Here is a 57446-nt window from a genome sequence, read left to right as displayed (position 1 = left end):
GTAGGGGCTGATAAACCCGAGCTTCCGGCCGTCATCCAGTGTGATCAGTGCCGCGCGTCCAACTTCGGACCCCGTACCCGCCGTTGTCGGGATGGCCACAAGGGGCGCTACCGCGCCGGTGATGCGTGCCACCCCGCCCAGGATCGCTGCATAACGCTCAAGTTCACCATTGTGCGTGGCGAGCAGCGCCACGCCCTTGGCCAGGTCGATCGGAGAGCCTCCGCCAATCGCCACTACCCCATCGCAGTCGCCTTGCCTGTACAGCGCGAGACCGGCAGCAACTGCGGCCTCAGTCGGGTTGGAGGGAACGTCCAGGAAGATCGGCGCTGTTCTCAGGAACTCGAATACCGGACGCTCAAGCAAACCAGCGGATTTGATGCCGTGATCGCTGATCACCAAAGGGCGGGACACGCCGAGTTCGCGCAAAATTTCTGCCAGTGACTCGGCCGCTCCAAGTCCGAAATTGATATTTGTAAGGTAGTTTATATTGTTCACGCTGCCACACTCCTTGACATTCCGCACATGCATCGCTGCAGCCACCGTCTGGCATTCGGCACATTTCGTGCAGCCGGTGAATGCGAACCCGCGACCTTCTTGGAATCGCTTAGTCCATAATATGGACAATCTGCCCAAGCATTAGGTGGAACTGCACACTTGTCAAGCTCCACCTTATGGTTGCGGCGGCGTTCCCGCCGCCTTGACAAAGAGGTTGCGGGCCCTTATCCAAATTTTGGACCGATTGACCACATTATGGTCAGATCGATGGCGATCTTGGAGGACATGGTACAGGAACCGCTGACATGCTGATTTCGCCGGAGGAACTGGCCAGCCGCCGCGAACTCGAAGCCAAATCAAGTCCGCGGCTCACTATCGGCGCATTGCGCAGTCCAAAGGCCTCCCGTGCGAAAACCCTGATTCGCCTGCGGCCATTCGTGCCGGCAGTGACACCCCCGAACCGGAAGGAAAGCCTTTGTCGAAACCCGCCGCCACCGTGTTGATACCAGGCTGGATGCACGAGCATGCCCGCTGCATGCTCAGAACGCATTTCAGCCTGGTCGAAACCCCTGACTGTGACATTCACGCCCATCTGTCTCCGGAGGTGCGGACGTCAATTCGTGCCGTGGCCTGTCGCGCCAGAATCGATCGGCAGTTCATAGACGCCCTTCCCAACCTTGAGATCATCGCCAGCTACGGCGTCGGCTACGACGCGGTGGATGCTGCCTACGCACGCAGCAAGAATATCGTCGTTACGAACACCCCTGATGTCCTGAACGAGGAGGTCGCCGATCTGACGTTGGGGCTCCTTATCAGCGTCGTGCGCGAGATACCCAAGGCGGCAGCCTTCGTTCGCGAGGGCCGGTGGAAAGCATCGGATTACCCGCTTAGCCGTCTGACGCTGCGGAACCGCAGGGTCGGCATCTACGGAATGGGGCGGATCGGTCGCTGCATCGCCCGACGAGTTGAAGCGTTTGGGCTTCCTGTTTCCTATCACAGCCGGCGTCCGGCGGAGGGGGTCGCGTACGACTACTTTCCTTCACTGCTGGAACTCGCCAGTGCCGTCGATGTGCTCATCTCCATCGTGCCGGGCGACCCGTCGACCGCAAACAGCGTGAATGCCGAGGTGCTGTCCGCCCTCGGGCCCGAGGGTGTGTTCATCAACGTAGGCCGCGGAACGGTCGTGGACGAGGATGCACTGATCGGCGCCCTGCGCACAGGAGCCATTGCGGCGGCCGGCCTCGACGTGCTCGCGGATGAACCCAATGTCTCCGAAGACCTGCTGGGGCTCGATAACCTGACGATCCTACCGCATATCGGATCCGCGTCGGTCAGCACGCGCACCGCAATGGCGGACCTCGTGGCACAGAACGTGATCGCCTGGTTCCAGAGTGGAGCGGCGATCACACCCGTACCCTAGACAGCCTCCGATCAGCCGCCGAGGCCTCCTGCACTGTCAGCGGATGTTAGGACCCATGCACGTTAACCCAACAGGCAAGCATCCGATCGCCAAGGCCCTGAAGTGCGGCGGTGAGGCGTTGACAATCCGTTAATAGTCTGCCCAGTATACATTGTTGGACATTGCGTCCACATTGTGGACTCTCTGATCGGTCGATGCTTGGGGGTTTCGGTCAGATTCGCGGTGTCACCATCGGTCAAGCAGAAAACGGAGGAGTGACTCTTATGAACCTATGGAAAGGCGGATTGGCCGTCGTGGCCGCGCTAGCGATCGGGGCGGTATCGTCCACCGCGGCGCTCGCACAGACGGTGTTCACCTGGACGCCAAAGCCGGTGGCGCTGGCACCATACAAGGCCCCGAACAAGCCGCATACGACGATAGCCGACGTGCGCGCCAAGATTTCTCCCGCACATCAGTCCAAGACTTGGCACCAGGAGGTCGTGAGGGACAAGCACCTGCAGGCTTCATGGGTGCAGTTGGCGGTCGGTGATCAGTCGCCGGCCATGTTCATATCGGATACCCGCGCCGCCTTCATTGTCTGGGAAGGTTCGGTCGAGTTCACGATCGGGAGCGAGGCGCCGTTTACGGCCACCAAAGGCTTTATGGTCCAGGTTCCCGCGCGCACACAGTTCCAGATGAAGAACGTCGGCGCGGTGCCGTCCCTGCACTTCGAGGTCTTCACCGCGGACGCAAAGATCACTTACCCGCAGGCGGCGGCAACCTTGCCGAAGCCGCCGGCGGGGATGACCTGGGGGTTGACGCGACAGGATCCGGGTGCAGAAGCCCTTGGGACGGGCAATTCTACTTTCAGGGATTTCCTTGCTTCGCCCTCGGGCGGCGCATTCGTAACCGCCCCTGGCTTGTTCGTTAACGCCATCCGCGGCCAGGCGTTCAACTGCAATATGCAGCCCCCCACGGCGCTCGGGCACAGGCACATCAACTATGGTGAATTCTGGTTCATCATGGAAGGTCAGATCCAATACAACCTCGAAGGCTTGCCGGGCTTCGTCTCAGAGCCCGGCGATATTGTCTATGTCCCGGCCGGCCGGTGGCACTCGGCGGCGAACTATTGTCCGGGGTACGACACGCGGATTGCTATCAATCCCTTCCCGACCGGTACGCATAACTGGCCCCCAACGGCCTCCCAGCCGAATCCCCCGACGCCCCCGATCTCGGGCAAGGGATGGCTTGATTGATGTTGCCGGTGGCCCGTCCTCATCGTGAGGGCGGGCCGTTGGTCTGACCTGACTTTGGCGCGGCGGGGAGCATCGGCCGGGGTGTATTCGGGGGGCGTTCATCGTGGCCGCAGAAATTGATCACACCGCCGGTCGGAGGCATCGCCGGCGCAGAAGCGGCGTACCGCCCGCTTCAGTAGCCAGGGACGCCACATCGTTAGTCTTGGCCGAATAGGCCATTCTCGTACCGCCGGTCCTGTTCCTTAGTGGTTGCAGTTCCTGCATTCTGGTTCCTTTGAACCAATTCTTGGGAGGTTGAACTATGAAGAAAGTATTGTTTCTGACTGCGGCGTTGCTGGGAGGGCTCTTGGCTGCCGCTCCGGCCATGGCTCAGAACCCGCGCCTGGGCTACGTGCCCACGGAAGACCATCCGGTCGGACAGGCTTCGCGCTATTTCGCGAAGCTGGTGGAAGAGAAGACGGGCGGGCGCATCAAGATCGACACGTTCGGAAATGGCGTGCTCGGCAGCGAGCCCGAGATGCAGGCGTCGGTTCAGGCCGGCTTCATAGACATCATGGTTGGCCCCACGCCCAACCTGGTCGGCGTCGTTCCGCAATTCATGATCTACGACCTTCCGTTTTTCTACAAGGACTTCGCCGCGGTCGATGCCGTCATGGACGGCGCGGTCGGCGAGCAGCTGTTTGCACAGCTGAAGGAAAAGACCGGCATCGTCGGTCTGGCGTGGTGGGACAACGGCTTCCGCCACATGACCAACAAGGTTCGTCCCGTCAAAACGGTGGACGATATGGCAGGGATCAACATTCGCGTCATACCCAACCCGTTGTTCATTGCGACCTGGACGGCTTTGGGAACCAATCCGACGCCGCTTCCCTGGCCTGAGCTGTACAGCGCCCTCGAAAATGGCGCCGTCGATGCCCAGGAGACGCCGTACGCTCTTATCTACACCGCAAGGTTCTATGAGGTGCAGAAGTATCTGACCAAGACGGGCCACGTCTATACGCCGTTTGTTCTTCTCGCGAGCCAGAAATGGTTTGGAAGCCTCTCGGACGAAGACAAGAAACTCGTCATGGAAGCGGCAAAGGAATCGGCAGCCTTCCAACGGGATATTTCTCGCAAGGAGGCAGAGAATTTGGAGGCGGAGCTCGCGGCGAAGGGCTTCGAGATTTCCCAACCCACGCCTGAAGCGCTCGCAGCCATGACCGAACGCGTTGCGCCTGTCGTGAAAGAGTACAGCGAAAAGATCGGCGCCGATCTGGTCGAGCAGGCGCGCGCCGCCATGGCGGCAGTTGCCAAGCCGTAGAGGTCTTTATGGCGCCGGAGCCAGGTTCGCCTGCTCCGGCGTCCATTTGCGGAAGCATCGTGCGCCTGATTCAGTTTGAAGCCGAAGCAGTGTGCCCGGCTTGGGACACGTCGCAGACGCCAAGGTTCAACAAATTGACGGTGCTCCCGCGTTCCAGTCCGGCTTCCGGCATCTGGGTGCGACCGGCATCGATATCTCTCAAACCTCTAGTTGGGGTGAGATTTTTGACCGTCGTCTGGCGGCGGCGGGCATGTCGTCCCTGGCCACGGTGGTACGGGCGCAGTCCGTGGACCAGTTCGTCCAGGCGTTCAGCGGCACTTGGCAGCTCGTTGATACGCGCTATTCCAACCCTCCCTCGAGCCGAGCATGGATCGGATGCGGCGCTTGATGCGCCGGCGAGCCTGCTCTCGCTTGCGACAGAACCTGCGGGAGATGCCCCTCCGATTACGCCTCTTCGCGCCGGACCTTCTCGAATGAAGTTCTGAGACACGAGGCGATTTCAAACAGGACTGGCCTGGAGCGCTGGCATTATCGGCAGAGGCGTCCTCTGTGCAGCGGCCGTTTCCCGGCTCCGCCAATTTAGGCCAAATCTGTTGACCGTCGTAGCCATACCTGAATCACTCCCTCGACGGTATGGAGGCGGTATAATTACACAATGGCCACGGATGTTACAGTCATCCAGGCTATTACCCTAGAGAGTAAGTCTTTGTTTAATTGAGAAAAAATGGTGCCCAGAGGCGGATTCGAACCACCGACACGCGGATTTTCAGTCCGCTGCTCTACCAACTGAGCTATCTGGGCCTGTTCCGGCTAACGAAAACTCGCGCTCCGGATTTCATGGAAGCGCCGTGGGCGTCCCTTGAAAGCGCGTGGGTTATAGCATGGGAATCCGGCCTGTCCAGCGCCCAGATGTGGATTTCCGGCAGGAAAAGAAGTGCCGCCCGATGCGCTGGTTTCCGCGCCGCGTCGCTGCTATCTGGCGCCCGCCAATCCCTTGCGAAAATCCGTAGGTGTCATGCCGGCGAGCTTCCGGAACGACTTGTTGAAGGCGCTGAGCGAACCGAACCCCGAATCCATCGCGACCCTGAGCACATTGGCGTCCTGGTGCATGAGAAGCGCCTGCGCATAGCTCAACCGCAACAGGTTGACATATTCGTTGAGCGTCATGCCGGTGGATTTCTTGAAGATGCTCATGGCGTATTTGGGATGGAGGTCGGCGGCCGCCGCTATGTTCATGCAATCGATGTCGTAGAGAAAATTCTCGGCGATGAAATCGCACATGCGCCCGACATTGCGTGACGACTGCTGGTCGAACGGGCTGCCCGCTTCCTGGCCGGCCGCGTTTTCCGGCACCAGCCTGTAGGGCTCGAACCGTACCCGCTCCAGCCGCAGCAACAGTTCGTTGACGGCGTGCTCCGCCCTGGCCGGGTCGCCGGAGCGGGCGTAGCGGTTCCAGCGGTCGAAACTGTCCTTGTCGGATTGATCGGTGGCGCTGGTCACCAGCGTGGCACCCGTCATCAGCCGGTGACGTATGTCAGCCGGCAGATGCAGCCGGAAGAAATGCACCAGCGGCAGATGCGCGCCGGCATAGATGGCGTCGTCGCTCAAATCGTCCATCTGGTGCGGCAATCCACCCCAGAACAGGCACATCTCACCGGCCGAAAGCGAGATTTCGTGGTCGTTCATGCGGTAATGCACGCTGCCGCGCACGATGAAGTTCACCTCGACCTGCGCATGCCAGTGCGGCTTGAGCATCACCAGGGGTGCGGTGTGGAACATCTGCAACAGCAGCGGCATTCCTTCCACGCTGCTGGCGCCAGGCTGGTAAAACGGCCGGTCCGGCATCTTACTTTCCGCCAATTTCGTATTCCCTTTGTCGGGGACAAGCCTTCCGCGCCGCATAGTCTAGCCCGGCTCGCAGAGAGAGCAAATGAAATGGGAGGATTTCAATGCGCATCATACTGTCCTGCGCCGCGCTCGCGCTTGCCTTGGGTTCAGCCCCGGCCTTCGCGCAATCGGGCGAAATCACCATCTGGAGCTGGAACATCGCCGCCTCGTCGCTGAAGGCGACGATTGCCGGGTTCAACAAGCTGCATCCTGACATCAAGGTCACCGTCCAGGACCTCGGCAACCAGCCGACCTATGACAAGTCGATCGCCGGATGTGCCGCCGGCGGCGTCGGCCTGCCTGATGTCGTTACCATCGAGAACGGCGAGGCCGAGAATTACTGGAGCCAGTTTCCCGATTGCTTCGTCGACCTGCACACGCTGGGCTACAGCGCCGAGGACCAGGCGAAATTCCCCGATTTCAAGCGCACCGAGCTCGAGGTCGGCGACAAGGCCTATGCCATGCCGTGGGATTCCGGCCCGGTCGCCGCCTTCTACCGGCGCGACTTCTACGAGAAGGCCGGCGTCGATCCGGCATCGATCAAGACTTGGGACGATTTCATCGCCGCCGGCAAGAAGATCCAGGCCGCCAATCCCGGCGTCACCATGACCAACGCCGACTTCAACGGCGACACCGAATTCTTCCGCATGATCTCCAATGAACAGGGCTGCGGTTATTTCTCCGAGGATGGCCAGTCGATCACGGTAAACCAGCCGAAATGTGTCGATACGCTGGCCAAGATCAAGGAGATGAAGGACGCCGGCATCATCTCCTCGGCCGATTGGGGCACCAAGATCACCAACAACACCGCCGGCACCGTCGCCACCCAGGTCTATGGCGGCTGGTATGAAGGCACCATCCGCACCGAATCGGCCGGCGAAAACGGCAAATGGGGCGTCTATCTGATGCCGAGCCTTACCGCCGACGGGCCGCGCGCCGCCAATCTCGGCGGCTCGTCGCTGGCCATCACTTCGGGGTCGAAGAACAAGGAAGCGGCTTACGAGTACCTGAAATACACGCTCGAAACCAATGAGGGCCAGATCACCATGCTCAAGGAGTTCGGCCTGGTCCCCTCGCTGGTCTCGGCCCTGAACGACCCCTACGTCTCGCAAGGTCTGCCCTATTGGGGCGGCCAGGCGGTGTGGAAGGACATCCTCGCCACTTTGCCCAAGATCGTCCCCAGCCGCGGCACGCAGTTCCAGAGCGACGCCGAAATCATCATGCGCGCCGTGCAGACCAAATATCTCGCCGGCGGCTATCCCGATGCCAAGGCAGCCCTCGACGATGCCGCCGCCCAGATCGCGGCGGCGACCGGGCTGCCGGTCAAATCATAACCTCCCAGACGGGGTCCGGGCAGGCATGCGCCGCCCCCCCCCGACCGCGGCCCGCGGAGCTTCCTCGGGGGCCGTGTGAAATGTTGCATGACCGACGGACCGGTTCCCGCTGCGCGCGGGGACCACAGCTTGAAACGCCGACGAGAGAAGGAGGAGCAGGATGCGCAACCGCAACGCCACGGCCTATCGTTTCCTCGCGCCCTACCTGCTGGTCTTCTCCGTCTTCTGGGTATGGCCGATCATCTCTTCGTTCCTGATCTCGTTCCAGGCGACGCGCACCGTGCCCTGGCGCTTTGCGCCCGGCTTCAACTGGGGCCGGCTGATCGGCGATCCGGCCTTCTTCAACGCGCTGAAGAACACGCTGCTCATCCTCGTCATCCAGGTGCCGGTGATGATCGCGCTGGCGATGGTTATGGCCGTGCTTTTGAACTCGCCGCTCTTGAAGGCGCGAGGGCTGTACCGTTTCGCGTTCTTCGCTCCGGTCGTCGTCGGCGAGGTCGCCTACTCCGCGGTGTTCCGGCTGATGTTCAATCTCGATTTCGGCATCATCAACAAGCTCCTGAACAGCGTCGGGCTGCCCAAGATCGACTGGTTCTCCAATGTCACGCCAGCCATGGCGCTGATCATGATCGCGGTCACCTGGCGCTGGGCCGGCTACAACGCCATCATCCTTCTGGCCGGCATGCAGTCCATCCCCGAGGATGTATACGAGGCGGCGACGCTCGACCGGGTCAGCAAGCTCAAGCAGTTCTTCTTCATCACCTTGCCGCTGTTGAAGCCGGTCATCGTGTTCTGCACCGTGCTGTCGATCATCGGCACCATGCAGCTGTTCACCGAACCGTTCCTGATCACCGAACGCGGCGGGCCGGGCGGCGGCACCGAGACGCTCGGCCTGCTGCTCTATCGCCAAGGCTTCCGGTCGCTCAATTTCGGCTACGCCTCGGCCGTCGCCTACACCATGGCGGGGTTGGCGATCGCCATCACGCTGGTGCAACTGTGGCTGACGAGGGAGAGGCAATGAGTTCGCTCTCGTCCGCTCGCCTGAGGCGCAGCCTCTTGCTGCATCTTTTCCTGACGCCACTGGCGCTGATCTGGCTGTTTCCGCTGTGGATGATGGTCGTGTTCTCGACCATGCCCGACAACGGCATCTTCAGCCCCGGCATCGAGCTTTTGCCGCACGGCAATTTCGTGGACAATTTCAACAACCTCCAGCGCGACACCGACTTTGTCGGCGCGATAGGCATCTCGGTGTCGGTGGCGGTCACCTACACCCTCCTGTCGGTGCTGCTGACCTCCATGGCCGGCTGGGCGCTGGCCCGCTACCGCTTCGTCGGCAAGGGCGTTGTCGTCGCCATCATCCTGGGTACCATCACGCTTCCATACGCGGTGGTGCTGATCCCGCAATTCATCATGGTGGCGCGCGATTTCAAGCTCGCCAACACCTGGGTGGCGCTGATCGTGCCGCCGCTGTTCAATTCGCTTGGCGTGCTGTTCATGCGGCAGAGCTTTTCCATGATGCCCGATGACCTGTTCGATGCCGCCCGCGTCGAAGGCGTGAAGGAGTGGCGCATCTTCGTCTTCATCGCGCTGCCGCTGGCGCGGCCGATGCTGGCCGCGCTTTGCATCATCCTGTTCCTGGCGTCCTGGAACAATTACCTCTGGCCGCTTTTGATCAACAGCCAGCCGGGCGCGATGACCGCGCCGGTGGCGCTCGGCACGCTGATCGGCCTTACCAAAGTGTCGTGGGGCGGCATCATGGCGGGCGCGGTAATGCTGACCGTGCCGATGCTGATCGTGTTCGTGCTGCTGCAACGCCATTTCATTGCCGGCATTGCCGCCGGCGCCGTCAAGTAAGGGTAGGCATGGCAACCGTCACGCTCAACAATGTCGTCAAGCGCTTCGGCTCCTTCGAGGTCGTCCATGGCGCCAATATCGACATCAGGGACGGCGAGTTCGTCGTCTTTGTTGGTCCCTCCGGCTGCGGCAAGTCCACGCTGCTCAGGATGATCGCCGGGCTGGAGGACATCAGCGACGGCGAGATCGCCATCGGCGGCAAGGTGGTCAACGATGTCGAGCCGGCCGACCGCGGCATCGCCATGGTCTTCCAGTCCTATGCGCTCTATCCGCATATGAACGTGGAGCAGAACCTTTCCTTCGGACTGCGCATGACCGGCAACCCGAAGGCCGACACCGACCGGCGGGTGAAGCGCGCGGCCGAGATCCTGCGCATCAGCGAACTGATGGACCGCCGCCCGAAGAAACTGTCCGGCGGACAGCGCCAGCGCGTCGCCATCGGCCGCGCCATCGTGCGCGAGCCGCAGGTGTTCCTGTTCGACGAGCCACTGTCCAATCTCGACGCCGAACTGCGCGTCCAGATGCGGGTCGAGATCTCGCGCCTGCACAAGGAGCTCGGCATCACCATGGTCTATGTCACGCACGACCAGACCGAGGCGATGACGCTCGCCGACCGGATCGTCGTGCTGCGCGGCGGCCATGTCGAGCAGATCGGCCGCCCGCTCGACCTTTATGACAATCCCGACAATCAGTTCGTGGCCGGTTTCGTCGGCTCGCCGAAGATGAATTTCATCAAGGGCCGCGTCGTCGGCTGCGATGCGCGCGGCGTCGCGGTGGAACTCGCTGGCCAGGAGAAGACCCGTATCACGCAGCCGCTGACGGGCGCGGTGTCTGAAATCGGCAGCAAGGTCATCGTTGGCGTGCGACCCGAACATTTCGGCAGCGCCGGGGAGGGGGACGCCGATCTTGCCGTCACCATCGATGTGGTCGAGCACCTGGGCGGCACGAGCTTTCTCTACGCCCGAACGGCCAATGGCGAGGACGTGGTGATCCAGCGCGACGCGGCCAGGGTCCCCGAGACATCAGAGATCATCGTATCCATCCGCAAATCCTACCTGTTCGACGAAAAAGGGCTGCGGCTGCGCTGATCGGCTGCCCTTTCCCATCCCGCAAGGAGAATGACAATGACTGCAACCACGCCCATCCGCTGGGGCATTCTTGGCCCGGGCAGCATCGCCAAGGCCTTCGCCGGCGGCGTCGCCGGCTCCCGCAACGGAAAGCTGGTCGCCATCGGTACGCGCGATCCGGGCAAGCCGTGCTTGGCGCAGAGCTTTCCCGGCGCGCGCATTCTCGACGGCTACGAAGCATTGCTCACTGACGCGGAAATCGACGCGATCTACATTTCGGTCCCGCACCCTGGCCATGCGCAATGGGCGATCCGGGCGGCGGAAGCGGGAAAGCACGTGCTGTGCGAAAAACCGCTGGCGCTGACCGCCTTCGAGGCCGACGCCATGATGCATGCCGCGCGCAAGGCCGGCACCTTCCTCGGCGAGGCCTTCATGTACCGGCTGCACCCGCAGACGCTGAAGCTGGTGGAACTGATCAAATCCCGCGTCATCGGCGAGATCAGGATGATCAAGTCGAGCTTCGGCTTCGCCATGCCTGATTTCATGCCGCAGCATCGGCTCTACGCCGACGACCTCGCCGGCGGCGGCATTCTGGACGTCGGCGGCTATCCCGTCTCGATGGCGCGGCTGATTGCCGGCGCCGCGGCTGGCAAGCCGTTCATCGAGCCGGACAAGGTGGCCGGCGTTGCCCATCTTGGCCAGTCCGGCGTCGACGAATGGGCGTCCGCGCTGCTGCATTTTCCAGGTGGCGTCCTCGCCGAGGTCTCCTGCAGCATCTCGCTCAACCAGGACAATGTGCTGCGCATCTTCGGCACCAGGGGCCGCATTGAGGTGCCGGATTTCTGGTTCGCCGGCGGCGACCGCGATGTCGGCTTGGGCCGGATCGATGTGATCGGCGCGGACGGTGTGCGCGAAACCATCAGCGTGAACGAAAAGCGTCACGTCTATTCCTTTGAGGTCGACGCCGCCGGCGAGGCCATCCTTGCCGGCCGGCAGGAATTCGCCTGGCCGGGCATGGCCTGGGCCGACAGCCTCGGCACATTGCGCGTGCTCGACAGATGGCGCGCGGCCGTGGGGCTGGAGTACGAGATCGAGAAGGCTTCGCTGCGCACCAACACCATCTCCGGCCGGCCTCTGCGGTCCGCAGGAACGGCGATCGGCAAGCGTGCTATCCCTGGCTTGGTTAAACCGGCCTCGGTGGTGGCGCTCGGCTTCGAGGATTTCCGCACCTTCTCCTCGGGTTCGATCCTGCTCGATGCTTTCTTCGAGGCCGGCGGCAATCTCTTCGACACCGGTTTTGTCTATGGCGCCGGCTACACCGAAAAACTGCTTGGCGAGTGGCTGAAGAACCGTGGCGTGCGCGAGCAGTCGGTGGTCATCGCCAAGGGCGCGCATTCGCCGCTCTGCTATCCCGACGTGATCGGCAAGCAGCTTGGCCAGTCGCTGGACCGCCTGCAGACCGATCATGTCGACATCTATTTCATGCATCGCGACAATCCGGACGTGCCGGTCGGCGAATTCGTCGATGCCATGGACCGCGAAGTGAAGGCCGGCCGCATCCGTGGCCCGTTCGGCGGCTCGAACTGGACGATGCAGCGCATGGACGAGGCGATCGCCTATGCCGAGCGCACCGGCAAGCAGAAGCCGGGCGCGCTATCCAACAATTTTTCGCTGGCCGAAATGCTGGAGCCGATCTGGGCCGGTTGCGTGACCTCCTCCACCGATGATTGGAAGGCCTGGCTGACCGCGCGGCAGATGCCTAATTTCGCCTGGTCGAGCCAGGGGCGCGGCTTCTTCACCGAACGCGCCGGGCGCGACCGGCGCGACAATGAAGAACTGGTGCGGGTCTGGTACTCGGAGCGCAATTTCGGCCGCCGCGACCGGGCGATCGAACTTGCCGCGCGGCTGGGCAAGAGCCCGATCCATATCGCGCTCGCCTATGTGCTCAACCAGCCTTTCCCATCGGTGCCGTTGATCGGCCCGCGCACGCTGGGCGAACTGGACGACAGCTTGCGCGCCCTCGACATCGCGCTTTCACCTGCCGATCTCCAATGGCTGGACGGCGGTAGCCGGCAAGCGGCGTAGTGCATGTCGTCCAAGGCTGCGCTGACGGCGACGGGGTCAGGTCTCGTCGTCGGACACCCTGATGTCGCGCCTGGCCGGAACCCTCATGCTGGCATACATGCCGGTGGTGCGGAACTGGCCCGGGCTAATGCCGTAACAGCGGCGGAAGACCTTCGAGAAATAGTTCGCGTCCTCGAAGCCGCACAGGATGGCGACTTCCTTCACCGGCAGGAAGTCAGCCTTGGTCAAAAGCTTGGCGGCCCGTTGCAGCCGCTGCTGCAGCACGAACTCCGCGGGCGGGATGCCTTCGCTCTCGGCGAAGCAGCGCGAGAAGTGCGCCCGGCTGAGGCCGCTGATCTGGACGAGGTCCGCTACCGGTAGCCGCCTGTCGAGATTGGCGTTGATGTGGTCGATGACCGGCTGCATGGCGCTCTGCTTTTCGGCAAAGGCATGCGAGCCGAAGACATCGTCATAGAGCGCCATCGCCGCCTCGTAGGCGATCGCCGACGCCGCCCCCGGCGAAACGGCCCCGTTGATGAGCCGCAGGCTGCAATCGGCGAGGTGATCGATCGTCTTCGGCTGCAGCCGAAAGACCGGACCCGAAACGTCGAGGATCGATTTGTGGATGCGCAGCGCCTCCTCGCCATTCATCGAGATCCAGAAATATTCCCAGCGCTCGTCCTTGGCCAGCCAGTAGCGGTGATTGTGCGGCACCAGCACCAGCAGCGTGTCGTTCTGCTGCAGGCGATAGTTGCGGTTCTCATAGCGAAGCCGGCCGCTTCCGTTTATCGTGTGCTGGAGCACGGTGAATGGCGTCTGGCCGCGCTTGCGCCCGTCCCAATCGTAGATTTCGCCCTCGCGCACTTCGTAGCCGGTGCTCGTCGGCATGGCATGCAGGCGCTGGCGACCGCGCGGCAGCGAGATCGTGCGCATCGACTGTCCGTTGGCGATCAGATCCCGCAGCACAAAATTACCCTTGAAAGCATAATCCTTCTCTGGTCGCGCTCGCGAATAAGCGCATAATCGGCTCCTCAAGAACGCGAAGAACCCGCGGTCGAGGAGCGGGCGGGAGGAGAAAAGCCGGAATCCGGCTCGATTGGCACGCGCGCCTTGGCGTGTGGCTATGTCCTCCCTTGCTGCTCCTTGCCTAGCATTCGATCGGATCGAGGTGAAGGTGATGAGTTTCAAAATCGCTATTATCGGCGCCGGCAGCGTCGGATTCACCAAGAAGCTGTTCACCGACATATTGTGCGTGCCGGAGTTCAAGGGCATCGAATTCGCGCTGACCGATGTCAGCGAGCACAATCTCCAGATGATCAAGGCGATCCTCGACCGGATCGTCGAAGCCAACAAATTGCCGACCAAAGTGACGGCGACGACAGACCGCCGCAAGGCGCTCGAGGGCGCACGTTATGTCATCAGCTGTGTGCGGGTCGGTGGCCTCGAAGCCTATGGCGACGATATCAGGATCCCCTTGAAATATGGCATCGACCAATGCGTCGGCGACACGATCTGCGCCGGCGGCATCCTCTATGGCCAGCGCAACATCCCGGTGATCCTCGATTTCTGCAAGGATATACGCGAGGTCGCCGAGACCGATGCGAAATTCCTCAACTATGCCAACCCGATGGCGATGAACACCTGGGCGGCGATCGAGTACGGCAAGGTCGACACGGTCGGGCTGTGCCACGGCGTTCAGCACGGCGCCGAGCAGATCGCCGAGGTGCTGGGCGCGAAGTCGCCTCGGGAACTCGACTATGTCTGTTCCGGCATCAACCACCAGACCTGGTTCATCGAGCTGCGCCTGAACGGCCGCGAAATCGGCAAGGACGAGCTGGTCGCCGCCTTCGAGGCGCATCCGGTCTATTCCAGGCAGGAAAAGCTGCGCATAGACGTGTTGAAGCGCTTCGGCGTCTATTCGACGGAAAGCAACGGCCATTTGTCCGAGTACCTTCCCTGGTACCGCAAGCGTCCGGACGAGATCACCCGCTGGATCGACATGTCCGACTGGATCCATGGCGAGACGGGCGGCTATCTCCGTTATTCCACCGAGACCCGCAACTGGTTCGAGACGGAGTATCCGCAATTCCTCGAGGCGGCGTCGAAGCCGATCGATCCGTCAAAGCGCTCCAACGAGCATGCCAGCCACATATTGGAGGCGCTGGAGACCAACCGCGTCTATCGCGGCCACTTCAACGTCAAGAATGATGGTGTCATCACCAATTTGCCGCAGGACGCCATCGTCGAATCGCCCGGCTTCGTCGACCGCTTCGGCATCAACATGGCGGCCGGCATCACCTTGCCGGAGGCATGTGCCGCGACCTGCATGTCCTCGATCAATGTCCAGCGCATGTCGGTGCATGCCGCCATATCCGGCGACATCGACCTGCTCAAGCTCGCCGTGCTGCATGACCCGCTGGTCGGCGCGGTGTCGACGCCGGAAGAGGTCTGGCAGATGGTCGACGAGATGGTCGTCGCCCAGGCGGCCTGGCTGCCGCAATATGCGCATGCGGTTCCGGCGGCAAAAGAGCGGTTGTCCAAATCCAGGGTCAAGACCCGCGAATGGGCGGGTGCCGCGCGGCGCAGCGTCCGCTCGATCGAGGAGTTGCGCGCCGAGAAGGCCGCGCTGAAGCAGGCTGGCTGAAAACCGGGTTCGACGGCGCATCCACGGGAGGTAGATCCACCGCAGTCAGCCGTCCAGGCACAAGACGAGCAGCAGCAAAACAAAACGTCTGAACACGAGGGAGGAGACAATGAGGAACATACGCAGCATTGGCATGGTCGCGGGACTGGCGCTGAGCGTCTCCATTCCGGCGCTCAACGCTTTCGCGTCCGAGCCGACGGTCCCGCCGGTACCGGCGACGTTTCCGGCCGAAGGCAAGATCACCTATGTGCCGCGTGACTCCATCCTGGAGTTCAAGGCGCTGCCGCAATATCACGAGCCGGATTGGGTGACCGAGAAATACGTCAAGGCCGGCAAGCTGCCGCCGGTGAAGGACAGGCTGCCGAAGGAGCCGCTGGTCTTCAAGACGGGAAACATGCCGGATGGCATCGGTGTCTACGGTGACACGATGCGCCATGTCATCGGCGGGCGGCCGGAAGGCTGGAATTATGGCGCCGGCCAGACGCAGGGCTGGGGCGGCATCGACATCGGCCTATCCGAGTGCCTGACGCGCACCGCGCCGCTGTTCCAGGTCGAGGCCAAGGACACCGAGCCGCTGCCCAACCTCGCCAAAAGCTGGGATTGGTCGACGGATGGCCACAAGCTCACCATGCATCTTGTCGAGGGCGCCAAATGGTCCGACGGCGCGCCCTTCAACGCCGACGACGTCATGTTCTACTGGGATGACGAGGTCATCGATCCCAATGTCTCTCCACTCAACGGCGCGACGCAGGAAACCTTCGGCGTCGGCACGACGCTGAAGAAGATCGACGACTACACCGTCGAGTGGACCTTCAAGGAGGCCTTCCCGAAACAGTATCTCTACGCAATGGCCTACGGCACTTTCTGCCCCGGCCCCGCGCGCATATTGAAGCCGCAACATCCGAAATATTCGAAGAACACCTACGACCAGTTCAAGAACGCCTTCCCGCCGGAATATATGAACATGCCGGTCATGGGCGCCTGGGTGCCGGTCGAATACCGGCCCGACGACATCATCGTCATGCGCCGCAATCCTTACTATTGGAAGGTCGACGAGAAGGGCAACCAGCTGCCCTACCTCAACGAGTTGCACTACAAGCTGTCCACCTGGGCCGATCGCGATGTCCAAGCGGTGGCCGGCTCGGGCGACTTCTCCAACCTGGAGCAGCCGGAGAACTTCGTCGCCTCGCTGAAGCGGGCTGCCGAGGCGAATGCGCCGGCCCGTCTTGCCTTCGGCCCGCGGCTCATCGGCTACAATCTGCGCCTGAACTTTTCCGCCAATGGCTGGGGCAACCCGGATGAGCGCGGCCAGGCGATCCGCGAGCTGAACCGCAACGAGGATTTCCGCAAGGCCGTCACCATGGCGCTCGACCGCAAGGCACTCGGCAACTCGCTGGTCAAGGGGCCGTTCACCGCCATTTATCCTGGTGGCTTCTCCTCGGGCACCAGCTTCTATGACCGCAAGTCGACGGTCTACTATCCTTTCGACCTCGAGGGCGCCAAGGCCGAACTCGCCAAGGCCGGCCTCAAGGATACCGATGGCGACGGTTTCGTGAACTTCCCGGCCGGCACCGCCGGCGGCAAGAATGTCGAGATCGTCATGCTGGTCAACAATGATTACGGTACCGACAAGAGCCTCGCCGAAGGCGTCGTCGCCCAGATGGAGAAACTCGGGCTGCGGATCGTGCTAAACGGCCTCAACGGCACGCAGCGCGATGCCTCGCAGTATTCCGGGCGCTTCGACTGGCTGATCCGGCGGAACGACCAGGAGTTGACCTCCGTCGTGCAGAACACCGTGCAGCTCGCTCCCGTCGGCCCCAAGACCAGCTGGGATCACCGCGCACCTGAAAGCGGCGAGGTCGACCTGATGCCTTTCGAGAAGGACCTCGTCGACATCGTCAACAAATTTGTCACGTCTGAGGACAATGATCAGCGCGCCGCCCTGATGAGAGACTTCCAGAAGATTTCGACGGAGCACGTCTACAATATCGGCCTGACGGAATATCCCGGTGCGCTGATCGTCAACAAACGCTTCTCCAACGTTCCAAAGGGCACGCCGATCTACATGTTCAACTGGGCAGAGGATTCGATCATCCGAGAACGGGTCTTCGTGGCGGCCGACAAGCAGGCGAAATACGAATTGTTCCCGGAAGAGCTGCCCGGCAAGCCTGGAGACAAGGGACCGATGTAAGTTTACCTCCCCTGACTGAGACCTCCGGCCGCGCCGCTGGCGCGGCCGGACAAAGGCAACCTCCGAACGCACCAAAAAGACGCGATCGGCAAGACGAGGAAGCGGACCGTCCATGCTGCGATTTCTGCTCATGCGCATAGCGTCGGCAATCCCGGTCCTTGCCATACTGAGCCTCGTCACCTTCGCCATCATCCAGGCACCGCCCGGTGACTATGCCGACTACATCCGCTCGCAGTTGATCAACCAGGGCGGCGCTTCCTTCGCCGAAGCCGACGCGCAGGCCAACGCCTACAGGATCGAACATGGCCTCGATAAGCCGCTGCCCGTCCAGTATCTCAACTGGATCGGCGGCATCGTCACCCGCGGTGATTTCGGCTACAGCCTCTACTACAACAAGCCGGTGGCCGACGTCGTGGGCGAGCGCCTGCCGCGCACCCTCATCCTGGCGCTTGTGTGCCATCTGCTCGCCTCGGTGCTCGGCATCACTTTCGGCATCTGGGCGGCGACCCGGCAATACACCTGGATCGACTCGACACTTTCGGCCATCTCCTTCCTCGGCATGACGGTGCCGCGCTTCCTGATGGCGCTGATCATCGTCTATCTCCTGGTCTTCCAGTTCAACGTCTCGGAGATAGGCAGCTTCTTCTCGCCGCAATATGGCGGCGCGCCATGGTCGTGGGCAAAGTTCGTCGATCTGGTCAAGCATGTCTGGCCGGTAGTCGCGATCGCCACCTTCGGCGGGCTCGCCTACAACATGCGCGTCATGCGCGGCAATCTGCTCGACACGCTGAATGCGCAATATGTCGAGACGGCCAGGGCCAAGGGACTGACCGGCAGCGCCGTCGTCATGCGACACGCCGTGCCCAATGCGCTGCATCCGCTGGTCATGTATCAGGGCGTGGTGCTGCCTTACATGCTGACCGGCGAAATCGAGACGGCGATCATCTTCGCGCTGCCGACCGTCGGCCCGGCGATCGTGGGTTCGATGGCGGTCGGCGACGTCTATGTCACCGCCACTTTCATGATGGTGCTGTCGGCGACGCTGATCGTCGGCAACATCATCGCCGACATGTTGCTGGTCCTGCTCGATCCGCGCGTGCGTCAGTTCGGGGAGAGCTAGATGCTGGCCCGCGATACATCGCCACCGCCGCTGCCGGCCGAAGGACCTGTCGAGAGACCCGCGCGCGGCAACGAGAGCTACACCGCGCTCGTCTGGCGCCGGCTGAAGCGCTCCTGGACCGGCATGGCGGGGTTCTGGCTCGTCGTGCTGCTGATCCTTATGGCGGTGTTCGCGGAGTTCCTGGCGCCGATGGATCCGAAGGTGACCGATGTCGCCTTCGCGCCGCCGCAAACCCCTGTTTTCCACGACAGGGACGGCAATTTCGTCGCCCGGCCCAGGGTCTATGCGCTGGCGGATTCGGCGGATCTCGATCCGGTCACCTTCCAGCCCATCGTCGGCCCTGACTATGATCATCCAAGACTGCTCGGCTTCTTCGTCGAGGGCGCGCCCTACAGGCTCTTCGGGCTCATTGGGGCGAACCGGCATTTCTTCGGCTCGATGGACGGCCAGCCGGTGCATTTCCTCGGCACCGACAAGTTCGGACGCGACGTGCTCTCGCGCGCCATCCATGGCTCGCGCGTCTCGCTGATGATCGCGCTGACGGTGGTCTTCATCATCACCGTCATCGGCACTACGGTCGGCATGGCTTCCGGCTATTTCGGCGGTCGGTTCGATGTCTGGATGCAGCGCTTCGTCGAACTCGTGCTGGCCTTCCCGCAGCTGCCGCTCTATCTGGCGCTGACGACGCTGATCCCGGTCACCGCGCCCACCAACGTCTTCCTCGCCTTCGTCATCATCGTGATGTCGGCGCTGGGCTGGGCGCAGATGTCGCGCGAGGTGCGCGGCAAGACGTTGGCGCTGGCGCGCATTGAATACGTACGCGCCGCCATGGCGGTCGGCGCCACCGACCGGCGCATCATCATGCAGCACATTTTCCCCAATGTGATGAGCCATGTGATCGTCGCGGTGACGTTGGCGATCCCCACGGTTGTGCTGCTCGAATCCTTCCTCGGTTTTCTCGGCTTCGCGGTGAAGCCGCCGCTGATCTCCTGGGGGCTGATGCTGCAGGACACCGCGACCTATTCGGTCATCGGCACTTATCCCTGGATCCTGTCGCCGGTCGGTTTCGTGCTGGTCACCGTCTTTGCCTTCAACGCGCTCGGCGACGGGCTGCGCGACGCCGTCGATCCGTATTGAGGTGGCTGGGATGACGCTCGCGCTCGCCGAACCCTTCGCACCTTCCGTCCGGCATGACCATGGCGGACGCCAGGGAGAACCCGTGATCGATGCCCGCAACATCGAGGTCGCCTTCAAGGTCGAGCACGGCACGGTCGAGGCGGTCAAGGACGTCTCGTTCCAGCTCTATCGCGGCGAGACGATTGCCATCGTCGGCGAATCCGGTTCCGGCAAATCGGTGACGGCGCGCACCGTCATGGGATTGCTGTCCCGGCGCGCCACCGTGTCGCCGAGATCGACCGTCTGTTATGATGGGCAGAACATCCTGAAGTTCCCCGAGAGCGCCCGGCGCAAGCTGCGCGGCAACCGCATCTCGATGATCTTCCAGGAGCCGATGAGCTCGCTCAATCCAATCTACACGATCGGCAGCCAGATCGTCGAGGCGATCAGGGTTCATCGCAAGGTCGGCCGGCGGCAAGCCTGGGCACGGGCGCTCGAACTCCTGCAGCATGTCCAGATCCCGGATCCGGTCGCGCGGCTCAAGCAATATCCGCATCAGCTTTCGGGCGGCCAGCGCCAGCGCGTGATGATCGCCATGGCGCTGGCCAACGATCCCGACGTGCTCATCGCCGACGAGCCGACGACGGCGCTCGACGTCACCGTCCAGGCTCAGATCCTGAACCTGATCCGCAATCTGCAGAAAGAGCTGCGTATGGCGGTGATCCTGATCACCCATGACCTCACGGTCGTGCGCAAATTCTCCGACTACGTCTATGTCATGCAGCATGGAGAAATGCGCGAACACAACGTCACCGAACGTCTGTTCTCCGATCCCCAGCATCCTTATACGCAACGACTGCTTGCCTCCGAACCGCGCGGGCGGCCACAGCCGCTGCCGGAGGGCTCCGGCACCATTCTCGAAGCGAACGGGGTACGCGTCTGCTTCATGCTGCGACACGGCACTTTCCTCAAACCGGACTGGCGCGAGCTGGTCGCCGTCGACGATCTCGATCTCAAGCTTTGTCGCCACGAAACACTGGGGCTGGTCGGCGAATCCGGCTCCGGCAAGACCACTTTTGGCCAGGCGCTGCTGAGGCTGATCGATGCCAAGCGCGGTGAGATCCGTTTCGACGGCCAGCCTATCCAAGGTTTGTCTCGCAATGAGATGCGGCCGTTGCGGTCGCGCATGCAGATCGTCTTCCAGGATCCCTTCTCCTCGCTCAACCCGCGTATGACGATCGGGCAGATCATCGAGGAAGGGCTGGTCGTCAATAGCATCGGGGCGACGCGGCGCGAGCGGGTCGAGCGCGTGCGCGAGGCGCTGGTCAGCGCCGGCATGCCGGGCGACATTCTCTCACGGTTCCCCCACGAATTCTCCGGCGGCCAACGCCAGCGCATCGCCATCGCCCGAGCCATCGCATTGGAACCCGAATTCATCCTGCTCGACGAGCCGACTTCGGCGCTGGACCTCTCCGTCCAGGCGCAGATCATCGATCTCTTGCGCAAGCTTCAGGACGAGCGTGGCTTGAGCTATCTCTTCATCTCGCACGACCTCAAGGTGGTGCGCGCTCTGTGCCACCGCGTCATCGTCATGCAGCACGGCAAGATCGTCGAACAGGGACCTGTCGACGAGGTCCTCACCAATCCCAAGACCGCCTACACCGAACGGCTCGTCCGGGCCGCTTTCGACGTGGCCTGAACACATGCCGGAGGTTAGCGTGGCAAGAAATCCCAGGATCACTTTCATCGGCGCCGGCTCGACCGTGTTCATGAAGAACATCGTCGGCGACGTGCTGCAGCGGCCGGCGCTTTCGGGCGCGACGATCGCGCTGATGGACATCGATCCGCAGCGCCTGGAAGAGAGTGCCGTCGTCGTCAACAAGCTGATCGCGACGCTCGGCGTGAAGGCGAAAGCGGAGACCTATTCCGACCAGCGCAAGGCGCTGGCCGGCGCCGACTTCGTCGTCGTCGCCTTCCAGATCGGCGGCTACGAGCCCTGCACCGTCACCGACTTCGAAGTGCCGAAGAAATACGGCCTGCGCCAGACGATCGCCGACACGCTCGGCGTTGGCGGCATCATGCGAGGCTTGAGGACCGTTCCGCATCTGTGGAAGATCTGCGAGGACATGCTCGCCGTCTGCCCCGAAGCGATCATGCTGCAATACGTCAACCCGATGGCGATCAACACCTGGGCGATATCGGAGAGATATCCAGAGATCAGGCAGGTCGGCCTCTGCCACTCGGTGCAGGGCACGGCGATGGAACTGGCGCACGATCTCGATCTTTCCTACGAGGACATCCGCTATCGCTCGGCCGGCATCAACCACATGGCGTTCTACCTGAAGTTCGAGCATCGCCAGCCCGACGGCTCCTACCGCGACCTCTATCCAGATCTCCTGCGCGCCTATCGCGAGGGCCGTGCGCCCAAGCCCGGCTGGAATCCGCGCTGCCCCAACAAGGTGCGTTACGAGATGCTGACCCGGCTCGGTTATTTCGTCACCGAAAGCTCCGAGCATTTCGCCGAATACACGCCCTATTTCATCAAGAGCGGCCGTCCCGACCTGATCGAGAAATACGGCATTCCGCTGGATGAATATCCCAAGCGCTGCATCGAGCAGATCGAACGCTGGAAGGGCCAGGCGGAAGCCTATCGCTCGGCCGAGCGCATCGAGGTCGAGCAGTCGAAGGAATATGCCTCCTCGATCATGAATTCGGTCTGGACCGGCGAGCCGTCGGTGATCTACGGCAATGTCCGAAACAATGGCTGCATCACCTCGCTGCCCCGCGAATGCGCCGCCGAGGTGCCGTGCCTGGTCGACGCCTCCGGCATCCAGCCGACTTACATCGGCGATCTGCCGCCGCAATTGACGGCGCTGATCCGCACCAACATCAACGTGCAGGAACTGACGGTGCGGGCGCTGATGAGCGAGAACCGGGAACACATCTATCATGCGGCGATGATGGATCCGCACACGGCAGCCGAGCTCGATCTCGACCAGATCTGGTCACTGGTGGATGAGCTTCTTGCCGCTCACGGCGACTGGCTGCCAGCCTGGGCGCGGACAAGCCGCAAGACTGAAGCTGCCTGATGGGCTCGGTCTCTCATTTCGGCTCGTCGGCGTCTGGTTCTTCCTCGTCGTCGCGGGCTTTGATGACATAGGCGCCCTTCAGCCAGCGGTTGAGGTCGATGTCCTTGCAGCGCTTCGAGCAGAACGGATAGGTCTCGCGCGCCGAAGGCTTGCCGCATTCGGGGCAGGGGCGCTTTGGCCGCAGCGGCGTCACCTTGTCGTCCGAGCTCATGGCCGCGCCGTGGACCAGTTTTGATGGACTTTGAAGCCTTCGCCCGAAAGCAACGCGACGGTCTCGTAAAGCGGCAAGCCGACCACATTGGTGTAGGAGCCGACCAGCTTGACGACGAAAGCGCCCGCAAGCCCCTGTACGGCATAGCCGCCGGCCTTGCCGCGCCATTCCCCCGACGCGACATAGGCGTCGATCTCCTCGCGCGGCAGCCGCTTGAACCGCACCCGCGTCTCGACAAGCCGCTGGCGCAGTTTGCCGCCGGGCGTGATCAGGCAGATGCCGGAATAGACCCGGTGCGAACGCCCCGACAGCAATCCGAGACAATTGGCGGCATCGTCGAGCGTCTCGGCCTTGGGCAGGATGCGCCGCCCGACGGCGACCACCGTGTCGGCGGCCAGCACCAAGGCCGGCGCGTAGTCGGTTTCCGACTTCAGCGCGGCGAACGCCTTTTCGGCCTTTTCCTTCGAAAGCCTTTTGGCCAGCGAGCGCGGATGCTCGGCACGCAGCGGCGCCTCGTCGATGTCGGCAGGCAGTATGCGGTCCGGCTCGATGCCGGCCTGCTGCAACAGTTCGATGCGGCGCGGCGAACCCGAGGCAAGCACCAGCTTCAGCAAAATGCTCATCGCGGACCAGTCGGCCTTGATCTTACTTGAAACGATAGGTGATGCGGCCCTTGGTCAGGTCGTAAGGCGTCATCTCGACCAGAACCTTGTCGCCGGTCAGCACGCGGATGCGGTTCTTGCGCATGCGGCCGGCCGTATGGGCTATGATTTCGTGTTCGTTTTCGAGTTTCACCCGGAACATGGCGTTGGGCAGCAGTTCCGTGACGACACCCGGAAACTCGAGGACTTCTTCCTTCGGCATTCGATACCTTTGCTTGGATGGTTTCCCGGCGTTTAGAGCATGATGCCGAAAAGTGTGAAGCGGTTTTCGGACGACATCATGCTCTACTTCTTTGATCTGGAGTCGGATCCTGTCAGGTCGAAGAGACCCAACCGCATCCGACTCCAGCCGGAAATTCGGCGGAACCTATATGATAATCGTCGGCTTGTGAACACGCTTAATCCGTCGCGTTTTTTGCTTCCGGAAGCAAAAAACGTCGGCCTATGCGCAACTTCAGCCGTTCGCGCACATCGCGATAGGCCGCGATGATCTGCTCGCGCGTGCCGCCGGCGCCGGTGGGGTCCGGCGTCGGCCAGTATTCGACCTCGACGGCGAGCGAGCGGGTGAGCTCCAGCGCGGCATGGTGCGCCTCCGGCGCGAGCGTGACGATGAGATCGAAATAGTCGTCTTCCAGTTCGTCCATCGTCCTTGGGTGGCGCTCGCCCAGCGACAGGCCTTCCTCGGCAAGCACGGCATCGACGAACGGGTCACGCTCGCCGCTGCGCACGCCCGCCGAGGCGACGAAGGTGGTGGCCGGCAGCATGCGCCGCGCCAACAGCTCGGCCATCGGCGAGCGCACGGCATTCATGCCGCACAGGAACAGGATCGAACGGGGCGGCGCGCCGGCGGTCAGGGGTTAACCCCGCCAATGGAGCACGCAGACCAGCGTGAACAGCCGGCGCGCCGTGTCGAAATCGATGTCGATCTTGCCGGCGAGCCGGTCCATCAACGTCTGCGAACCCTCATTGTGCAGGCCGCGGCGACCCATGTCGATCGCCTCGATATGGCTCGGCGTCGAGGAGCGAATGGCGTCGTAATAGCTTTCGCAGATCAGGTAGTAGTCCTTGACGATGCGCCTGAGCGGCGTCAGCGACAGGATATGGGTGACCACGGCGGAACCGTCGTCGCGCGTCACGGCGAAAACCAGGCGGGACTCGGCCAGCGACAGCTTCAGCCGGTAGGGGCCGGCGCCGCTGTCGTTGACCGGTTGAAAACTGTTCTCCTCGATCAGGTCGAAGATCGCCACCGCGCGTTCGTGCTCGACGTCGGGCGTCGAACGGCCGATCGATTCATCGAGTTCGACATCGATCAGCCTCGCACGGGTTTGATCGGAGCCCGACATGGCGCCTACATGTTCAGCCGGATAGCGACGGAGCGTCCATGCGCGTCGAGCCCTTCCGCCTTGGCCAGCGCGATCGCGGCGGGCCCCAGCGCCCGCAATTGCTCGGGCCCGAGCTTCAGGATCGAGGTGCGCTTGACGAAATCGAGTACCGAAAGGCCTGACGAGAAACGCGCCGAGCGCGCCGTCGGCAGCACGTGGTTGGAACCGCCGACATAGTCGCCGATGGCTTCCGGCGTATGGCGTCCGAGAAACACGGCACCGGCATTGTGCATCCGCGACAGGAAACCCTCGGCGTCGTCGATTGCCAGTTCGACATGCTCGGCCGCGATGCGGTCGACCAGCGGCAGCGCGGCCTCGATCGCCTCGACCTCGATCACCGCGCCGAAATCGCGCCAACTCGCCGCCGCCGTCGCCGCCCGCGGCAGGCCCGGCAACTGCCGTTCGACCGCCTCCGCAACCGCCTTGCCAAAGGCCGGATCGTCGGTGATCAGGATCGACTGCGCCGACGCATCATGTTCGGCCTGGGCCAGGAGATCGGCGGCGATCCAGTCTGGATCATTGTCGCCATCGGCCACGACGAGCACTTCCGAGGGGCCGGCGATCATGTCGATGCCGACCGTGCCGAACACCTGGCGCTTGGCCGCCGCGACATAGGCATTGCCAGGGCCGACGATCTTGGCGACCGGCTTTATCGTCTCGGTGCCATAGGCCAGGGCAGCGATCGCCTGGGCGCCGCCGACGCGATAGATTTCCGGCACGCCTGCAAGGTCGGCGGCCACCAGCACAAGCGGATTGATGATGCCGCCCGGTGCCGGCACCACCATGACGATGCGCTCCACGCCGGCGACCTTGGCCGGTATGGCGTTCATCAGCACCGAACTCGGATAGCTCGCAGTGCCGCCCGGCACGTAAAGCCCGACCGCCTCGACCGCGGTCCACCGCCAGCCGAGCTCGACGCCCGCGGCATCGGTAAAGCGGTCGTCCTTCGGCCGCTGCCGCTCGTGATAGGCGCGGATGCGGTCGCGCGCGAATTCGAGCGCCTCGATCGTCTGGTGGTCGCAAGCGGCATAGGCGCGGGCGATCTCGTCCTTCGACACGGCAATGCCGAGTTCCCTGAGGTCGGCCCGGTCGAAGCGTCTGGTAAAGTCGACGAGGGCGGCGTCGCCGTCGGCGCGCACGCGCGCGATGATCTGGCGCACGGCCGCGTCGACATCGGCCGACACTTCCCTCTTGGTGGTGAGGAAAGCGGCGAAACGCTGTTCGAAATCGGTGTCGGACTGGCGAAGCGTGATGGCCATCGCTCAGGCCCTGTGCACGGGACGCGACGTGGCGTCCCACGCGCCGCCGACATCGGCAAGGCGGGCCTCGATGCATTCGACATCGAGCATGATCGCGCCGCCTCCTGAAAAGATCAGCTCGACGATGCCGGCCGGCTTGCTGATCTCGATGAAGCTGATCGCCAGCAGCGACAGCACTTCGGCCGGCTTGTCGCGGGCAATGCCGCTGGTCTTGGCGCCCAGAACCCGATCGAAATGCAGCACGGCCTGGCGCCGCTCGTTGTGCTGGCGAAAGAAGCCCGATTTGGCCTCCCAGACGAAACGGTTCATGGTCAGCACGAAACGCTTGGCCGCGGGAAGGTATTCAAGGTCCGAGACTTTCATCACGGCGTCCTGGACATGGGCGGAGACGATGCTCAGGTCCTGGTCGTCGAGGGCGATAAGCTTGAGGCCGTTCATGCGGATTTCGCACCTGAAAATTGACTGTTCAGCCTTCTGTTAGAGCATGATCCCGAAAAGTGGAAACCGCTTTTCGGAAAAGATCATGCTCGAGCAGGAATCCGGAGGTCGTTCCGGTCCGCGCAGCCGTGAGGCGGGCTGGGATCGGCCTAAGCCGAAATCCGCTCGATCACGGCGCCGCAATTGGACAGCTTTTCTTCCAGCCGCTCGAAGCCGCGGTCGAGATGATAGACGCGGTTCACCGTGGTTTCGCCTTCGGCCGCCAGGCCGGCGATGACCAGCGAAACGGAAGCGCGAAGGTCGGTCGCCATGACAGGCGCGCCCTTCAATTTCGGCACGCCCTCGACGATCGCCGTCTGGCCCGAAAGCGTGATGTGGGCGCCCAGGCGCGCCAGTTCCTGCACATGCATGAAGCGGTTTTCGAAGATCGTCTCGGTGATGCGCGACTTGCCCTTGGCCATGGTCATCAGCCCCATGAACTGCGCCTGCAGGTCGGTCGGGAAGGCCGGGAAGGGCGCCGTCGTCACGTCGACCGGCGAAATGCCGGCGCCGTTGCGCTTGACGCGGATGCCGGAATTCGTCTGCGTGATCTCGGCGCCCGTCTGCGAGATCACGTCCAGCGCGGTCTGCAGCAGGTCGGGACGCGCGCCTTCGAGCACGACGTCGCCGCCGGTCATGGCGACGGCCATGGCATAGGTTCCGGTCTCGATGCGGTCCGGGATGACACGCACGCGCGCGCCCGACAGCGCCTCGACGCCGTCGATGGTGATGGTCGGCGTGCCGGCGCCGGAAATCTTGGCGCCCATGGCATTGAGGCATTCGGCGAGGTTGACGATCTCGGGCTCGCAGGCGGCGTTTTCGAGCACCGTCTCGCCCTTGGCGAGCGACGCGGCCATCATGAGCACATGGGTGGCGCCGACCGACACTTTCGGAAAGACGTAACGGTTGCCGACGAGGCGGCCGTTCCTGGTCTTGGCGATGACGTAGCCGGTGTCGACGTCGATGTCGGCGCCCAGCGCCTGCAGGCCTTCCAGGAACAGGTCGACCGGCCGCGTGCCGATGGCGCAGCCGCCCGGCAACGACACCTTGGCCTCGCCCATGCGGGCCAGCAGCGGGCCGATGACCCAGAACGAAGCGCGCATCTTCGACACCAGTTCGTAGGGGGCCGTCGTGTCGACGATGTTGCGGGCGGAGAAATTGATGGTGCGCGAATAGCCTTCATTCTGCTTTTCGCGGCGTCCGTTGACCGAATAATCGACGCCGTGATTGCCCAGGATGCGGATCAGCTGCTCGACATCGGCAAGATGCGGCACGTTTTCGAGCGTCAGCGTGTCGTCCGTCAGAAGCGACGCGATCATCAACGGCAGGGCGGCGTTTTTCGCGCCCGAGATCGGAATGCTTCCGGCGAGCTTGTTGCCGCCGACAATTCTGATGCGATCCATGAAAACTATCCCCTCGGCCCCGAAAGCCGGTTTCAATCGTTTGAGTATCGGCCCGTCTAGACCATCGGCCAAGCTGGTTCAAGAAATAGGATTTCCTGGCACCCGACCCAAGAGTGGCTGATTTGAGTTAATCTTTTTGTATTTCCTTCGCCGCGCCGAGCCCGTCAGGCCGCTGGTCGGCATCGCCGGCGCGCCGCGAGCGCGACTGCGCCTTGCGTTTTAGCAGATTCGCGCGCAGCTGCTCGGCCAGCCGGTCCTTGCGGCCGGTGCCGCCCTTTTTCGGTGGAGTTGTCGTGTCGTTCATTGTCCCGTCCTGGCCGGCGGCCGGCCAGCCCGCTATTCAGGCATAACCAACATTGTGGCGCGGCCATGTCATCAGAACCTATCCGGCAAGGCTTTCACAGATGCGTTGCACTTGGCCTTGCGCTTGCCGGTTCGATATGGCAGAAGCCCCGCCATCAGCGGCTGCGGTAGCTCAGTGGTAGAGCACTCCCTTGGTAAGGGAGAGGTCGAGAGTTCAATCCTCTCTCGCAGCACCAGCCTATCCGATATTTTCAGCGCTATTCGCCCCGTTCTTGTGTCTTTGCGGCACCAATGGGAAAAACAAGGCGCATCCCGGCACCTGAATCCGAGGATTTCGCGCAAGGTTGGTTCCCGTTTGCCGGCAATATCTTACGAATCGGGGCTTCAACGACATGGTCTGGCACCGGATCGCGCACAGTCGCACAATCCGGTCGCGCGTCGGCTAGCCCGTCCGTTCCTCTCATTGAAGATGAGAAAATTCGGCATACACGTTCCCGCCGAGACGGCGGGGCGAAGCGCGTCCGCGCAGACGGCGCTGGCCGCGGCTTCATCGAGACGCATATGCCGATATCGGCATTTGCGCTGGCCGTCCGATCGTGATTCAAGTCGGCGATTCCGAGGGCTTCCCGCTGGAGCGCAGCATGAGCTTGATCACACGCCGTCGGCTTCTGAAATCGGCCGCTGTTGCCGGTGTGGGCGGGCTCGCCGCGATGGGCAGGCTTGGCGGCTGGGCCGCCGCCACGCCCGAGCCGGTGGTGCTGCGGACGGCCAAAATCCAGGCCAAGCTGATGGAGGTCGGCCCGACCAGGGACGTGCTGACCTATGGCAGCGCCGGAATGCCGCCGGTGCTGAGGATGAAAAAGGGCGAGCCCTTCGCCGCCCGGCTCGTCAACGCCATCGATGACCCGACGACGATCCACTGGCACGGCGTTCGGGTCCCCAACAGCATGGACGGCGTTCCGTTCCTGGTCCAGCCCTATGTCTATACCGGCGATCACTTCGATTATGCCTTCACGCCGCCCGATGCCGGCACTTTCTGGTACCACCCGCATTGCAACACGCTGGAGCAGATGGGACACGGCCTGACCGGCGTGATTGTGGTCGAGAACCCGAACGATCCGAAATTCGATGCCGAAATCGTCCTCAATCTGCGCGACTGGCGTCTCGGCGACGACGGCCAGTTCATCGACCAGTTCCGGCCGCGCGATGCCGCGAGAACCGGCACCTATGGCACGGTGCGCACGGCCAACTGGCTCGACCAGCCGCACTATGACGCGCCGGCCGGCGGGTTGGTGCGGCTGCGCGTCGCCATCACCGACGTGACGCGCATCTATGCCTTCCGCGTCGAGGGCGCGCAGGCGACGGTGATCGCGCTGGATGGCAATCCTGTGCCGCGGCGTTTTTCGCCCGATGCCTTGCTGCTTGGCCCGGGACAGCGCATGGAACTCGCCATCCGCATGCCCGACGAGGAGGGCGCGGTGGTGAGCCTGCGGGACGTCAGGGGCACCAAACCCAAGGTGCTGGCGACCTTGCGTGCGGCCGGCCAGTCGCTGAGGCGCGACATTCGCGATATCGCGCCGCTGGAGGCCAATCCGGTGGCGGAGGTCGATCTCGGCGCGGCCCGGCATATTTCGCTGGCCCTCAGCGCCACGGCCGAGAACGTTCCGGGCGACGGCATATGCGGTTCGCTCGGCTACAGTTTCTGGGCCATCAACAAGGTGCCGTGGCCGGGTGACACGCCGGATCCGACCGCGCCGCTGGCCGAATTGAAGCGTGGCAGGAGCTATGTCATCGACATGGAGAACCTGACGCCGCAATCGCATCCGATGCATTTGCACGGCATGAGCTTCAAGGTGCTGTCATCCTCGACGCGGCAAATTGAGCCGCTGATTTCCGACACCTATCTCATCCAGCCCAACGAGAAGGTCAGCCTCGGCTTGGTCGCCGACAATCCCGGCGACTGGCTGCTGCACTGCCACATCATCGAGCATCAGAAATCGGGCATGACGAGCTACGTCAGGGTGACTTGAAACCGAGTCGCGCGCCGCGGCCTATTTGCGCAGTTGCGCCTCGATCTCGTCGAGCACCTTGTCCTTGCCGATGCCGGTGAGGAAGGCGAGGCCCTTGATGACCGGCTTGGTCACCGAAGCCGAGATCGGCGTCGTCGCGACGATGAAGTCTACGCTGTCGGCCAGCCCCGGTACTTCGGTCGCCTTGGCCTGCTGGGCGTTGAAGGTCAGGCCGCGCTGTTTCATCGCCTCGGTGACGGCGACGTTGACCGCGGTCGAGGTGGCTATGCCCGTGCCGCAGGCAAAGAGAATTGTTTTCTGTCTGGACATCTCTTGCTTCTCCTTGTTCAGCCGAGCACGGCCCGAACGTCGTCTAGCGTCCTGGCCGCCCTCAGGCCGTCCAAGGCTTGCTGGTTCTGGATGGTGGCCATGACGGCCTGCAGCGCTTCAATCTGCTTGTCCTTGTCATTGATGGCAAGCAGGAAGACGAAGCCGACCGGCAGCTTCTCGTCGGGGTCTTCCATGTTTGCGAAGACGACGGGTTGGCGCAATGTGCCCAGGGCGATCCCGGGCTTCAGCACATGTTCCGGATCGGTGTGCGGCACCGCGACATTGTCGGGGCGCTCCAGCGGCAGTCCTGTCGGGATGGTCAACTCGCGGCGCACGACCGCATCGGCGTAGGAACTTTTGACATAGCCGAGGGTCTCGAGCCGGCCGGCCAGGATGCGGATGATCTGCTCATTGGTCGAGGCATCGGATCCGAGCACGATCGCTTCGGGATCCAGAAGTTGCATGAGTCCGTCAGACATGTTTTTGCTCCGTCGATAAAATCATGCGCCCGGGGAGGGCGCACGATCATTTCAACCGTCAGGCGTGATGAGGCTCAGGCCGTGCCTTCGGCCGGCTCGTCCTCGGCGCCGGCTGCCCGTTCCCAGCCGAGCGTGTTGCGGCGATAGAGGACGAACAATGCCGCGATGACCACGGCGATCACGACGATGCCGGCAAGGCCAAGTCCCTGGATCGCCTCGATGATCACATAGGGCACCCACAGGAAGCCGTCGACGACGGAGGTGATCTGCAGCGCGTCTGCCGGGAGCTTGAAGCCCGAGGCGACGGCGGCACTTGTGAACAGCGGCGCCAGCGCGTTGGCGACGTAGAAGCCGATCGCCAGCGTCACCGTGCCGATCACCACCATGCGGAACACATTGCCTTTGACCAATGGCGCGGTCATGGCGACGATGAAGGGAATGACCGCCAGGTCGGCGAACAGGATGACGCGGTTGCCCGGCAGGATCACCGACAGGATGATCGCGATCGGCACCAGGATCAGCGACGAAGAGATCGCTGCGGGGTGGCCGATCAGGATGGCGGAGTCCAGGCCGACCAGAAGTTCGCGGTCGCCGGTGCGCTTGCGCACGAATTCCTGCGCCGCGTCCGAAACCGGGATCAGCCCTTCCATCAGGATCTTCACCATGCGCGGCAAAAGCAGCATGACGGCCGCCAGGGTCATGCCGGTACCCAGCACCTTGGCGAGCACCGTACCGAGATCGCCCGCATTGTAGAAGGCGATGGCGCCGAGCACGAGGCCGATGATCAAGCCGAGCACGACAGGCTCGCCGAACACGCCGAACCGGCGCTCGATGGTCTCGGTGTTGATGTTGATGCGGTTGATGCCGGGAATGCGATCCATGATCCAGTTCAGGATGATGGCGATCGGCAGGATCTGCGCCGAGGCCAGGTGCGGCACGGAAATGCCGGGCACGCCGTAGAACTGCTGCACCGCGCGTGCCGACCAGTCGGCGAACAGCAGCGACAATGCCGCGACCAATGCCGCGATGGCGATGCCATAGGCCAGATTGTCGGTCGCCGCCACGACCAGCGAGCCGACAAAGGCGAAGTGCCAGAAGTTCCAGACGTCGACATTGAGCGTGCGCGTCATGCGCGTCAGCAACAGCACGATGTTGACCAGGATGCCGACGGGGATGACCCAGAGGCCGACCGACGAGCCGAAGGCGATGGCGGCCGCCGACGGCCAGCCGACATCGATGATGTCGCGATGAATGCCTGTGTTGGTGACGATGGCCTTGGCGACGTCGCCAATCGACGTGAACATCAGGCCAAGCACGAGGTTGATGCCGATGAAGGCGACGCCGATGGTGACCGCGGCGCGAAAGGCCTTGCTGACCTTTGCGCCCAGAACGACGGCTATGATGAAAATGACGATCGGCAGCAGCACTGTTGCGCCGAGCGTGTCGATGGCCCCTTTGAGCCCTGCAAGAATAGTATCCATTTGTCCTCCCCTGGAGCACCGAGCCCGACCCCCGGGTTCGAAATGATGCTCCGTTGACCTCCAACGCCTTTGCCGCCAACCTCGGAGCAAAGGCACTCCCCGTTCTGCCCGCGAGCCGGAATATGTCCCGCTCGGTGATGCGGATGAACATTTGCCTTCGCTGGCGAACGAATGTTTTATTGAGGCAGTTCAAGGCAATGTCAATTGGCAAGTCTTTGAACCCAAGGCAACGAATCCGGGCTGACGGAGCCTTTGCCTGCGCGCTCTTGACGGACCATTGAACGCAAAAACCCGCCTGTGCGGCGGGCCCGTGGCGCAACTCAGCACCATGGGCAAATATGTAGCATAGTTGCCCTCACCCAGTCAAGAAAAAATTCCTATCACGGGAAACTGCCGGCAAAGCCTGGCTGGCAGCCGTCGGGTCCTTGGCGCCCCGAGTTCGGAGCCCCGCTTCGGGCCAGTTGGGACCGGGGCGAGCGCGTCTGTACCGCGCGATTCATGGGAAATCGATGGGCCGAGGCCAGTTTCGTTGGCAAGGAAGGACTATTCCCTGCTAATCCGATGCGAACCAAAACTTTGGACATCCCCGCATGACCAACGTCGCGCTGACCGGACTTGCCCGAGATCTCGCCCGTCGCGCCGCCGAGGGCCGCCCGGTGCGCATCGGCGTCATCGGTTCGGGCGAGATGGGTACCGACCTGGTTACACAAGGCATGCTGATGCCCGGCATTTCGGTCTGCGCGGTCTCGACAAGACGTCCGCATACGGCGCGAGAAGCGGTCCGCATTGCCTATGGTGACGAAGCGAAGGCCGTCGAAGCCGATACCGCTTCGAAAGTCACCGCGGCGATCGAGGCGGGAAAGATCGCCATCACTTCCAACGAGATGCTGGTCACCAATCCGCTGGTCGACGTTGTCATCGACGCCACCGGCAAGCCCGGCGTCGCCGCCGATTTCGACCTGATGGCGATGGAGCATGGCAAGCATCTGGTGATGATGAATGTGGAGGCCGACGTCACCATCGGCTGCTATCTCAAGCAACAGGCCGACCGGCTTGGCGTCGTCTATTCGGTCGGCGCCGGAGACGAGCCCTCGAGCTGCATGGAGCTGATCGAGTTCGCGTCCGCGCTGGGCCTGACCATCGTCTCGGCCGGCAAGGGCAAGAACAACCCGCTCAACCACGATGCCATGCCCGACGATTATCGCGAGGAAGCGATCCGCCGCAACATGAACCCGCGCATGCTGGTCGAGTTCGTCGATGGTTCGAAAACCATGGTCGAGATGTGCGCCATCGCCAACGCCACCGGGCTGGTGCCCGACGTGCCCGGCATGCACGGCCCGAAGGCCGACCGCGATGACCTCGCCAAGGTGCTGATCCCGCGCGAGCACGGCGGGCTGCTCACGAAAAAGGGCGTCGTCGACTACACCGTCGGCAAGGGTGTGGCACCCGGTGTCTTCGTCATTGTCGAGGCGACCCATCCGCGCATCGTCGAGCGCATGGACGACCTGCATATCGGCCGCGGTCCCTATTACAGCCTGTTCCGGCCCTACCATTTGACCTCGCTGGAGGTCCCGCTGACCGCGGCCCGCATCGTGCTCTTCGGCAAGCCCGACATGGTGCCGCTGCCAAGGCCCGTCGCCGAGGTATGCGCCGTCGCCAAGCGCGACCTCGTAGCCGGCGAAACCTTCGATGCGATTGGCGAAACCTGCTATCGCTCCTGGACGATGACCGTCGAAGACGCTCGCGCCCGGCGCGCCGTGCCGGTCGGCCTGCTCGAAGGCGGCAAGGTGCTGAAACCGGTCAGGAAAGGCGAGCTGCTGACGGCCGACAACGCCGCGCCCGACCAGACGACGAGGCTGTTCGGCTTGCGCCGGCTGCAGGACGAGATGCTGTACGGAAAATAGGTCGCTGTGGCGCCGTCATGACAAGTGCACTATATTGTAGTGGCATGTCGCTGAGGACCGATTAATGAACCTCCAGATCAGAGACCCGCGGGCACGTGAATTGGCACAGCGGCTCGCCGCCAAACGTAAGATTTCAATGACCGAAGCTGTTATCGAAGCGCTTGAGTCGGAATTGAAACGGGAAAGCGGACGCATTCCCCTGGCGAAGCGGCTGTCTGCGATCGCCGATGACCTTAAGACCAAAGCCGGCCACGGCGGCCGGCCTGTGAGCAAGGATGAGATCGACGACATGTGGGGACATCCCTGATGTTCGTCGACACCTCCGTGGTCGTCGCAATTCTTTCGGCAGAAGGGGATGCCGGCGAATGGAGTGACAGGATCGCGGCAGCACCACGCAAGATTACTTCCGCGCTGGTGGTGCTTGAGGCAGCGATGCGGCTTTCCACCATGCTTGCTGTCGAGCCGCTGGTTGCGGAAACGGCGATAGAAGCGTTTCTGCGCGAAGCCGAAATCGAAATTGTGCCGATCGGCGCCGACGATGCCAAACTCGCCATCCAAGCGTTTTCAGACTACGGCAAGGGACGTGGGCACCCCGCGCAGCTCAACCTTGCCGATTGCTTGTCCTATGCTTGCGCGAAGGGCCACGGCTCGGTTTTGCTCTACAAGGGCAACGACTTCTCACATACGGATCTCGCTTAGAGCAATTCCAGGAAAAGTGTGAGCGGTTTTTCGTCCAGAATTGCGTCAAAACAAAGAGTTAGATCGCTCTATTTCCCCAATTCGATCGACCGCAGCCGAGCCGCTTCCACTGCTTGCGTGAGAAGATTGGTCAACCGGTCATCGCCCATCAGCACTGCCAGCGCGGCCGCCGTCGTGCCGTTCGGGCTGGTCACCTGCTGGCGCAGCAGGCCCGGCTCCTCGCCGCTTTCGGCGGCGAGCGAGGCGGCACCATAGACGGTCTGCATGGCGAGCAGCTTGGCGGTCGCCGCCGGCAGGCCCGCCTTCTCTGCGGCGACGGTCAGCGCTTCGATGAAATGGAAGATATAGGCCGGGCCCGATCCCGACACGGCGGTCACCGCATCCATCAGTCCCTCGTCCTCGATGATGGCCACTTCGCCGCTGGCCGACAAGAGGTCGGCGACGAAGCGCTTGGTGTCGTCGGAAACCAGCGGATTGGAAAACACCACCATCATGCCCTTGCCGATGGAAGCAGGCGTGTTGGGCATGCAGCGCACGACAGGCGCCCGGTCGCCCAGGATTTGCTCGAAGGTGGCGACCGGCGTGCCCGCGGCGATGCTGACGAAAGTGGTGCGCCCCTCGCCGAAACGTTTGTAAGCGGCCGTCACGTCGCGGATCACCTGGGGCTTGACGGCGATGACGATGAGATCAGGCACGGCACCGGCCGGAATATTGGCGGCGTCGGCAGCCGTGCCGCATCCGAGTGCGGCCGCGCGCTGGCGCAGGTCGGCATTGGGCTCGACCACGAAAACGGCCAACGGTGCAAGCTTGCCGGATTTCAGCCAGCCCGAGAGCATGGCGTAACCCATATTGCCGCAGCCGGCGAGAACAAGCCTGATCGTCATCGAAAGCCCTCCGAGGAAAGGCTTCACATAAACGCTCGCGGATCAACGGGGAAGCCCTGTCAGGTGGAGTGGCCCAATCGCGCGCCACGACCGGCGTTGCGCACCGCGATCGGACGCAGCGAAACTTGCCTGAGCCCGAGCACGCCGAGCACGAAGAACAGCCACACCGGATCGCCGCGATGGAAGAAGAAGCTTTCGAGGAAGGCGTTGAGCGCGGCGAACAGCACCACCATCATGAAGAAGTCGCCGAGATAGATGTTTTCCTTGCGCAAGGGAATGCGCATGTAGTCGCGCAAAGGGGCGATCAGGAAGGTGTAGACCGCCACGCAAAGCGCCGGAATGCCCATCAGCACGGCGATGTCGAGATAACCGTCATGGCCGTGCACGATGGTCCTGATATCCCACGGCCGATCGAAGGGCTGATCCTGGTTGAGCAGCAGCGGCGTTCCCCAGAAACTCTCATAGCCGTAGCCGGTCCACGGTTTCTTCGCCAGCATCTCGCCGGCGAACTCCCAAAGCGTGGTGCGCCCGGTATAGGTCAGGCCGGGGAAATAGATCGCCGCCAGCTCTTTCACCGGCGGCAGGAAAACGATGCCCAGCGTGCCGACCGCGGTGGTGATGATCGCCAGCGCGAACAGGATCGGCGTGCCGAGCCGCATGCCGACGATGCTTGGAAACATGACGATCAGGATCGAGAACGGCACCAGGCCGGCCGTGGTCTTGGATCCGGTGTGCAGCATGAACACCATCGCCGCGAAGAAAATTCCAGCACCCCAGAACCGCTGCCCGCGCCGGAAGAGATAGAGGCCGGCGAAGCTGAGGCAGGCCATGACCGGGCCGGCGATGTTCTTGTGGGTGAAGACGCCGCGCCACAGGCCGGCATGTTCCGGTTCCTGCGAATCGGCCGTGTGCATCGCCTCGTGCGGAAAGACGATGAGGCCGAGATAGGAAAGGCCCATGACCGCCACGGCGGTGAAGATGATGACCTTCGAGAAGGAATCCGCATCGCGCGGCAGCACGAGGATCGTCGCCATGGTCAGGATGCCGATCATGGTGAAGGAGGCGGCGCGCATCGCCGAGGGCGGGTCGGTCGCCAGCACCACCGACAGGAAGAAGAAGCCCAGCATCAGCATCCAGGACGGGCTGAGCAGCGAGCGCACGATGCGCGGGTCGGCAAACGCCATCAGCGAGAAGATGGAAACGGCGCCGAGCGAGCCGAAGCCGAGCTGGTTGACGATGTCGCCGCCTTCGCCGGTGAGTTCGGCACCCGCGGGCTGGAACGGGCGGAAGGACACCATGATGACGGTGAACAGCAGCGCCGCGATCGCGGTTGCCACGCCGTCGCGCGTGAACGCTGCGCTGAGCGGCGCGCGCTCAGTTCTTTTCAGGCTGGCGGTATTGCTCATTGGCATATCCGAATTCGGCCAGCACACGGCCCAGCGCCACATGGACAGGGTAGATGGCGGCCGCGGGCGATCCTGTCCGTGCCAGCCTGGCGGCGCCGCGAAATGGCGAGACGGCAAGCAGGGTCAGGCTCTTCAGCAACACCTTGACGCCGGCCAGCGGGGTGCCGGCGCGTTTCTTCTTTTCGACCAGCGTCGATATCACGCCGTTGCGCAGGCTGCGGGCGCGGATCCAGTCGGCCTCGACCCGCCGGGCCGGGACGGTCTCGATCACGCTGGCCTCGGCGCACCAGCCAAGCACGAAGCCGCGCTGCGCCGCCCGGCTCAGGAAGTCGGAATCGCCGCCGCCCATGAAATTGAATTTCAGGTCGAGGAACGGCGGCCCCATGGCGGTAAGCACGTTGCGCCCCACCAGGAGATTGCCGGACGAATAGAGCGCCGGCACGAGGCCGGTCTTGCGGTAGGGCGGCGCGAAGACCGGATGCTCGGCCCAGCGCGCATGGGCGGGATCGGCAAAGTCGGGCACTTGCGGGCCGCCGACAATATCGGCGCCAAGGCTTTCAGCCGCCCCGCACATCCGTTCCAGCCAGTGCGGATCGGCTATCTCGTCATCGTCAATGACCAGCAGGTGCCTGAAATTCGGAAAGTGCAGGATCGCCGTCTGCCAGCCGGCATTGTAGGCGCTGCAATTGCCGCGCTGATGCGCGATGATCACCATGCCCGGCATCTCGCCGCGCTCGAACAGCGGCAGCGACGCCTGGGCGCCGGCACGCGCCTCGGCCTCGTTCTCCATGACGATGACGGCGAAGCGCCTGCCGGTCTGCTGCGCCCGCAGCGACGCCAGCGTTTGCAGGACCTGGTCCGGCCGCTTGAAGGTCGGCAAGGTGACGATGGCTTCGACGGCCTCCGTGTCAAGCCGGGGGGATCGTCCCGCGATCGATACCGAACCGTCCGATGGCAAAGGGATCATCCGTGTCAGCCGCATGGTGGGTCGCGTTCTGTTAGCACCACGACGATAACGTTTCGTTAATCACCTTTCACGGAGTGGCCCTTCAAGCCGGGGTTTGGGCCGTCGATGCGCGCGCATTTAATCAAGGGTTCACCGCGCTTTGCTACCGGCTGCACCACAGGATAGGTGAGATGCATCTGCTGTTCGCCACATCGATCGTGCCCGATGGCGCTCTCGCCTCGGGCTACGAGATCGCCAATGCTGCAATCATCGCTGCCTTGCGGCGCGCCGGCGCGCGCGTCACCGTCATCGGCTTCATCTGGCCGGGGAAAGTGGCGGCCGATCCTGAAAACACCATCGTGCTGGGTGCCGTGGACGTGCGCACCGAAAATGCTTCAGCGCTGCAAAAGCTCGCCTGGGTGGGCAAGGCGATGCTTTCGGGCCTCACCTTCGCATCGGTGAAGTTGCGTGCGGTCTCCGATGCCGAAGTCCTCGCCGCCATCGAGCGCGCCGGCCCCTTCGACGGCTATGTGCTCAATTCCGTGCAGTTCGCCGGCGCCTTCGAAAAGCTCTTTGGCGACCGGCCTTCGATCTTCGTCGCCCACAATGTCGAGCATCTTTCGGCGCGGGAGAATGCCGCTGCCGCCCCGGGCGTCTTCCAGCGCCTGTTGTTCCGCCGCGAGGCAAGGCTGCTCGAGAGCGTGGAAGAGCGTCTGTGCCGCCGCGCGCGTTTCGTCTTCACGCTGGCCGAGGAAGACCGCTCCGCACTCGGCGTAGCCTCAGACGACCGCTCGGCGGTGCTGCCGCTGGTGACGGGCGCCAGGCCACCGGCGCACAACGGTCGGCGCAAGATCGAGTGCGACGCCGCGCTGATCGGCACCTGGACCTGGCAGCCGAACCGCATCGGGCTCGGCTGGTTCCTGGACAAGGTGGTGCCGCATCTGCGCCCGGACTTCCGCATCAGGATCGCCGGCAGCATGCCGTCTGATATCGTCTCGTCTCATCCCGGCGTCGCTTTCGTCGGACGCGTGCCGGACGCCCGGGCTTTCATACGCGGCGGCGCCGTCATTCCGCTCATCAGCACCGCCGGCAGCGGCGTGCAGCTGAAGACGATCGAGACGTTCGAGCTCGGCCTGCCCGCCGTTGCCACCAGCCACGCGCTGCGCGGCATCGACCATCGCCCGGTCAATTGCGCCGTCACCGACGATCCGGTCGCCTTTGCCAGGGCGCTGGAGGCCGCGGCGGCTGATATTCGCGACGTTGACGGCAGCGCGTTCCACCGCCGGCAGCTCAAGGCGCTCGATGCCGCCATCCGGCTTGGCCTGGAGAGGCTCGGTCCTGTCATGCAGGAGGCGTTTGCATGAACATGCACACCGCCCGCGCCGCGTTCGGGTCCGACACGTTGAAGACGATCTTCGGCATCTCCGTGCTCGCCATTCGCTGGGACGACGCGATCGCCCTGCTGACGCGGCTGATCGCGGAACGACGCTTCACCAAGGTCAGCTTCCTCAACGCCCATAATGCCAATCTCGCCTACACCGATCCGGTGTTCGCCCAGGCGCTCGACGATTTTCTCATCCTGCCGGACGGCATCGGCGTCGATCTCGCAGCGCAACTTCTCTATGGCGCGCCGTTCCCGGACAATCTCAACGGCACCGATTTCGTGCCGGCCTTTCTGCGGTCGGTGGCCCGACCGCTGACCGTGGGGCTGCTCGGCGCGACGCGCATCAATGCCGAGGCCGCGTCGAAGAAGCTCGCGGCGATTGCCGTCCAGCACAGATTCGTGGTCATCCATGACGGCTACTTCTCCGCTGCGCAGGAGCCGGAAATCATCGAACGGATCGCGGCGTTGCGGCCTGATATGCTGCTGGTCGCCATGGGCGTGCCGCGCCAGGAATTGTGGATCGAACGGCACATCGACGAGCGCCACTGCACGCTGCCGGTCGCGGTCGGCGCGCTGCTGGATTTTCTCAGCGGCGCCGTGCCGCGCGCGCCCTTGTGGATACGGCGCCTCAGGCTGGAGTGGCTGTTTCGGCTGGCGGTCGAGCCGGGACGGCTCTGGCGCCGCTATGTGGTCGGCAACCCCTTGTTCCTGTGGCGGGTCCTCAAACAGAAATTGTTGAACCCGCCCCAAGCCGCCCGAGACGTCCGTTGAACGAGAGGTTCGTTCCAGGCGCGATCGCCGAACCCGGACTGCTTCGGGCAATGCCGACGGCAGCCATGGTGACGGCAAGCTATGCGCCGGATTTCGAGCGTTGCCGCCTGCTCTGCGAAACCCTCGACCGGCACGTCACGGGCGTCGCGCATCATTACATTCTGGTCGAAGGCCGCGACGTCAAGTTGTTTCGCCGGTTGGAGAGCGCCAACCGATCCATCATCGACGAACGTGAGCTGCTGCCGCGCTGGCTGCATGTCTTCGACGATCCGCTCAGCCTGTTCCGGCGGCGCGTCTGGCTCAGCCTGAAGACTCAGCCGCTGCGCGGCTGGCACGTGCAGCAACTGCGCCGCATCGCAGTTGCGGCGCATGCACGCCAGGACGTCCTGGTCTTCTGCGATTCCGACGTCGCCTTCGTGAAGCCTTTCGATTGCGGCGCGTTCTGGCGTGATGGCAAGGCGCGGCTGTTCCGCCGTGACGGCGTGCTTGCGCAGGACGGTCATGACGAGCATCGCATATGGTCACGCAATGCCGGTTCCGCGCTCGGCATCGATCCGTCGAGGAATTCGGTCCACGATTATATCTCGACGCTGATCGCCTGGCGCCGCGACACCGTGCTGGCCATGTGCAACCGGATCGAGGAGGTGCATGGCCGAAACTGGGTCGAGGTCGTCGGCTCGGCGCGCAAATTCTCCGAATGCATGATCTATGGCCGCTATGTCGACGATCTGCTGGACGGCGCCGGCCACTTCCACGGCACGGAAGAATTCTGCCGCGTCCATTGGACCGGCGAGGCGCTGTCGGACGACGAATTCCGCCGCTTCGTTGCCGCCATGGCTCCCGAACAGGTGGCGATCGGCATGCAATCCTTCATCGGCACCGATACCGGCCGCATCCGCCGGCTGATCGGGCTCGACCGATCCTGATCCTGAAAACGAGTCGGTTCTCGGAAAGACTGCCCGGATGAAGGATCAGATCGCCTTCGCCGGTTTGCGCAGCGCCGAATAGGTCAGCAGCATCGACGCGAGATAGAGCAGCAGGAAGACGACGTTGAGCGACAGCACCAGCTTCGACGTGTCGGCAATGGTTGTCAGCACATAGGTCAAGAGCAGCGCCTTGAGAGCGGCGAGCAGGCCGAGATTGAGCGCCCGCACCAGCGTCTGGCCGCGCGCGAACAGAAGTTCCGCCTGGTATTCGACCAGATTGCGCAGTCCCGGAACGCCGATCGCAAGCGCCACCAGGGGAGCGGCCTCCGAGACGTTCTTGCCGAGCGCCCCGGGGAAGAAATGCAGCACCACGGCAAGCGCCAGCAGCGCCAGCGTCGAGACCGCGAATACGCCGCCTTCGATGCCGCTCTTGACCGCCACCCGTGACAAGAGCTCCGGGGCACGCATCATGCGCTGCACCAGCATCATGGAGAAGGTGCGGATCGGGATCGCCGTCAGGTCGACCAGCCGCATGATGATGGCATAGATGCCGGCCAAATGCGGGCCACCGATCGCCAGCACCAGAAGCTTGTCGAATTCCATCTGCAGGTAGAACAGCACCTCGGCGCCGGCGACATAGACCGAATCGGCGAGCCGCCTGAGATAAAGCTCGCTGCGCAGCCGCAGCCGCTGGCGCGGATAGAAGAGGCCGAACGCGAGCAGCAGCGAGGCGGCGTTGGCGCCGATATAGAACCAGGACCATACCCAGACGCTGTGTTGCGCCCATAACATGAACAGCACCGCGCCGGCTGCCCGCAACGCCGTCGCCAGGATCGCCAGCACGGCGGCACGGCCGAATTTGCCGAGGCCGTTGTTGACGATCAGCGCCACCTCCACCGGCCGCCACAGAAGCGCCTCGGCAAAGACGATTACCGCGAACACCGGCAGCGGCACGGTGCTGGCAAAGAAGATCAGGTAGACGATGTAGGAGGTTGCGGCGAGCAGCGGCAACGAGACGATGCCGAGCAGCAGGAAGCCTGCGGTGAAGGTGCCGATCAGGTTGGGGCGGATGGTGGCGGTGCGGTAAAGTGCCGAGATGAAGCCGAAGGCCAGAAGCCGCGACAGCATCACTCCGGCGGCCGAGGCGGTGGCGAACATGCCGAACTCGGCGATGGAAAGCGTGTTGGCCAAGGCGATGAAGTAGGCGAGTGAAAACACCAGCCGCCCGCCGGCGCCGCTGATCGCCGAAAAATAGTCGCGAACCAGCCCCCGTCTTTCGGCCACCAAGGTGCCGATCCGGGCGAGGGGCCGCCTCTGCGGTATGTCGCTGGCCTCAGTCATGGGTCAAGGAAAGGCATAGGCGGCAAAGTTTAACGTGCCCTTCTGAAATCTTCCTGCATCTGCTGAAATTCCAGGCACCCGGCATCAAGCAATGCTTTCGGCCTCTTAAAATTAACCTTTTGTTTCCTATGCTTGTTTAGCGTGGCTTAACAAATGGCCGACCGCCGCTGTCTGGCGGCTGAAAGTAAGCTTCGCGACAATGGGCGACAGGGAAAATCGTGAGGACTGGAGGCGCGAACGATCCTTGCTGGCGCTTGGCCAAGCCGTGCGCGGTGAGGACGAGGCATCGCTGGTCTCGCTAGGGGATCGGGCAAATCCGTCATGGCGCGAGGATGCCGCCACACGTCATCGCCTGGCGCGTTCGCAGCGCGAGGCGAAGATGAATCCGGCGCCTCTCGCATCCGCCGGAACGCAACGCTTGCAGCCGGGCGACGAGCCGGCTTCGGCATCCGCCGGCATTTCGCATTCGCACGATGGGGCCGGTATCGGCGGTTCGGACTCGGCGATGCCGTATGACGAGACGGTTCCTGAGATCGCCTCGAGAGTTGATTCCCAGCGCAGCACATCCGAACCGCTGAGCGCGAGCGAAGCGGGAACATCTCCTGGCGAGGATGCCGACAGCCAGCACTGGAAGCCCCTGATCGATCCAATGCAGGTGGTTCGCGGGGTCGCCAGGTCCAAAGCGCTGATCATCACCACGACGGTGCTGGGCGCGGCGCTCGGCGTTGCGATTGCCCTGTCGACGCCGAAGAAATACGAATCCACCACCGAGCTGATCGTCGACCCGCGCGACCTGAAGCTTACGGACCGCGATCTCACCCAGGCGGTGGTCATGCCCGACGCGGCGCTCGTCAACGTCGAGAACCAGATCAAGTTGCTGACCTCCGGCACCGTGTTGAACAAGGTTGTCCAGGAGCTCGACCTGGTCGACGACCCCGAGTTCAACGGCCAAGGCAATGGCCGCCTTGGCGTCATGTCGCTGATCCGCTCGATCCTGTTGCGCCAGGACGGACCGGGCGGTGTCGACCAATCCCGCCGCCTTTCCCTTGCCATCGTCAACCTGGCCGAGAGCGTTTCGGTCGAGCGCGGCGGCAAGACCTCCGTGATCACCATCGGCGTCACCACTCAGGATCCCCAGAAATCGGCACTCATCGCGGAAACGATGACGAAGGTCTTCCTGCAGACCTCGGGTGAAATCCAGTCCGACACTGCCGGCCGGGCCAACAACGAACTGACGGCGAAACTCGACGAGATGCGCAAGGGCGTCGAGGCGGCCGAGCGCAAGGTCGAGGATTTCAGGGCCACCCATGATCTTGTCGACGCGCAGGGCCATCTGATCAGCGACGACCAGATGCTCAAGCTAAACGAGCAGCTTTCCGTCGCCCGCGCCCGCACGCTGGAGCTGAACGCCCGCGCGGCCTCGGCACGTCAGGTCAACGTGAATTCGGTACTCAGCGGCACCTTGCCGGAAGAGATCAACTCCAACTCCATGAGCGATCTGCGCTCGCAATACGCAACGCTCAAGCAGGAGGCTGATCGGGCAGCGGTCAGGCTCGGACCGCGCCATCCCGAGCGCCAGGCGCTCGAGGCCCAGCTCACCGGCGCGCGCGAACGCATCGTCGCCGAACTCAGCCGCATCGCGTCGTCGCTGCAGGTTGACCTGAAACGCTCGGTCCAACTCGAACAGGACCTTGCCTCCCGCCTGGCGCAGATGAAGGTGCGCAGCGGTGACGTCAACAGCGACCTTGTCTCGATGCGGGAGCTGGAGCGCGAGGCCTCGGCCAAGCGCTCGGTCTATGAACAATATCTCCTGCGCGCCAAGGAGACCGGCGAGCAGAAGAATATCAACACCGCCAATATGAGCGTCATCTCGCCCGCCTCCATTCCGCTGGAGCCGAACGGGCCGTCGCGCGCCGTGGTGGCGCTTGCCGGCCTGCTGCTGGGCTTTGCCTCCGGCGTCGGCCTCGGCGCCATGCGCGGCGCCTATGAATGCCTGCGTGAGACCGCCGGGTCACGATCCCGCCGTGACCGCAAGATAGAGGAACGCCGGGTGCCGCTCGATGACCAGGCATTCCGGGCGCCGCCTCCGCCGGCGCTGCCGATACCGCAAGCATCGCCGCCGCAATCACCGCCGTCGCCGCCAGCTTCAGTGCCGCCGCTTGCCGCGCAGGCCGGGGCCGCTGCCGTCGAGAGCCCAGGACGGATCGGCGCGCTGGTGTCCAGGCTGCGCAAGGCTGTGTCCCGCAAGCCCGCCACCGAGGTGCAGGACGAGGCGTTTCCCGGTGCATCTGCGTCGGCCCCTGTCGCCGAAGACGGCCGGCCGGCGAACGCTCCTGCATTTCCCGACTATCAGGCTCCGGATTCCGCCTTCGGGCATCGGTCGCCAGCTCCAAACTATCCGCGCCCATCTTTTCAGCCAGCCGCGGACACCGGCTACCAGCGGCCCATGGGATCGCCATCAAGGTCGCCCCTGATGCCGCAGCAGGCGATGCATCCGGTCGCGTCCCATCCCTATGCGCAGCCTTTGGTTTATCCGCACATGCAACCTTGGCAGACGCGGTCGCCGGCAGGCCATCCCCAGGCCACGGCGCCCTATGGCGCGCCGATGCCCTACCCGCCCGCACCCGCTCCAGCTCAGCCGTCGGCCTATTCCGCCGCGCCGCTGGAGCAGCCCGCCGCCGCCGAGAAGGGCGCCGAGCAGGCGTCGATCGAGGAAATTCGCGCCAGCCTGCGCGAATTTCGCGAGGCTGTTCGCGAGCTTACCGAGAGCCGCGCGGGCCGCCGCTATTTCTGAGCCACAAGATAGTCTCCTGTGTCGAACAAAAGCGCGCCGGTTTCGCGTAAACGGCATCGGACGGCGCTTTGACGGGATTGCGTGTTCGAATTTTCGTCAAAATGCCGCGCGGTGTCTTTGCTGGAGACGCAGCCCGGCTGGCCGGGCCATGCAGGCTTCGGCGCACGCTTGAGAAAAGGATCCAAAGCGCCGCATTTTCGGACGCGGCCGGTTTGGCGGAACGTATCGAGGGGTGATTCATATGGCCGAAGTGATTGACGGCAAAAGCGTTGCCGAAGACGTGGTGCGGACGGTGAAGACCTTGACCGCCGAGCTTGTCGCCAAGGGCCATGTCCAGCCCGGCCTCGCCGTGGTCATCGTCGGCGAGGATCCGGCGAGCCAGGTCTACGTCGCCTCCAAATCCCGCACCGCCAAGGAATGCGGCTTTCATTCGGTCCAGCACACGTTGCCGGCGGATACCTCCCAGGAGGCGCTGCTCAAGATCATCGCAGACCTCAACGCCGACCCCGCCATCAACGGCATCCTGGTGCAGCTTCCGCTTCCCGCCCACATCGATGCCGGCAAGGTCATCCAGGCGATCGCGCCGCACAAGGATGTCGACGGCTTCCATTTCATCAATGTCGGCAAGCTCGGCACCGGCGAACTCGACACCGCTTTCGTTCCTTGCACGCCCGCCGGCTCGATGCTCCTGATCGAGCGCGTGCGCGGCAAGGACCTGTCGGGCCTCAATGCCGTCGTCGTCGGCCGTTCCAACATCGTCGGCAAGCCGATGGCCAATCTCCTGCTTGCCGCCAATTGCACCGTCACCATCGCGCACAGCCGCACGAAGGATCTGCCGGGGCTGGCCCGCACCGCCGACATTCTCGTCGCCGCCGTTGGCCGGCCGGAGATGATCAGGGGCGATTGGGTGAAGCCCGGCGCAACCGTCATCGACGTCGGCATCAACCGCATCCCGGCCCCGGAGAGGGGGGAGGGCAAATCCCGCCTCGTCGGCGATGTCGCCTATGCCGAAGCGGCCAAGGCCGCCGGCGCCATCACGCCCGTGCCCGGCGGCGTCGGGCCTATGACCATTGCCATGCTGATGGCCAATACGTTAGCCTCCGCCTACCTTGCGGCCGGGTTGAAACGGCCCTCCTTCTGACCACCAGAAAGCAGCAGCTTTGCCGAACCCAACTATTCCCTTGGAACGGCCGGTCATGAATGATCCCGTTCAAGGCGGCCGGCAATTCGCGTTCCTGCTGGTCGACAAGTTCTCCATGTTCTCGCTGGCCGCCGCGATCGACACGTTCCGTTCGGCGAACCGGCTGCTCGGCCGCGATTTCTACGGCTGGACGACGGTATCGGCCGATGGCGATCCGGTGATGGCGTCCAACGGCTTGCCGCTCAAGATCGACTATGCGGTTGCCGACCTGCCGCCGGTCGACATCCTCTTCGTCTCCGTCGGGCTGACCACGGAATTTCCCGGCAAGAGCAAGGTTCTGGCGGCGCTACGCAGTTGGGGCCGGCGCGGCAATGCGCTCGGCGCGCTGTCGGTCGGATCCTATTTGCTGGCCGAAGCCGGCCAGCTCGACGGCTATCGCTGCACCATCCATTGGGAGAACCGCGCCGGCTTCGTCGAGCGCTTTCCCGACATCAACTGCACTGGCAACGTCTTCGAGATCGACCGCAAGCGCTACACCTGCGCCGGCGGCACCACCTCGATTGACCTGATGCTGGAGATCGTGCGCGGCGACTTCGGCTCGAACCTCGCCAACGGCGTCGCCAACCAGTTCCAGCACGAGCGCATCCGCTCGGCCGGCGACCGCCAGCGCGTCGGGCCGGAGCGCGACCTCACCGGCAAGTCGGAGAAGCTCAGGCGCATCGTCGAGCTGATGGCCGACCATCTCGACGAGCCGCTCTCGGCGGTGCAACTCGCCAAATCGGCTGGCCTTTCGGTGCGTCAGGTGGAGCGGTTGTTCCTGCGCCACCTCAACGTCACGCCCGGCCGCTACTACATGCGGCTGCGGCTGGAGCGGGCGCGCGAATTGTTGCGCCAGACCAACATGCCGATCCTCGACGTGGCGATCGCCACCGGCTTCACCTCGCATTCCTATTTTGCCCAGAGCTATCGGCTGCAGTTTGGCCGCCCGCCTTCCGAAGAGCGCCGCACCACCTACTAAGCCGCGGACAAGCCGCGTCCGGGCTTGTGTCCCAAGGTGGGCTCAAATAGCTTCAGCCGGCGGACGGGGCGGCTACTCAGGAGATTTCGATGGCGGGATTTGCACGGAGCGTCGCTGCGGCGTTTCTCCTTTTGTCGATGACGACATTCGGCTTTGCCGCGAACAAGGTCATTGTCATCCTCGACGCTTCCGGGTCGATGTGGGCGCAGATCGACGGCAGGCCCAAGCTCGAAATCGCCCGTGAGTCGCTGAGAAGCGTGCTGCAATCGGTTCCCGCCGACGATGAACTCGGTTTCATGGCCTATGGCCATCGCGAGAAAGGCAGTTGCGAGGACATCCAGTTGATCGTACCGCCGCAGGCCGGCTCGGCGAGCGCGATTTCGGCCGCGGCCGACAGCATGAAATTCCTCGGCAAGACGCCGCTGACATCAGCCGTCAGGCAGGCGGCCGAAGCGCTGAAATACACCGAGGACAAGGCGACCGTCGTTCTCATCACCGACGGGCTCGAGACCTGTGGCGGCGATCCTTGCGCGCTTGGCAAGGAACTCGAATCGTCCGGCGTCGATTTCACAGCCGACGTTGTCGGCTTTGGCCTTACGGCCGACGAAGGCAAGCAGATTGCTTGCCTCGCCGACAACACCGGCGGCAAGTACATCCAGGCGTCGGACGAGAAGGCGCTGCGGGAAGCTTTGGTCGAAACCGTCGCCGCACCGGCACCCGAATCGGCCCCTGCACCCGAACCGGCTCCAGCGCCTGCACCGGAGCCCGCAAGGCCTGTTTTCAATTTCCAGCCGAGCGTGGTGATGGCCGAAGGCGGCGAGCCGATCACCGACGGCAATGCCTGGGAGATCTACAAAGCCAACCCAGACGGCTCGCGCGGCGAGTCCGTCACCACCGAATACGGCACCTATAACGGCAATCTCGATCCCGGCGACTATATCGTCGTTGCGCGCGACGACGAAGCCAAGGTTGAGCAGAAGGTCAAGATCGAAGCCGGCCAGATCTATAAGCCGCTCTTCACCCTGAACGCCGGCACATTGATCATCCACCCACATGCAAGCCAAGGCGCCGAGATCAGCAGCGAAGCCCGCGTCGATTTCGCCTATCCCGGTGGCAGCACCACCCATTACGGCGACACCCAGGCCATCGTGCCGGCGGGCGAACAGAAGGTCACGGTGCAGATCGGCGCCGGCACGGTGACGCAAACAGTCCAGCTCGCCCCCGGGCAGACCGTTGAAAAGGACCTCGTGGTCGGCGTTGGCCAGGCCGTGCTCAATGCCTATTATACATCGGGCGGCGACAAGGCCGACAATTCGGCCATCGGCTTTGAGATCGTCAAGGCGAAGAAGAAGATCGACGGCAGCCGCGACAGCGTCGAGCACTCCTATGGGGCCGACAGCAAGTTCTGGCTGCCGCCCGACGACTATGTGGCGGTGACAACGCTCGATCTCGCCGTCGTCGAGCAGCCTTTCAGCGTCAAGGCCGGCGACAGCCTGGATGTGAAGGTCGTGCTCGATGCGGGCGTGCTCGCAATATCGGCGCCCGGCGCTTATTCGATTGAGGTGCTTTCGTCGAAAAAGGACATCGAGGGCAAGCGCAAATCGCTCGGCTTCAACTACGGCGACAACTGGCAGCAGACGATCCCGGCCGGCGATTATGTGGTTGTCCGGCATATGTCGGATGAGGGTCATGACAAGGAGATGCCGGTGACAGTCAAGGCCGGCGAACGGACCGAGATCACCGTCGCGGAATGATGGCTGGGGTTCCCGAAGCAAAAAGGGCGGTTCCGAACCGCCCTTTTTCATGAATTCCTTGCAGATGGATCAGGCGGTTCCAAACGCGCTGGCCCCGTGGTCGGCGCGGCCGACCAATTGCCGGAATCCGGCGAAGAGCTCACGGCCGAAGCCGAACTCATTGCCGATGAGATCGGCTTCCGCTGTTCGACGCAGCGCGAATTCCGCTGCCGGTACCAGCACTTCAAGCGTGCCGGCATCCGCATCCAGCCGGATGATGTCGCCGTCGTGGATCCTGGCGATCGGGCCGTCCTCGACCGCTTCCGGCGTGACATGGATCGCCGCAGGCACCTTGCCGGAGGCACCGGACATGCGCCCGTCCGTGACCAGCGCGACGCGCTGGCCGCGATCCTGCAGGATGCCGAGCACGGTGGTCAGCTTGTGCAGTTCCGGCATGCCGTTGGCCTTCGGTCCCTGGAAGCGGATGACGGCGATGAAGTCGCCGGTAAGCGTGCCGGCCTTGAAGGCCTCGTTCAGCCCTTGCTGGCTGTCGAACACCTTGGCCGGCGCCTCGATGAGGCGTCGTTCCGGCTTCACCGCGGACGTCTTGATGACGGCATGGCCGAGATTGCCGGCCAGCACTTTGAGGCCGCCCGTCGGCTGAAAGGCTTTCTTGAACGGCGCCAGCACCTTCGCGTCGCCACTCGCGCGCGGGGCGGCTTCGCGCACGACGCTGCCGTCGGCACCGAGCTTTGCCTCGACTGCGTAGGGCCGCAGGCCTTCGCCCCATACCGTCTGCACATCTTCGTGCAGCACGCCTTCGTCGAGCAACTCGCGAATGAGAAAGCCGAGCCCGCCCGCGGCGTGGAAATGGTTCACATCCGCAAGCCCGTTGGGATAGACGCGCGCCAGGAGCGGCACCGCTTCCGAGAGGTCGGAAATATCCTGCCAGGTCAGCGCGATGCCAGCGGCTGCGGCCATGGCGATCAGATGAATGGTATGGTTGGTCGAGCCGCCGGTCGCGTGCAGGCCAACGACGCCGTTGACGATCGAACGCTCGTCGATCATCCGCCCGACCGGCGTATAGGCGTTGCCAAGCGCGGTGATCGCCAAGGCCCGCTTCGTCGCCTCGCGAGTCAAGGCGTCCCGCAGCGGCGTGCCCGGATTGACGAAGGAAGCGCCTGGTGTGTGCAGGCCCATGATCTCCATCAGCATCTGGTTGGAGTTGGCCGTGCCGTAGAAGGTGCAGGTCCCCGGTCCATGATAGGACTTGGACTCGGCCTCCAGCAGTTCGGCGCGTCCTGCCTTGCCCTCGGCGTAGAGCTGGCGGACCCTGGCCTTTTCATCGTTGGGCAGGCCTGTCGTCATCGGCCCGGCCGGAATGAACACCGCCGGCAGATGGCCGAAGGTCAGTGCCGCGATCACCAACCCGGGGACGATCTTGTCGCAGACGCCCAGATAAACAGCGGCGTCGAACATATTGTGCGACAGGCCGATCGCGGCCGCCATGGCGATGACATCGCGCGAGAACAGCGAAAGCTCCATGCCCGGCTGCCCCTGGGTGACGCCGTCGCACATCGCCGGCACGCCGCCGGCGACCTGGGCGATGCCGCCGGCCTCGCGCGCCGCTTCCTTGATCAGGGCCGGGAAGGTCTCGAACGGCTGATGCGCCGACAGCATGTCGTTGTAGGAGGTGATGATGCCGAGGTTCGGCACCTTGTCGCCGCCCAGCGCCACTTTCTCGGAGGGGCTGCACACGGCAAAGCCATGGGCGAGGTTGCCGCAGGACAGCACCGCCCGGTTGGCGGTCCGGTTCGATGCCTCGGCGATACGGCCAAGATAGCGTTCGCGGCCCGGCTTGGAGCGTTGGCGGATGCGCTCCGTGATGGCTTCGATATCGCGTCTTGCGGTCATGGCATCAGGTCCTTTTCAAGCGAGGTCCCGGAAACATCCTCCCGCCGTTTACCGGGACCAGATAAGTCTAGAATTAGGGTGCCCAGAAAACCTCTACAGGCCTGGGGGCGGCGTCGAGCACGGCGCGGATCGGCTTTCGCGGACCGGGCGCGACCGCGCCGTCGAAGGCGGTGCGTTTGTCCTCGCCCTCTATGTGCAGCGCCAGGAGGCCGGCACCGATGATGCGGGCCAGCGACAGGGTCAGCCGCGGCTCGCCGGCGCTTGCCGCATGAACCGGCAGCACGATCCTGTCCGAGGACGGGTCCAGCAATTTCGCCAAATCGTCGGCGTCGGGAAAGAATGAGGCGGTGTGGCCGTCAGGTCCCATGCCGAGCACCGCGACGTCGAGCGGCCAGGACAGGGACTGGAGAGCCGCATTGTCCGATGCCGCGGCATCCTCGATGCTGACGGCTTCGTGGTAGAGCGGCACGAACCGTGCCGCCGCAGCCGCGTTCTGCAACAGATTGGCGGCAACCAGTCCGGCATTGGAACGCGGCGAGGACGCCGGCACGAAGCGCTCGTCGATCAGCGTCACCGTCACCTTGTCCCAGGCTATCGGCATTCCCGACAGGGCAGCAAAGAATTTTGCCGGCGTCGTGCCGCCGGAAACGGCCAGCAACGCCGTGCCGCGCGCCGCGATCGCCTTTGCCAGCCGGTCGGCGACGCGGCCGGCCAGCGCCGCCGCCAATTCCGCGCGATCGGAAAAGCCGTTCCAGTTGTAGCTGGCGCTGTTCAATTGCTCTCGTGCCATGTCCGTCCGTCACGTTCGATAAGCGCTATCGAGGCCGAAGGTCCCCAGGTGCCAGCCGTGTAGCCCTGCGCCTCCTGCCTGGCGCTTTCCCAGGCGTTCTGGATCGGGTCGATCCACCTCCACGCGGCCTCGACCTCGTCGCGGCGCATGAACAGCGTCTGGTTGCCGCGCACGACATCCATGATCAGCCGTTCATAGGCGTCGGGCGCGCGGCCGTCGAAGGACTGCGCGAAGCTCATGTCGAGCGAAATCTGCCGCAGCCGCATGCCGCCCGGACCCGGATCCTTGATCATGATGAATTGCTTGACGCCTTCGTCGGGCTGCAGCCGGATGACCAGCTGGTTGGCGAAGATCGGCCCGGCGCTGTCGCCGCCGAAGATCGAATGCGGGATCGGCTTGAACTCGATGACGATCTCCGAGACCCGGGTTGCCAGCCGCTTGCCGGTCCTGAGATAGAACGGAACGCCTGCCCAGCGCCAGTTGCCGATCTCGGCTTTGATCGCGACGAAGGTTTCGGTGTTGCTGTCCTTGCCGAGCTCCTCGACATAGCCTTTCACCGGCCCGCCTGCGGAGGCGCCGGCGCGGTATTGTCCACGGACCGTGTGCTTCGGCGCCTCGTGGCCGTTGATGCGCTTGAGCGCGCGCAGCACCTTCAGCTTCTCGTCACGGACGGCGTCGGCGTCCATCGACGAGGGCGCTTCCATGGCCACCAGGCAGAGCAGTTGCAGCATATGGTTCTGCACCATGTCGCGCAGCGCGCCGGCCTTGTCGTAATAGGTGACACGGTCTTCCAGGCCGACGGTCTCGGCGACGGTGATCTGCACGTGGTCGATATGGGCGGAGTTCCACAACGGCTCGTAGAGCGCATTGGCAAAACGCAGCGCCATCAGGTTCTGCACCGTCTCCTTGCCGAGATAGTGGTCGATGCGGAAGATCTGGCTTTCGTGGAAATCGTCTCCGACCAGATCGTTGAGCGTTTGTGCCGAGGCGAGGTCGCGTCCGATCGGTTTCTCCAGCACGATGCGCGAGTTCGGCGTGATCAGATCGTGTTCTTTCAGCTTGTGCGAGATGTCGCCGAACAGCGCCGGCGCCACCGCCAGATAGAAGGCGCGGATGCAGTCGCTGTCGCCGATCGCCTTCTTCAGCCTGTCGAACCCCGCGCCGCTCGTCGCATCGGCCGGGACATAGGAAAGCCGCGCCAGGAAGGTCTTCAGCTCGTTGGGGTCGATATCGGCCGCCTTGACGTGGTCGGAAATGGCCTGCTTGGCGAAAGCCCGAAATTCGTCATCGGTCATCTTGGAGCGCGACGTGCCGATGATGCGGGTCGGCTCGGAAAATTGATGGTCGCGCTGGCGATAGTAGAGCGACGGCAGAAGCTTGCGTTCCGACAGGTCGCCGGTGCCACCGAAAATGATGAAGTCGAAAGGGTCGACGGGGATGATCTGGCTGGTCATGGTCTGTCCGCTTTGACGCCGGTCGCGAGTACGCGGCTTATGTATTCTAATCGATTTAAATTTTCCAGTGCCATGGTGTCACATCGAGGACCGATCGCTACATATTTGCGTCGGTCCAGATGTGTGCTTGACACTGGCACCAGGCGGAGGCTTGTCGGCAAACGACAACTCCGCCAAGCCTTCGCAGTTGCAGCATAGGACGTGAATGTGACGAAAGCTAAGGGAGAATCAGCGCTCTGCCTGTTGCGGCACAGGCCATGCCGCCGGCAGCCCGCGGTAAAAGCCACGCCATGAACCCAGGGAGCGGAAAAACATGCGTCTGAAGGACAAGGTTGCCATCGTCACCGGAGCCGCTTCGGGTTTCGGCGAGGGCATTGCCCGGCGCTTCGCCGAGGAGGGCGCCAGGATCATCGTGGCCGACCTCAATGCCAAGGGTGCCGAACGCGTAGCCGGCGACATCGGCGAGGCGGCGATCTGGACCCAGACCGACGTTTCGCAGCGCTCCGAATTCGACGAGATGGTCCATGCCGCCAAAAGCGCCTTCGGCCGTATCGACATCATGGTCAACAATGCCGGGTTCACCCATCGCAATGGCGACATGCTCGAAGTCGACGAGGCGACGTTCGACCTGATCACATCGGTCAACATGAAGGCCATCTATCATGCTGCCCTTGCCGTCGTGCCGATCATGGAGCGGCAGGGCGGCGGCGTCATCCTGACCACGGCGTCGACCGCTGGCCTGCGGCCTCGGCCCGGCCTCACCTGGTACAACGCCTCCAAGGGCTGGGCGATCACCGCCACCAAGTCGATGGCGGTGGAACTCGCGCCCAAGAACATCCGCGTCAACTGCCTGTGTCCGGTGGCCGGCGAGACCGGAATGCTGGAAAAGTTCATGGGCGCCGACACACCCGAAATCCGAGAGAAATTCCGCGCCTCGATCCCGCTCGGCCGGCTTTCGACCCCGCTCGACATCGCCAATGCGGCCCTGTGGTTGGCATCCGACGAGGCCGCCTTCATCACCGGCGTGGCGCTGGAGGTCGACGGCGGGCGCTGCATCTGACGCATCGTCATCACTGCCCCCAACCATCGGCCCGGCCGTACCTGGCTTGATCGAGACGCTGGCGCGTCAGGCGCCGGTCTTGATGTAGGTTTTGTAGACCCAGCCTGTCTTGCCGTTGTAGACGATCTGGCACCAACGCTTGCAACTCATCACTTGCACCGAGGTCTTGGCGGGCACCGTGACGATGGCGGCTGCATTCTTCTTCGGGCCGCTGCGCATGGTCACGGCCCTGAGGATGCGTCCGGTGCCAGCCGCGGCCGCTTTGCGCGGTTCGGCCTTGCTGTCATCATCCTGCTGCGCCGCAGACTGCTGTGGTTGCGCGGCAGGAATGGCGGCGGTCTGCGCGCCATCGGGACTGCTGCCCGCCGCCGGGGCAGGTGCGGCGACCTTGGCGAGCTCGGTGGCGGCGTCGGTGTCGGCAGCGGGTTGCGCGAACGCCGCGGCCGCCGCCGGCTTGTCAGGCGCCTGCCCGGCCTTGCTCGTCGACTGGCCGGAAGCGGCAGGCTCGGAAGCCGGTGCGGTCTTCGACTGGGAAGCGGTCCAGCGCGGGTCGTTCGCCGCGAGCGCCGGAATGGCGGCTTCCGCGACAGCCACGGTCGGCGAGACCTGGTCGGATTTTCGCGCTGCTTGCGGCACGGCCGCCGCGGCCACCGTGATCCCCGCCGGCGCGATCTTCGTCGTCTTCACAGGAACGGCTGGAATGGCTTGCTCTGGATTGGCAACCGCTTGCCGCTCGTTCGCCGGCAACGCCAGCCAAAGGGCCACCGCGGCCACGCCGAGCAGCGCGGCCGTGCCGACCGCGGCAATCACCAGATGCGAGTTCGAACGGACTTCCTGCCAGAATGACGGGCGCATGTCGTAGCCGAACTGCATGGCAAAGCGCCGACGTTCCGGAGCACCGAAACTGAAGGGCTCTCTCACTCTTGCCACCTCCATAAGGGGCCGATGTTCTTCGATCAAACACCGCAACGCGTGCGTCGATCACACCGGTCCCAAATCAAACAGCGGGCGGGCCCGCAGAAAATCCCCGTCTATATTCGCCCAGAGAATGCACTTTTTGCCCGCGATTGTGGCATCAGTGCGCCATTGCTGAAGATTCTGCAACGCTTGGATGTCGCAGCCCCCATGATATTACTCAACAATTGTTAAATCCTGTCGCGCAACGCGAACCAGTTGAGCGCCAGGAAAAGCAGCGGCGCGCGCAAGCGCCGGCCACCGGGAAACGGCGGAATCTTCAGATCCTCGATCAGCTTCAGCCGGTCGCGGTTGCCGGCTACCGTTTCGGCATAGAGCTTGCCGAAGAAGTTCGACAGCATGACGCCGTGGCCGGAATAGCCGCCGACGGAGATCACATTCGGCATCACTTCCCGCACGAACGGCTTTCTCGGCACCGTGATGCCGACATAGCCGCCCCAGCCATGCGTGATTTCGACGTCCCTCAGTGCGGGATAGAGTTCCGCGATCTGGCGGCGGATATGGATATGGATGTCCTTGGGATCGTTGACGCCATAGACCTCGCGCCCGCCGAACAGCAGCCGGCCGTCCCTCGACTTGCGGAAGTAGCGCACGACGAAGCGGGAATCATCGACCGACTCGCCGCCCGGCAGAACGTTCGAATCCGCTCCAAGCGGCACGGTCGCGCCGATGAACGAGCCGATCGGCATGATGTGCGCGGCACTTACCGGTTCGAGCGTGCCGCCATAGGCATTGACCGCGATCAGGCATTTCTGCGCTGTGATCGTCCCCTTGGCTGTCGAAACCTTCACCGTGCCGCCGCTCGAAACAATGCCGGTCGACGGCGTCGCTTCGAACAATTGGGCCCCGGCCTGTGCCGCCACCCGCGCCGTGCCGATCACCAGCTTCATCGGATGGATATGGCCTGTGCCGGTGTCGCGCGTCCCGCCGAAATAGGCTATCGAGCCCAGCCGCTGCGCAGTTTCCGTCGCATCCATGAACGAAATATGCGGATAGGAGAAGCGGCCGGCCATGATCTCGGCATGCGCCTTGTAGTCGTCGACGTAGCGCGGCTTGTGCGCAACCGAGAGCTGGCCCGGCATGTAGTCTATTTCGATCTGGTTGGCGGCTGCGAATTCAAGCAGGTGCGCCTTCGCCTCCTCGGCGAGATCGAACAGTGTCTTGGCCCGGGAAAACCCGTATTCGGCCTCCAGCTCCTCGGCCCAGGCGCGCTGCCCGGTGCCGAGCTGGCCGCCATTGCGCCCGGAAGCGCCGTCTCCAAAGCGATACGCCTCGATCAAAACGACATTGGTGCCCGCCTTGGCCAGATGCGCCGCCGCCGACAAGCCGGTGAAACCACCCCCGACAATAACGACGTCGCAGCTGCGGTCGCCGTCCAGCGCCGGATACTCGGGTCGCGGGCCGGCGGTGTCCTCGTACCAGGAACGGCCGGGGGAGATCGGGGATTGGTAGGGCATGATGCTCACGGAGTAGGGCAGTAGGGGAGTAGGGGAG

General features: G+C 63.5%; 50 protein-coding genes and 2 tRNA genes (1 of these 52 running past the window's edge). 27 read left to right on the top strand and 25 right to left on the bottom strand.

Features of this window, described 5'->3' with window-relative positions; genetic code table 11:
- Positions 1 to 495 carry the beginning of an iron-containing alcohol dehydrogenase gene (locus tag LB551_RS27585; protein ID WP_224629503.1) on the bottom strand. 633 nt of this gene lie to the left of the window's left edge, so 495 of the gene's 1128 nt are visible here — the first part of the coding sequence; the start codon lies at positions 493 to 495; its stop codon lies beyond the left edge, outside the window.
- Positions 496 to 970: 475 nt separating this feature from the next.
- On the opposite strand from LB551_RS27585, the gene LB551_RS27580 reads away from it, so the two are divergent.
- The 3 genes from LB551_RS27580 (at position 971) to LB551_RS27570 (ending at position 4450) form a co-directional block, all read left to right on the top strand.
- Positions 971 to 1915 (top strand): 2-hydroxyacid dehydrogenase, encoded by a 945-nt coding sequence (locus LB551_RS27580; RefSeq protein WP_224629504.1) that lies wholly within the window; start codon positions 971 to 973, stop codon positions 1913 to 1915.
- Between the two features lie 263 nt (positions 1916 to 2178).
- Positions 2179 to 3150, top strand: a complete 972-nt coding sequence (locus tag LB551_RS27575; protein ID WP_224661174.1) for a cupin domain-containing protein — start codon at positions 2179 to 2181, stop codon at positions 3148 to 3150.
- Between the two features lie 301 nt (positions 3151 to 3451).
- A complete protein-coding gene (locus tag LB551_RS27570) occupies positions 3452 to 4450 on the top strand; it encodes a TRAP transporter substrate-binding protein (RefSeq protein WP_140552689.1) in 999 nt (332 codons plus the stop codon).
- Positions 4451 to 5175: 725 nt separating this feature from the next.
- Here LB551_RS27570 and LB551_RS27565 read toward each other — a convergent pair.
- Positions 5176 to 5251 (bottom strand) — tRNA-Phe (locus tag LB551_RS27565).
- 171 nt (positions 5252 to 5422) lie between these two features.
- On the bottom strand, positions 5423 to 6295 hold the full coding sequence (locus tag LB551_RS27560; protein ID WP_224661173.1) for a helix-turn-helix domain-containing protein: 873 nt from the start codon (positions 6293 to 6295) through the stop codon (positions 5423 to 5425).
- A 104-nt stretch (positions 6296 to 6399) separates the two neighbouring features.
- Between LB551_RS27560 and LB551_RS27555 the strand changes: the two genes are divergently transcribed.
- The 5 genes from LB551_RS27555 (at position 6400) to LB551_RS27535 (ending at position 12677) form a co-directional block, all read left to right on the top strand.
- On the top strand, positions 6400 to 7671 hold the full coding sequence (locus tag LB551_RS27555; RefSeq protein ID WP_224629511.1) for an extracellular solute-binding protein: 1272 nt from the start codon (positions 6400 to 6402) through the stop codon (positions 7669 to 7671).
- Between the two features lie 160 nt (positions 7672 to 7831).
- Positions 7832 to 8692, top strand: a complete 861-nt coding sequence (locus tag LB551_RS27550; RefSeq protein WP_224661172.1) for a carbohydrate ABC transporter permease — start codon at positions 7832 to 7834, stop codon at positions 8690 to 8692.
- Positions 8689 to 9525: a carbohydrate ABC transporter permease gene (locus LB551_RS27545; RefSeq protein WP_224661171.1), complete on the top strand. Its 837-nt coding sequence runs from the start codon at positions 8689 to 8691 to the stop codon at positions 9523 to 9525. The genes LB551_RS27550 and LB551_RS27545 overlap by 4 nt, the downstream gene beginning before the upstream one ends.
- An 8-nt stretch (positions 9526 to 9533) precedes the next feature.
- A complete protein-coding gene (locus LB551_RS27540; RefSeq protein WP_224661170.1) occupies positions 9534 to 10613 on the top strand; it encodes an ABC transporter ATP-binding protein in 1080 nt (359 codons plus the stop codon).
- 36 nt (positions 10614 to 10649) lie between these two features.
- Complete coding sequence (locus tag LB551_RS27535; RefSeq protein ID WP_224661169.1) at positions 10650 to 12677, top strand: aldo/keto reductase; 2028 nt, start codon at positions 10650 to 10652, stop codon at positions 12675 to 12677.
- Between the two features lie 36 nt (positions 12678 to 12713).
- On the opposite strand, the gene LB551_RS27530 is transcribed toward LB551_RS27535, so the two are convergent.
- On the bottom strand, positions 12714 to 13589 hold the full coding sequence (locus tag LB551_RS27530; RefSeq protein WP_318012769.1) for an AraC family transcriptional regulator: 876 nt from the start codon (positions 13587 to 13589) through the stop codon (positions 12714 to 12716).
- A 244-nt stretch (positions 13590 to 13833) separates the two neighbouring features.
- Between LB551_RS27530 and LB551_RS27525 the strand changes: the two genes are divergently transcribed.
- The 6 genes from LB551_RS27525 (at position 13834) to LB551_RS27500 (ending at position 22816) form a co-directional block, all read left to right on the top strand.
- A complete protein-coding gene (locus LB551_RS27525; RefSeq protein WP_224661167.1) occupies positions 13834 to 15300 on the top strand; it encodes an alpha-glucosidase/alpha-galactosidase in 1467 nt (488 codons plus the stop codon).
- Positions 15301 to 15409: 109 nt separating this feature from the next.
- Positions 15410 to 17491 (top strand): ABC transporter substrate-binding protein, encoded by a 2082-nt coding sequence (locus LB551_RS27520; RefSeq protein ID WP_224661166.1) that lies wholly within the window; start codon positions 15410 to 15412, stop codon positions 17489 to 17491.
- A gap of 112 nt (positions 17492 to 17603) precedes the next feature.
- Complete coding sequence (locus LB551_RS27515; RefSeq protein ID WP_140686535.1) at positions 17604 to 18611, top strand: ABC transporter permease; 1008 nt, start codon at positions 17604 to 17606, stop codon at positions 18609 to 18611.
- Complete coding sequence (locus tag LB551_RS27510; RefSeq protein ID WP_224629537.1) at positions 18612 to 19748, top strand: ABC transporter permease; 1137 nt, start codon at positions 18612 to 18614, stop codon at positions 19746 to 19748.
- Between the two features lie 10 nt (positions 19749 to 19758).
- Positions 19759 to 21426, top strand: a complete 1668-nt coding sequence (locus LB551_RS27505; protein ID WP_224661165.1) for an ABC transporter ATP-binding protein — start codon at positions 19759 to 19761, stop codon at positions 21424 to 21426.
- Positions 21427 to 21445: 19 nt separating this feature from the next.
- A complete protein-coding gene (locus tag LB551_RS27500) occupies positions 21446 to 22816 on the top strand; it encodes an alpha-glucosidase/alpha-galactosidase (protein WP_224661164.1) in 1371 nt (456 codons plus the stop codon).
- A 13-nt stretch (positions 22817 to 22829) separates the two neighbouring features.
- Here LB551_RS27500 and yacG read toward each other — a convergent pair whose 3' ends face one another.
- The 9 genes from yacG to LB551_RS27455 all read right to left on the bottom strand — a co-directional run bounded on the left by yacG (position 22830) and on the right by LB551_RS27455 (position 28514).
- A complete protein-coding gene (gene yacG, locus LB551_RS27495; RefSeq protein ID WP_140552671.1) occupies positions 22830 to 23027 on the bottom strand; it encodes a DNA gyrase inhibitor YacG in 198 nt (65 codons plus the stop codon).
- A complete protein-coding gene (locus LB551_RS27490) occupies positions 23024 to 23650 on the bottom strand; it encodes a Maf-like protein (RefSeq protein ID WP_224661163.1) in 627 nt (208 codons plus the stop codon). The genes yacG and LB551_RS27490 overlap by 4 nt, the downstream gene beginning before the upstream one ends.
- A gap of 22 nt (positions 23651 to 23672) precedes the next feature.
- The gene (gene infA / locus LB551_RS27485; RefSeq protein ID WP_006200926.1) at positions 23673 to 23891 is read right to left on the bottom strand and encodes a translation initiation factor IF-1; all 219 of its coding nucleotides are present in this window, start codon (positions 23889 to 23891) and stop codon (positions 23673 to 23675) included.
- Between the two features lie 196 nt (positions 23892 to 24087).
- Positions 24088 to 24498: a low molecular weight phosphatase family protein gene (locus tag LB551_RS27480; RefSeq protein ID WP_263496077.1), complete on the bottom strand. Its 411-nt coding sequence runs from the start codon at positions 24496 to 24498 to the stop codon at positions 24088 to 24090.
- A 48-nt stretch (positions 24499 to 24546) separates the two neighbouring features.
- Positions 24547 to 25032, bottom strand: coding sequence for a UPF0262 family protein (locus tag LB551_RS27475; RefSeq protein ID WP_224629554.1), 486 nt, complete (start codon positions 25030 to 25032; stop codon positions 24547 to 24549).
- 5 nt (positions 25033 to 25037) lie between these two features.
- Positions 25038 to 26330: a histidinol dehydrogenase gene (hisD, locus tag LB551_RS27470; protein ID WP_224661162.1), complete on the bottom strand. Its 1293-nt coding sequence runs from the start codon at positions 26328 to 26330 to the stop codon at positions 25038 to 25040.
- A gap of 3 nt (positions 26331 to 26333) precedes the next feature.
- Complete coding sequence (locus LB551_RS27465; RefSeq protein ID WP_224661161.1) at positions 26334 to 26768, bottom strand: DUF2948 family protein; 435 nt, start codon at positions 26766 to 26768, stop codon at positions 26334 to 26336.
- A gap of 149 nt (positions 26769 to 26917) precedes the next feature.
- Complete coding sequence (gene murA, locus LB551_RS27460; RefSeq protein WP_224661160.1) at positions 26918 to 28210, bottom strand: UDP-N-acetylglucosamine 1-carboxyvinyltransferase; 1293 nt, start codon at positions 28208 to 28210, stop codon at positions 26918 to 26920.
- Positions 28211 to 28337: 127 nt separating this feature from the next.
- Positions 28338 to 28514 (bottom strand): hypothetical protein, encoded by a 177-nt coding sequence (locus tag LB551_RS27455; protein ID WP_224661159.1) that lies wholly within the window; start codon positions 28512 to 28514, stop codon positions 28338 to 28340.
- Positions 28515 to 28674: 160 nt separating this feature from the next.
- Here LB551_RS27455 and LB551_RS27450 point away from each other — a divergent pair.
- Positions 28675 to 28749 (top strand) — tRNA-Thr (locus LB551_RS27450).
- A 405-nt stretch (positions 28750 to 29154) separates the two neighbouring features.
- Complete coding sequence (locus tag LB551_RS27445) at positions 29155 to 30543, top strand: multicopper oxidase family protein (RefSeq protein WP_224661158.1); 1389 nt, start codon at positions 29155 to 29157, stop codon at positions 30541 to 30543.
- Between the two features lie 21 nt (positions 30544 to 30564).
- Here the strand turns inward: LB551_RS27445 and LB551_RS27440 are convergent, their stop codons facing one another.
- The 3 genes from LB551_RS27440 to LB551_RS27430 form a co-directional block, all read right to left on the bottom strand.
- Complete coding sequence (locus tag LB551_RS27440) at positions 30565 to 30852, bottom strand: PTS sugar transporter subunit IIB (RefSeq protein WP_140513359.1); 288 nt, start codon at positions 30850 to 30852, stop codon at positions 30565 to 30567.
- Positions 30853 to 30869: 17 nt separating this feature from the next.
- Positions 30870 to 31331, bottom strand: a complete 462-nt coding sequence (locus LB551_RS27435) for a PTS sugar transporter subunit IIA (protein ID WP_140552662.1) — start codon at positions 31329 to 31331, stop codon at positions 30870 to 30872.
- Positions 31332 to 31405: 74 nt separating this feature from the next.
- The gene (locus tag LB551_RS27430) at positions 31406 to 32812 is read right to left on the bottom strand and encodes a PTS galactitol transporter subunit IIC (RefSeq protein WP_140562198.1); all 1407 of its coding nucleotides are present in this window, start codon (positions 32810 to 32812) and stop codon (positions 31406 to 31408) included.
- Between the two features lie 590 nt (positions 32813 to 33402).
- Here LB551_RS27430 and LB551_RS27425 point away from each other — a divergent pair.
- From LB551_RS27425 to LB551_RS27415, 3 genes are all read left to right on the top strand, one after another.
- Positions 33403 to 34716 carry an NAD(P)H-dependent oxidoreductase gene (locus LB551_RS27425; RefSeq protein WP_224661157.1) on the top strand — a complete coding sequence of 438 codons (1314 nt, stop codon included), beginning with the start codon at positions 33403 to 33405 and terminating at the stop codon, positions 34714 to 34716.
- Positions 34717 to 34780: 64 nt separating this feature from the next.
- On the top strand, positions 34781 to 35023 hold the full coding sequence (locus LB551_RS27420) for a type II toxin-antitoxin system VapB family antitoxin (protein WP_140552658.1): 243 nt from the start codon (positions 34781 to 34783) through the stop codon (positions 35021 to 35023).
- The gene (locus LB551_RS27415) at positions 35023 to 35415 is read left to right on the top strand and encodes a type II toxin-antitoxin system VapC family toxin (protein ID WP_224628304.1); all 393 of its coding nucleotides are present in this window, start codon (positions 35023 to 35025) and stop codon (positions 35413 to 35415) included. The genes LB551_RS27420 and LB551_RS27415 overlap by 1 nt, the downstream gene beginning before the upstream one ends.
- Before the next feature lie 68 nt (positions 35416 to 35483).
- Here the strand turns inward: LB551_RS27415 and proC are convergent, their stop codons facing one another.
- The 3 genes from proC to LB551_RS27400 are packed head-to-tail and all read right to left on the bottom strand — an operon-like array spanning position 35484 to position 38672.
- On the bottom strand, positions 35484 to 36299 hold the full coding sequence (proC, locus tag LB551_RS27410; RefSeq protein WP_224661156.1) for a pyrroline-5-carboxylate reductase: 816 nt from the start codon (positions 36297 to 36299) through the stop codon (positions 35484 to 35486).
- Positions 36300 to 36358: 59 nt separating this feature from the next.
- Positions 36359 to 37705, bottom strand: coding sequence for an O-antigen ligase family protein (locus LB551_RS27405; protein WP_224661155.1), 1347 nt, complete (start codon positions 37703 to 37705; stop codon positions 36359 to 36361).
- Complete coding sequence (locus LB551_RS27400) at positions 37674 to 38672, bottom strand: glycosyltransferase family 2 protein (protein WP_224661183.1); 999 nt, start codon at positions 38670 to 38672, stop codon at positions 37674 to 37676. The genes LB551_RS27405 and LB551_RS27400 overlap by 32 nt, the downstream gene beginning before the upstream one ends.
- A gap of 170 nt (positions 38673 to 38842) precedes the next feature.
- Between LB551_RS27400 and LB551_RS27395 the strand changes: the two genes are divergently transcribed.
- The 3 genes from LB551_RS27395 to LB551_RS27385 are packed head-to-tail and all read left to right on the top strand — an operon-like array spanning position 38843 to position 41732.
- Positions 38843 to 40015: a glycosyltransferase family 4 protein gene (locus LB551_RS27395; RefSeq protein ID WP_224661154.1), complete on the top strand. Its 1173-nt coding sequence runs from the start codon at positions 38843 to 38845 to the stop codon at positions 40013 to 40015.
- Entirely contained in the window at positions 40012 to 40806 is a 795-nt protein-coding gene (locus LB551_RS27390) for a WecB/TagA/CpsF family glycosyltransferase (RefSeq protein WP_224661153.1), read from the top strand. The genes LB551_RS27395 and LB551_RS27390 overlap by 4 nt, the downstream gene beginning before the upstream one ends.
- Positions 40803 to 41732: a DUF6492 family protein gene (locus LB551_RS27385; RefSeq protein WP_224661152.1), complete on the top strand. Its 930-nt coding sequence runs from the start codon at positions 40803 to 40805 to the stop codon at positions 41730 to 41732. Before LB551_RS27390 ends, LB551_RS27385 begins: the two co-directional genes overlap by 4 nt.
- 45 nt (positions 41733 to 41777) lie before the next feature.
- On the opposite strand, the gene LB551_RS27380 is transcribed toward LB551_RS27385, so the two are convergent.
- Positions 41778 to 43073 (bottom strand): lipopolysaccharide biosynthesis protein, encoded by a 1296-nt coding sequence (locus LB551_RS27380; protein ID WP_224661151.1) that lies wholly within the window; start codon positions 43071 to 43073, stop codon positions 41778 to 41780.
- Between the two features lie 199 nt (positions 43074 to 43272).
- Between LB551_RS27380 and LB551_RS27375 the strand changes: the two genes are divergently transcribed.
- The 4 genes from LB551_RS27375 (at position 43273) to LB551_RS27360 (ending at position 49780) form a co-directional block, all read left to right on the top strand.
- Complete coding sequence (locus tag LB551_RS27375; RefSeq protein ID WP_224661150.1) at positions 43273 to 45867, top strand: Wzz/FepE/Etk N-terminal domain-containing protein; 2595 nt, start codon at positions 43273 to 43275, stop codon at positions 45865 to 45867.
- Between the two features lie 241 nt (positions 45868 to 46108).
- Positions 46109 to 47008, top strand: coding sequence for a bifunctional methylenetetrahydrofolate dehydrogenase/methenyltetrahydrofolate cyclohydrolase FolD (folD, locus tag LB551_RS27370; RefSeq protein WP_224661149.1), 900 nt, complete (start codon positions 46109 to 46111; stop codon positions 47006 to 47008).
- A gap of 55 nt (positions 47009 to 47063) precedes the next feature.
- A complete protein-coding gene (locus LB551_RS27365) occupies positions 47064 to 48026 on the top strand; it encodes a GlxA family transcriptional regulator (RefSeq protein ID WP_140501084.1) in 963 nt (320 codons plus the stop codon).
- 89 nt (positions 48027 to 48115) lie between these two features.
- Positions 48116 to 49780 (top strand): vWA domain-containing protein, encoded by a 1665-nt coding sequence (locus LB551_RS27360; protein ID WP_224661148.1) that lies wholly within the window; start codon positions 48116 to 48118, stop codon positions 49778 to 49780.
- 69 nt (positions 49781 to 49849) lie between these two features.
- Here LB551_RS27360 and edd read toward each other — a convergent pair whose 3' ends face one another.
- The 3 genes from edd to zwf all read right to left on the bottom strand — a co-directional run bounded on the left by edd (position 49850) and on the right by zwf (position 53917).
- Positions 49850 to 51673 carry a phosphogluconate dehydratase gene (edd, locus tag LB551_RS27355; RefSeq protein WP_224661147.1) on the bottom strand — a complete coding sequence of 608 codons (1824 nt, stop codon included), beginning with the start codon at positions 51671 to 51673 and terminating at the stop codon, positions 49850 to 49852.
- 73 nt (positions 51674 to 51746) lie between these two features.
- Positions 51747 to 52463 carry a 6-phosphogluconolactonase gene (gene pgl, locus LB551_RS27350; RefSeq protein ID WP_224661146.1) on the bottom strand — a complete coding sequence of 239 codons (717 nt, stop codon included), beginning with the start codon at positions 52461 to 52463 and terminating at the stop codon, positions 51747 to 51749.
- Positions 52445 to 53917 (bottom strand): glucose-6-phosphate dehydrogenase, encoded by a 1473-nt coding sequence (gene zwf, locus LB551_RS27345; protein ID WP_224661145.1) that lies wholly within the window; start codon positions 53915 to 53917, stop codon positions 52445 to 52447. Before zwf ends, pgl begins: the two co-directional genes overlap by 19 nt.
- A 313-nt stretch (positions 53918 to 54230) precedes the next feature.
- Between zwf and LB551_RS27340 the strand changes: the two genes are divergently transcribed.
- On the top strand, positions 54231 to 54977 hold the full coding sequence (locus LB551_RS27340; RefSeq protein ID WP_224661144.1) for an SDR family oxidoreductase: 747 nt from the start codon (positions 54231 to 54233) through the stop codon (positions 54975 to 54977).
- Between the two features lie 66 nt (positions 54978 to 55043).
- Here LB551_RS27340 and LB551_RS27335 read toward each other — a convergent pair whose 3' ends face one another.
- Both LB551_RS27335 and LB551_RS27330 read right to left on the bottom strand, forming a co-directional pair.
- Positions 55044 to 55898: an SH3 domain-containing protein gene (locus LB551_RS27335; protein ID WP_224661143.1), complete on the bottom strand. Its 855-nt coding sequence runs from the start codon at positions 55896 to 55898 to the stop codon at positions 55044 to 55046.
- A 224-nt stretch (positions 55899 to 56122) separates the two neighbouring features.
- Positions 56123 to 57409, bottom strand: a complete 1287-nt coding sequence (locus LB551_RS27330; protein ID WP_224661182.1) for an NAD(P)/FAD-dependent oxidoreductase — start codon at positions 57407 to 57409, stop codon at positions 56123 to 56125.
- Positions 57410 to 57446 lie beyond the last annotated feature (37 nt).

Source organism: Mesorhizobium sp. BR1-1-2 (genome assembly GCF_020165435.1).
GTDB lineage: Bacteria > Pseudomonadota > Alphaproteobacteria > Rhizobiales > Rhizobiaceae > Mesorhizobium.
The sequence above is the reverse complement of the archived record's forward strand: the minus strand, read 5'-3'. Positions and strand labels throughout refer to the sequence as shown.

Bases quoted from the DNA above. Each gene is read 5' to 3' on its own strand.
- LB551_RS27575 (WP_224661174.1), top strand. From the start codon at position 2,179: ATGAACCTATGGAAAGGCGGATTGGCCGTCGTGGCCGCGCTAGCGATC.
- LB551_RS27570 (WP_140552689.1), top strand. From the start codon at position 3,452: ATGAAGAAAGTATTGTTTCTGACTGCGGCGTTGCTGGGAGGGCTCTTG.
- LB551_RS27560 (WP_224661173.1), bottom strand. From the start codon at position 6,295: ATGCCGGACCGGCCGTTTTACCAGCCTGGCGCCAGCAGCGTGGAAGGA.
- LB551_RS27555 (WP_224629511.1), top strand. From the start codon at position 6,400: ATGCGCATCATACTGTCCTGCGCCGCGCTCGCGCTTGCCTTGGGTTCA.
- LB551_RS27550 (WP_224661172.1), top strand. From the start codon at position 7,832: ATGCGCAACCGCAACGCCACGGCCTATCGTTTCCTCGCGCCCTACCTG.
- LB551_RS27545 (WP_224661171.1), top strand. From the start codon at position 8,689: ATGAGTTCGCTCTCGTCCGCTCGCCTGAGGCGCAGCCTCTTGCTGCAT.
- LB551_RS27540 (WP_224661170.1), top strand. From the start codon at position 9,534: ATGGCAACCGTCACGCTCAACAATGTCGTCAAGCGCTTCGGCTCCTTC.
- LB551_RS27535 (WP_224661169.1), top strand. From the start codon at position 10,650: ATGACTGCAACCACGCCCATCCGCTGGGGCATTCTTGGCCCGGGCAGC.
- LB551_RS27530 (WP_318012769.1), bottom strand. From the start codon at position 13,589: ATGCGCACGATCTCGCTGCCGCGCGGTCGCCAGCGCCTGCATGCCATG.
- LB551_RS27525 (WP_224661167.1), top strand. From the start codon at position 13,834: ATGAGTTTCAAAATCGCTATTATCGGCGCCGGCAGCGTCGGATTCACC.
- LB551_RS27520 (WP_224661166.1), top strand. From the start codon at position 15,410: ATGAGGAACATACGCAGCATTGGCATGGTCGCGGGACTGGCGCTGAGC.
- LB551_RS27515 (WP_140686535.1), top strand. From the start codon at position 17,604: ATGCTGCGATTTCTGCTCATGCGCATAGCGTCGGCAATCCCGGTCCTT.
- LB551_RS27510 (WP_224629537.1), top strand. From the start codon at position 18,612: ATGCTGGCCCGCGATACATCGCCACCGCCGCTGCCGGCCGAAGGACCT.
- LB551_RS27505 (WP_224661165.1), top strand. From the start codon at position 19,759: ATGACGCTCGCGCTCGCCGAACCCTTCGCACCTTCCGTCCGGCATGAC.
- yacG (WP_140552671.1), bottom strand. From the start codon at position 23,027: ATGAGCTCGGACGACAAGGTGACGCCGCTGCGGCCAAAGCGCCCCTGC.
- LB551_RS27490 (WP_224661163.1), bottom strand. From the start codon at position 23,650: ATGAGCATTTTGCTGAAGCTGGTGCTTGCCTCGGGTTCGCCGCGCCGC.
- infA (WP_006200926.1), bottom strand. From the start codon at position 23,891: ATGCCGAAGGAAGAAGTCCTCGAGTTTCCGGGTGTCGTCACGGAACTG.
- LB551_RS27480 (WP_263496077.1), bottom strand. From the start codon at position 24,498: ATGAATGCCGTGCGCTCGCCGATGGCCGAGCTGTTGGCGCGGCGCATG.
- LB551_RS27475 (WP_224629554.1), bottom strand. From the start codon at position 25,032: ATGTCGGGCTCCGATCAAACCCGTGCGAGGCTGATCGATGTCGAACTC.
- hisD (WP_224661162.1), bottom strand. From the start codon at position 26,330: ATGGCCATCACGCTTCGCCAGTCCGACACCGATTTCGAACAGCGTTTC.
- LB551_RS27465 (WP_224661161.1), bottom strand. From the start codon at position 26,768: ATGAACGGCCTCAAGCTTATCGCCCTCGACGACCAGGACCTGAGCATC.
- murA (WP_224661160.1), bottom strand. From the start codon at position 28,210: ATGGATCGCATCAGAATTGTCGGCGGCAACAAGCTCGCCGGAAGCATT.
- LB551_RS27455 (WP_224661159.1), bottom strand. From the start codon at position 28,514: ATGAACGACACGACAACTCCACCGAAAAAGGGCGGCACCGGCCGCAAG.
- LB551_RS27445 (WP_224661158.1), top strand. From the start codon at position 29,155: ATGAGCTTGATCACACGCCGTCGGCTTCTGAAATCGGCCGCTGTTGCC.
- LB551_RS27440 (WP_140513359.1), bottom strand. From the start codon at position 30,852: ATGTCCAGACAGAAAACAATTCTCTTTGCCTGCGGCACGGGCATAGCC.
- LB551_RS27435 (WP_140552662.1), bottom strand. From the start codon at position 31,331: ATGTCTGACGGACTCATGCAACTTCTGGATCCCGAAGCGATCGTGCTC.
- LB551_RS27430 (WP_140562198.1), bottom strand. From the start codon at position 32,812: ATGGATACTATTCTTGCAGGGCTCAAAGGGGCCATCGACACGCTCGGC.
- LB551_RS27425 (WP_224661157.1), top strand. From the start codon at position 33,403: ATGACCAACGTCGCGCTGACCGGACTTGCCCGAGATCTCGCCCGTCGC.
- LB551_RS27420 (WP_140552658.1), top strand. From the start codon at position 34,781: ATGAACCTCCAGATCAGAGACCCGCGGGCACGTGAATTGGCACAGCGG.
- LB551_RS27415 (WP_224628304.1), top strand. From the start codon at position 35,023: ATGTTCGTCGACACCTCCGTGGTCGTCGCAATTCTTTCGGCAGAAGGG.
- proC (WP_224661156.1), bottom strand. From the start codon at position 36,299: ATGACGATCAGGCTTGTTCTCGCCGGCTGCGGCAATATGGGTTACGCC.
- LB551_RS27405 (WP_224661155.1), bottom strand. From the start codon at position 37,705: ATGAGCAATACCGCCAGCCTGAAAAGAACTGAGCGCGCGCCGCTCAGC.
- LB551_RS27400 (WP_224661183.1), bottom strand. From the start codon at position 38,672: ATGATCCCTTTGCCATCGGACGGTTCGGTATCGATCGCGGGACGATCC.
- LB551_RS27395 (WP_224661154.1), top strand. From the start codon at position 38,843: ATGCATCTGCTGTTCGCCACATCGATCGTGCCCGATGGCGCTCTCGCC.
- LB551_RS27390 (WP_224661153.1), top strand. From the start codon at position 40,012: ATGAACATGCACACCGCCCGCGCCGCGTTCGGGTCCGACACGTTGAAG.
- LB551_RS27380 (WP_224661151.1), bottom strand. From the start codon at position 43,073: ATGACTGAGGCCAGCGACATACCGCAGAGGCGGCCCCTCGCCCGGATC.
- LB551_RS27375 (WP_224661150.1), top strand. From the start codon at position 43,273: ATGGGCGACAGGGAAAATCGTGAGGACTGGAGGCGCGAACGATCCTTG.
- folD (WP_224661149.1), top strand. From the start codon at position 46,109: ATGGCCGAAGTGATTGACGGCAAAAGCGTTGCCGAAGACGTGGTGCGG.
- LB551_RS27365 (WP_140501084.1), top strand. From the start codon at position 47,064: ATGAATGATCCCGTTCAAGGCGGCCGGCAATTCGCGTTCCTGCTGGTC.
- LB551_RS27360 (WP_224661148.1), top strand. From the start codon at position 48,116: ATGGCGGGATTTGCACGGAGCGTCGCTGCGGCGTTTCTCCTTTTGTCG.
- edd (WP_224661147.1), bottom strand. From the start codon at position 51,673: ATGACCGCAAGACGCGATATCGAAGCCATCACGGAGCGCATCCGCCAA.
- pgl (WP_224661146.1), bottom strand. From the start codon at position 52,463: ATGGCACGAGAGCAATTGAACAGCGCCAGCTACAACTGGAACGGCTTT.
- zwf (WP_224661145.1), bottom strand. From the start codon at position 53,917: ATGACCAGCCAGATCATCCCCGTCGACCCTTTCGACTTCATCATTTTC.
- LB551_RS27340 (WP_224661144.1), top strand. From the start codon at position 54,231: ATGCGTCTGAAGGACAAGGTTGCCATCGTCACCGGAGCCGCTTCGGGT.
- LB551_RS27330 (WP_224661182.1), bottom strand. From the start codon at position 57,409: ATGCCCTACCAATCCCCGATCTCCCCCGGCCGTTCCTGGTACGAGGAC.